The 42,340-nt window shown below is 37.5% G+C and carries 34 protein-coding genes; 28 read left to right on the top strand and 6 right to left on the bottom strand.

Annotated features, from left to right (window positions below; translation table 11 throughout):
• Positions 1 to 145 precede the first annotated feature (145 nt).
• Complete coding sequence (locus G8Y85_RS11025) at positions 146 to 1,219, top strand: PTS sugar transporter subunit IIC (protein WP_165805830.1); 1,074 nt, start codon at positions 146 to 148, stop codon at positions 1,217 to 1,219.
• 572 nt (positions 1,220 to 1,791) lie between these two features.
• Here the strand turns inward: G8Y85_RS11025 and pflA are convergent.
• The gene (gene pflA / locus G8Y85_RS11020) at positions 1,792 to 2,556 is read right to left on the bottom strand and encodes a pyruvate formate-lyase-activating protein (RefSeq protein ID WP_060551752.1); all 765 of its coding nucleotides are present in this window, start codon (positions 2,554 to 2,556) and stop codon (positions 1,792 to 1,794) included.
• A 58-nt stretch (positions 2,557 to 2,614) separates the two neighbouring features.
• A complete protein-coding gene (gene pflB, locus G8Y85_RS11015) occupies positions 2,615 to 4,864 on the bottom strand; it encodes a formate C-acetyltransferase (RefSeq protein WP_037567779.1) in 2,250 nt (749 codons plus the stop codon).
• Between the two features lie 369 nt (positions 4,865 to 5,233).
• Here pflB and G8Y85_RS11010 point away from each other — a divergent pair, with 369 nt between their 5' ends.
• The 8 genes from G8Y85_RS11010 to G8Y85_RS10975 all read left to right on the top strand — a co-directional run bounded on the left by G8Y85_RS11010 (position 5,234) and on the right by G8Y85_RS10975 (position 13,803).
• Positions 5,234 to 5,899, top strand: a complete 666-nt coding sequence (locus G8Y85_RS11010) for an SDR family oxidoreductase (RefSeq protein ID WP_165805829.1) — start codon at positions 5,234 to 5,236, stop codon at positions 5,897 to 5,899.
• Between the two features lie 331 nt (positions 5,900 to 6,230).
• Positions 6,231 to 7,952 (top strand): oligopeptide ABC transporter substrate-binding protein, encoded by a 1,722-nt coding sequence (gene opp4A, locus G8Y85_RS11005; protein WP_103345661.1) that lies wholly within the window; start codon positions 6,231 to 6,233, stop codon positions 7,950 to 7,952.
• A gap of 125 nt (positions 7,953 to 8,077) precedes the next feature.
• Positions 8,078 to 9,088: an ABC transporter ATP-binding protein gene (locus G8Y85_RS11000; protein ID WP_145052735.1), complete on the top strand. Its 1,011-nt coding sequence runs from the start codon at positions 8,078 to 8,080 to the stop codon at positions 9,086 to 9,088.
• Positions 9,081 to 10,070, top strand: a complete 990-nt coding sequence (locus tag G8Y85_RS10995) for an ABC transporter ATP-binding protein (RefSeq protein WP_165805828.1) — start codon at positions 9,081 to 9,083, stop codon at positions 10,068 to 10,070. The genes G8Y85_RS11000 and G8Y85_RS10995 overlap by 8 nt, the downstream gene beginning before the upstream one ends.
• On the top strand, positions 10,067 to 11,029 hold the full coding sequence (gene opp4B, locus G8Y85_RS10990) for an oligopeptide ABC transporter permease (RefSeq protein ID WP_103345659.1): 963 nt from the start codon (positions 10,067 to 10,069) through the stop codon (positions 11,027 to 11,029). Before G8Y85_RS10995 ends, opp4B begins: the two co-directional genes overlap by 4 nt.
• A gap of 10 nt (positions 11,030 to 11,039) precedes the next feature.
• A complete protein-coding gene (gene opp4C, locus G8Y85_RS10985; RefSeq protein WP_082624742.1) occupies positions 11,040 to 11,933 on the top strand; it encodes an oligopeptide ABC transporter permease in 894 nt (297 codons plus the stop codon).
• A 219-nt stretch (positions 11,934 to 12,152) separates the two neighbouring features.
• On the top strand, positions 12,153 to 13,289 hold the full coding sequence (locus tag G8Y85_RS10980; RefSeq protein ID WP_165805827.1) for a hypothetical protein: 1,137 nt from the start codon (positions 12,153 to 12,155) through the stop codon (positions 13,287 to 13,289).
• Positions 13,290 to 13,545: 256 nt separating this feature from the next.
• A complete protein-coding gene (locus tag G8Y85_RS10975; protein ID WP_165805818.1) occupies positions 13,546 to 13,803 on the top strand; it encodes a hypothetical protein in 258 nt (85 codons plus the stop codon).
• A 43-nt stretch (positions 13,804 to 13,846) separates the two neighbouring features.
• Here the strand turns inward: G8Y85_RS10975 and sdaAA are convergent, their stop codons facing one another.
• From sdaAA to G8Y85_RS10955, 4 genes are all read right to left on the bottom strand, one after another.
• Positions 13,847 to 14,746 carry an L-serine ammonia-lyase, iron-sulfur-dependent, subunit alpha gene (sdaAA, locus tag G8Y85_RS10970; protein WP_037567795.1) on the bottom strand — a complete coding sequence of 300 codons (900 nt, stop codon included), beginning with the start codon at positions 14,744 to 14,746 and terminating at the stop codon, positions 13,847 to 13,849.
• Between the two features lie 15 nt (positions 14,747 to 14,761).
• A complete protein-coding gene (sdaAB, locus tag G8Y85_RS10965; RefSeq protein WP_060551745.1) occupies positions 14,762 to 15,439 on the bottom strand; it encodes an L-serine ammonia-lyase, iron-sulfur-dependent subunit beta in 678 nt (225 codons plus the stop codon).
• A gap of 14 nt (positions 15,440 to 15,453) precedes the next feature.
• Positions 15,454 to 16,485: a PTS sugar transporter subunit IIC gene (locus tag G8Y85_RS10960; protein WP_165805826.1), complete on the bottom strand. Its 1,032-nt coding sequence runs from the start codon at positions 16,483 to 16,485 to the stop codon at positions 15,454 to 15,456.
• Positions 16,486 to 17,074: 589 nt separating this feature from the next.
• A complete protein-coding gene (locus G8Y85_RS10955; RefSeq protein WP_107401437.1) occupies positions 17,075 to 18,562 on the bottom strand; it encodes an aldehyde dehydrogenase family protein in 1,488 nt (495 codons plus the stop codon).
• A gap of 763 nt (positions 18,563 to 19,325) precedes the next feature.
• On the opposite strand from G8Y85_RS10955, the gene G8Y85_RS10950 reads away from it, so the two are divergent.
• The 19 genes from G8Y85_RS10950 (at position 19,326) to G8Y85_RS10860 (ending at position 42,165) form a co-directional block, all read left to right on the top strand.
• A complete protein-coding gene (locus G8Y85_RS10950) occupies positions 19,326 to 20,342 on the top strand; it encodes a PTS sugar transporter subunit IIC (protein WP_107401436.1) in 1,017 nt (338 codons plus the stop codon).
• Between the two features lie 169 nt (positions 20,343 to 20,511).
• Positions 20,512 to 22,038 carry an SLC13 family permease gene (locus G8Y85_RS10945; protein WP_103345346.1) on the top strand — a complete coding sequence of 509 codons (1,527 nt, stop codon included), beginning with the start codon at positions 20,512 to 20,514 and terminating at the stop codon, positions 22,036 to 22,038.
• 322 nt (positions 22,039 to 22,360) lie between these two features.
• A complete protein-coding gene (locus G8Y85_RS10940; protein WP_107371366.1) occupies positions 22,361 to 22,543 on the top strand; it encodes a hypothetical protein in 183 nt (60 codons plus the stop codon).
• Positions 22,544 to 22,797: 254 nt separating this feature from the next.
• Entirely contained in the window at positions 22,798 to 23,616 is an 819-nt protein-coding gene (locus G8Y85_RS10935; RefSeq protein WP_103345347.1) for a formate/nitrite transporter family protein, read from the top strand.
• A gap of 102 nt (positions 23,617 to 23,718) precedes the next feature.
• Complete coding sequence (locus G8Y85_RS10930; RefSeq protein ID WP_165805825.1) at positions 23,719 to 24,267, top strand: GNAT family N-acetyltransferase; 549 nt, start codon at positions 23,719 to 23,721, stop codon at positions 24,265 to 24,267.
• A gap of 122 nt (positions 24,268 to 24,389) precedes the next feature.
• Positions 24,390 to 25,142 (top strand): sirohydrochlorin chelatase, encoded by a 753-nt coding sequence (locus tag G8Y85_RS10925; RefSeq protein ID WP_103345349.1) that lies wholly within the window; start codon positions 24,390 to 24,392, stop codon positions 25,140 to 25,142.
• On the top strand, positions 25,111 to 25,572 hold the full coding sequence (locus G8Y85_RS10920) for a precorrin-2 dehydrogenase/sirohydrochlorin ferrochelatase family protein (protein ID WP_107371368.1): 462 nt from the start codon (positions 25,111 to 25,113) through the stop codon (positions 25,570 to 25,572). Before G8Y85_RS10925 ends, G8Y85_RS10920 begins: the two co-directional genes overlap by 32 nt.
• Entirely contained in the window at positions 25,565 to 27,970 is a 2,406-nt protein-coding gene (gene nirB / locus G8Y85_RS10915; protein WP_165805824.1) for a nitrite reductase large subunit NirB, read from the top strand. Before G8Y85_RS10920 ends, nirB begins: the two co-directional genes overlap by 8 nt.
• Positions 27,971 to 27,972: 2 nt before the next feature.
• Positions 27,973 to 28,290, top strand: coding sequence for a nitrite reductase small subunit NirD (nirD, locus tag G8Y85_RS10910; RefSeq protein WP_107371369.1), 318 nt, complete (start codon positions 27,973 to 27,975; stop codon positions 28,288 to 28,290).
• Positions 28,281 to 29,219 (top strand): uroporphyrinogen-III C-methyltransferase, encoded by a 939-nt coding sequence (cobA, locus tag G8Y85_RS10905; protein ID WP_165805823.1) that lies wholly within the window; start codon positions 28,281 to 28,283, stop codon positions 29,217 to 29,219. Before nirD ends, cobA begins: the two co-directional genes overlap by 10 nt.
• 322 nt (positions 29,220 to 29,541) lie before the next feature.
• Positions 29,542 to 31,797, top strand: coding sequence for a 5'-nucleotidase C-terminal domain-containing protein (locus G8Y85_RS10900; protein WP_425338442.1), 2,256 nt, complete (start codon positions 29,542 to 29,544; stop codon positions 31,795 to 31,797).
• Between the two features lie 294 nt (positions 31,798 to 32,091).
• Positions 32,092 to 35,763, top strand: coding sequence for a nitrate reductase subunit alpha (locus G8Y85_RS10895; RefSeq protein ID WP_165805821.1), 3,672 nt, complete (start codon positions 32,092 to 32,094; stop codon positions 35,761 to 35,763).
• The gene (narH, locus tag G8Y85_RS10890) at positions 35,753 to 37,309 is read left to right on the top strand and encodes a nitrate reductase subunit beta (RefSeq protein WP_165805820.1); all 1,557 of its coding nucleotides are present in this window, start codon (positions 35,753 to 35,755) and stop codon (positions 37,307 to 37,309) included. Before G8Y85_RS10895 ends, narH begins: the two co-directional genes overlap by 11 nt.
• The gene (gene narJ / locus G8Y85_RS10885; protein ID WP_107401432.1) at positions 37,302 to 37,877 is read left to right on the top strand and encodes a nitrate reductase molybdenum cofactor assembly chaperone; all 576 of its coding nucleotides are present in this window, start codon (positions 37,302 to 37,304) and stop codon (positions 37,875 to 37,877) included. The genes narH and narJ overlap by 8 nt, the downstream gene beginning before the upstream one ends.
• Positions 37,870 to 38,547 (top strand): respiratory nitrate reductase subunit gamma, encoded by a 678-nt coding sequence (gene narI, locus G8Y85_RS10880; protein WP_107370984.1) that lies wholly within the window; start codon positions 37,870 to 37,872, stop codon positions 38,545 to 38,547. The genes narJ and narI overlap by 8 nt, the downstream gene beginning before the upstream one ends.
• A gap of 20 nt (positions 38,548 to 38,567) precedes the next feature.
• The gene (nreA, locus tag G8Y85_RS10875; RefSeq protein ID WP_103345357.1) at positions 38,568 to 39,029 is read left to right on the top strand and encodes a nitrate respiration regulation accessory nitrate sensor NreA; all 462 of its coding nucleotides are present in this window, start codon (positions 38,568 to 38,570) and stop codon (positions 39,027 to 39,029) included.
• Positions 39,029 to 40,111 (top strand): sensor histidine kinase, encoded by a 1,083-nt coding sequence (locus tag G8Y85_RS10870; RefSeq protein WP_103345358.1) that lies wholly within the window; start codon positions 39,029 to 39,031, stop codon positions 40,109 to 40,111. The genes nreA and G8Y85_RS10870 overlap by 1 nt, the downstream gene beginning before the upstream one ends.
• Positions 40,089 to 40,739, top strand: coding sequence for a nitrate respiration regulation response regulator NreC (gene nreC, locus G8Y85_RS10865; protein ID WP_103345359.1), 651 nt, complete (start codon positions 40,089 to 40,091; stop codon positions 40,737 to 40,739). Before G8Y85_RS10870 ends, nreC begins: the two co-directional genes overlap by 23 nt.
• A 265-nt stretch (positions 40,740 to 41,004) precedes the next feature.
• Entirely contained in the window at positions 41,005 to 42,165 is a 1,161-nt protein-coding gene (locus G8Y85_RS10860) for a nitrate/nitrite transporter (protein WP_165805819.1), read from the top strand.
• Positions 42,166 to 42,340: the final 175 nt, after the last annotated feature.

Here is a 42,340-nt window from a genome sequence, read left to right as displayed (position 1 = left end):
GTATATTTGTGATAAAATTCACAAAAGGTCTATTGAATTTTTCTGAATTTTACTTTACGCTACATAGTATACATCGTATGCATTCGCGATAGAATAGACAGCATTAAGTGTCTAAATACATAGACGATGAGAAAGGGGAATGCAGATGGAAACAACGGAGAAAAAGATGACCTTTAAAACGTTTAGCTTTAATGTTTTAAATGGTTTAGCGGTCGCCATAGTGGCAGGTTTAATACCGAATGCGGTATTAGGTGGATTGTTTAAATATTTAAGTCAGTATGCGGATATTTTCAACACATTGTTTTATGTTGTCATGGGTATTCAATTTATGCTTCCGATGATGGTGGGGGTGCTTATTGCCATACAATTTAAATTATCTGCACTGGCAACAGTGATTGTAGGCGCTACATCATATGTTGGTTCAGGTGCTGCAAAAGTCACTGAAACAGGGTGGCAAATCGTCGGTATCGGTGATTTAATTAACACAATGATTACAGCTGCATTAGCTGTATTACTTGTCTTATGGTTAGAAGATCGTTTAGGGAGTTTGAAAATTATCTTATTACCTATTCTTGTAGGTTGTATTCCTGGTCTTTTTGGTGTTTTTACACTTCCATATGTCAGCAAGATAACGTTAGCCATTGGGGAATTAATTAATACGTTCACGACGCTTCAACCGGTACTGATGTGTATATTAATTGCAGTTTTATTTTCATTTATTATCGTATCACCAGTATCAACAGTCGCAGTAGGTTTGGCTATCGGAATTTCTGGAATGGCAGCAGGTGCGGCAACAATCGGGGTTGCGACAACGGGCATAGTGTTATTTTTATGTACATTGAAAGTGAACAAAATTGGAGTACCGATTGCAATTTTGTTAGGTGCTATGAAAATGATGATGACCAACGTGATTCGTTATCCGATTATGTTATTGCCTATTGGCTTATCTGCCGCATGTGCTGGCGCTGCTGGAGGCATTATTGGTATTGTAGGTACGAAAGAAGCAGCCGGTTTTGGCTTGGTTGGCCTTGTAGGACCGATTAAAGCGATAGAAATGTTAGATGGCCCAGTAGCGATAAATATCTTTTTAGTGGCTTTGGTATTTGTTATTATACCGGGGGTTGTAGGGTTTATTTTAAACTTAATATTCACAAAAGTATTGAAACTCTACTCGAATGATATTTATAAATTTTTAGCAGCAGAAGAAACGAAATCATAATAAAAGAGGTTGGGATATAAATTATTAAACTTTTGATTGTCCCTAACGCCTCGCTTTTCTAGGCGCCTTACCTCAACTAATTTTGAGAGCAAAAACCCAGGAGATTTTTGCTCTCAAAATGGATTTTCGGTTGCGGCTTAATGCCTCAGAAGTCTCGGCTAAGGGATCAATCACAATTCATCATAGTGTCCATCAATACGTCAAAATTTAATAATATAGATAAGTAATAGCCAGCAAAGTTTCATGTAAATGAATTTTGTTGGCTTATTTTTGTTATGTCTCAGCCACTTTCCTATGTGCATATTGTAATCTATGAGTCGCGTTATACGCATTAAATTGATAAATCCTATGCACGGTCATGAGCAAGATGTCTAAGCGTAGAGGTTATCATCAATTAAAAGTCGTCACAATTTAATGGCTGAATGGCATCAAAAACTTTTATATAGAAAAAGCCCGGAACCATTTGTCTATGCTTCCGGGCGAATCATTAAAGGAGTGATGTTAGTATTTTACTTTTTGTGTACACAAACTAGGGGGAGGGTAAATCCTAGTTTGTATGGACGCGAGATGAATTACTTGGCTAAAGATTTCATCGACGCAGTCCCTTTGAACTGAATAAGATCATAGGCTTTCTGAACGTCTTCATCTGTTGGGGGCGCAACAGATGAGAGTTGATATGGAACGCCAAGTGCTTGCCATTTATGCACGCCGAGTTCATGGTAAGGGAGTATTTCGAACTTTTCGACGTTATCAAGTGAATTAATAAACGCACCTAATTTTTTCAAGTCTTCAGGGGCATCTGTCAGACCTGGGACAAGTACATGACGAATCCAAATAGGTTGATTGTGTGCATTCAAATATTGAATGAATTTCAATATAGGCTTATTTGACTTTCCTGTTAAATGCCGGTGTTTGTCGTCATCGATGTGTTTAATATCAACCATAAACAAATCAGTATGTTGGCGTAACGTTTCAAAATGTTTCTTAAATGCATCTGTATCATTGGCACAGCCTAAAGAAGTATCGACACAGGTGTGAATGCCATGTTCATGACACAGTTTGAATAATTCAGTAATAAACGGCATTTGAAGTAGGGGCTCTCCACCGCTTACCGTTACACCACCACCAGAACTTTGAAAGTAGGGAAGATAAGGCGTGATCTCATGAATAAGCTCATCTGCTGTTGCTCGTCGTGAGGGGGTGTTCACTTTCCAGGTGTCAGGGTTATGACAGTATAAGCAGCGCAGCAAACATCCTTGTAAAAATAGGATATAGCGTAGGCCTGGACCATCTACTGTTCCTAGACTTTCTACTGAATGAATATGTCCTTGAATCATTGATATCTCCCCGTTTTCAAAAGCGTTAGTTAAAATTTAGCGTTAGTTAAAATTTGTGTTACATAGACTCGTGGAATGTTCTTGAAATGACATCAAGTTGTTGTTCACGTGTCAATTTAATAAAGTTTACTGCGTAACCAGAAACACGTACTGTAAGTTGTGGGTATTCTTCTGGATGCTCCATTGCATCTAGTAATGTTTCACGGTTAAATACGTTAATGTTTAAGTGATGACCATGTTGCATCGCATAACCATCTAAAATACTTACTAAGTTTTGTTGTTGCGTATCGTCTTCTTTACCTAATGATTTAGGAACGATACTAAATGTGTTCGAAATACCATCTTTACAACAATCGTATGGTAATTTTGCTACGGATGATAATGAAGCAAGTGCACCGTGTTCATCACGACCATGCATTGGGTTCGCACCAGGTGCAAATGGTTCGCCTGCTTTACGACCGTCTGGTGTGTTACCTGTTTTCTTACCATATACGACGTTAGAGGTGATTGTTAATACACTCATAGTATGTTCAGACTCACGGTATGTTTTGTGCTTACGTAATTTTCTCATGAAGCTTTCAACAAGTTGAACAGCAATGTCATCTACACGTGAATCGTTGTTACCATATTTTGGATATTCGCCAGTTGTTTCGAAGTCAACAACTAAGCCATTTTCATCACGAATTGTTTTTACAGTTCCGTATTTGATTGCTGATAATGAGTCAGCAGCTACTGACAGACCCGCGATACCTGTTGCCATTGTACGGTGAACATCTGTATCGTGAAGTGCCATTTCAATACGTTCATAGCTGTATTTATCATGCATATAGTGAATGACGTTAAGTGAGTTAATGTAAACACCAGCAAGCCATTCCATCATTTCATCAAAGCGTGCATAGACTTCATCATAATCTAACACTTCTGACTCGATGGCTTTGAAGTTCGGTGCAACTTGTTGACCTGATTTTTCATCTTTACCACCGTTAATCGCATACAGTAATGTTTTCGCAAGGTTGGCACGTGCTCCAAAGAATTGCATTTGTTTACCAATTCGCATTGCTGATACACAACATGCGATACCGTAGTCATCACCATAGCTTTCACGCATTAAATCATCATTCTCATATTGGATAGAACTTGTTTTAATACTCATTTTTGTACAGTATTTTTTGAAGTTCTCTGGTAAGCGAGTTGACCATAATACAGTTAAGTTTGGTTCAGGTGCTGGGCCTAAGTTATCAAGTGAATGTAAGAAACGGAAAGAGTTTTTCGTTACCATTGCACGACCGTCTAAACCAACACCACCAATCGATTCAGTTACCCAAGTTGGATCGCCTGAGAATAACTCATTGTAATCTGGTGTACGTGCGAATTTTACAAGACGTAATTTCATAATGAAATGGTCGATAATCTCTTGAACTTCAGACTCAGTAATCGTACCATTGTCTAAATCACGTTGAGCATAAATGTCTAAGAATGTTGACGTACGACCAAGACTCATCGCAGCACCGTTTTGTTCTTTAATTGCAGCAAGATAAGCAAGGTATAACCATTGAACGGCTTCCTTAAAGTTTTCAGCTGGACGGCTTAAGTCGAAACCGTAGATATTACCTAATTCTTTTAACTCTTTTAAAGAGCGGTATTGTTCGGACAATTCCTCACGTAAACGGATGATATCTTCTGACATTGTTGTTGATAGATTTTCAAAGTCTTTTTGTTTCTCAGCCATTAAGAAATCTACACCGTAGAGTGCGACACGACGGTAGTCGCCAATAATACGACCACGGCCATAAGCATCTGGTAATCCAGTAATAATTCCCGCTTTACGGCATGCTAACATTTCTTTAGAGTATGCATCAAACACACCTTGGTTATGTGTTTTACGATAGTCAGTAAAAATACGTTCAGTTTCTTTATCTAATTCATAGCCATATGCTTCGCAAGCCGCTTTAGCCATACGAATACCACCAAAAGGTTGCATTGAACGTTTGAATGGCTTTTCAGTTTGTACCCCAACAATTTGTTCAAGCGATTCATTTAAGTAACCTGCGTCATGCGATGTAATTGAAGATGGAATTTTTGTATCCATATCCCACATGCCACCACGTTCACGTTCTTCTTTTGAGAGTGTCATGACTTGGTCCCAAAGTTGTTTTGTAGCTTCTGTAGGGCCTTCTAAAAATGAGTCATCACCTGTATAGCCTGTGAAGTTCAGTTGTATGAAATCACGGACATCAACACGGTGAGACCAGAGTCCCGTCTTAAAACCTTTCCAAGCATTTGTTTGTGTTTTCGCTTCATAAATCATGATCAAACCTCCATTGTTCATCATTTCACAATCAGTATATCAACTCATGTGAAATATATCACGTGAATTTTGAAAGCGTTTGCGCATTGTCATTATTTGTATATATTTTGTATATAAAACTGACACAATTGTTTTTTAATATTGGTATTTGTATTTTTAGGAAGTACATTCAAAACAATTAAATGATTGTGCGAGTTTAAAAGCCTTGAAATTTTTTAACATTTAAATAGGAAAAAAGAAGTTCTAATTATATAGAGAGGCATCGACATCACTATACTCACAATGTGCTTTTAAATGATAAGCACATCATGTGTGATGTCTCTCACTTTGTTATACCATGGCATTATCAAATGATTGGAGGGTATCGATATGGGAAAAACATTTGTACTTGGTGCGAATGGCGGTGTTGGACGCCATCTCGTGCAATTGTTGAAAGAGAACCACCAAGATTTTACTGCAGGCGTACGACAAGCATCTCAAAAAGAAGCTTTAGAAGTAAAGGGGATAAAAGCGACACAGATTGATGTAGAGCATGACAGTATAGAAACATTGCAATCAAAACTTGAAGGATATGATCAAGTCGTATTTTCCGTAGGTTCTGGCGGCAAAACGGGTGCTGATAAAACCATTGCTGTCGATTTAGATGGGGCTGTTAAAGTGATAAAAGCATGTGAAGATGCAAACATCTCTCATTTTGTCATGGTTTCTACTTGGGATTCTCGACGTGAAGCGATTGATGCTAGTGGTGATTTAAAACCATATACAATTGCAAAACATTATGCAGATGATTATTTAAGACGTAGTCACATTACAGCGACAATTGTGCACCCAGGTGGCTTAACAAACGCGCAAGGCAGTGGGAGTGTAAGTATAGCATCATTATTTGAAAAACCAGATAAACGCGAAATTTCACGGGAAAATGTAGCACGTGTACTGTTTGAAATCATTACGCAATCAAAACATCAAGGAAAAGAATTTCAAGTTCTTGATGGTGACCAACCTGTGGGAGAAGCTTTAGATAACATACATCTTTAGTGTCTTTTCTGAGAAGACATTAAAGATGTATGTATATACAGAATAACCTATGATGATCGTTTTTACGCTTCATCAGGCTATTCTGTATTTTTTTATGATAATGACCATCTGTAAACAACAATTTTTTAAAAAAGTTTATTGAATTTCTTTATTGCGTTAAATAGCTTTAAATCCCTTGATACGACTGATATACATGCAGTTCTTGTATATTAAAAACACACTAGTATTCTTATTTAATTATGTTCCGCCACGCATATTGTTATTGACAAAATTGTCTGACAAATATGATAATTAATGTTAATAACATCAAATATGAGAAGGGGGAACGCGAATGAAAGCGAAACTGAATGTGTTTGTAATGATTATTGCGTGCTTAGTTTTAGTGTTAAGTGCGTGCGGTAAGGGTGATTCTGGATCAGGTGAGACGAAGAGTAAAACAGGGAAAAGTGATGCAAAAGGTGGCACACTAAACGTAGGTTTGGCTGCAGCGCCTGAAGGGAATTTTCAATCTGTTTTTGCAGGTTCAACAAGTGACTCTGATGTTATTAGTTATTTTAATGATAGTCTTGTTGAATTTGACAAAGAATTAAACATTAAACCTAAGATTTTGTCGTGGGAACAAAAAAAAGGTGACGATCTTACATATAAGTTTAAAGTGAAAAAAGGTATTAAATGGCATGATGGCAATGATTTTACAATTAACGACTGGCTATTTACATTAGAAACAATTGCGGATCCAGATTATGATGGCCCACGTTATAACGGGGTCGAAATCATTGAAGGGGCAGATGCAAAACATAAGGGTGAAGCAAATTCGATTTCTGGAATTAAAAAGATTGATGACTATACGGCTGAAATTAAATTTAAAGAACATAAAGCCAATAATTTACTTGAATTATGGACGAGCGCACCATTAAGTGAAAAGATTTTTAAAGATATCCCTGTAAAAGAAATGGGTAAATCTGAGGCTGTACGTAAAAATCCAATTGGTATCGGACCATACAAAGTGAAGAAAATTGTTGATGGCGAGTCTGTTGAGTTAGAAAAGTTTAAAGACTATTGGCAAGGTGAACCTAAGCTTGACAAAGTTAATTTACGTGTGATTGAACAAACGACGATGACACAAGCGTTAGAAAAAGGTGAAATTGATATGGCACAAGTGACGGCACCTATCGCAAAAGAAATTAAAGATAATGGTGCTGAAGGGGTCAACTTATTAGAATCGCCATCTACGTCATATGCGATTATCGGTTTTGTATTACATGATTATGATAAGAAAACTCAAACAATTGGAAAAGAACGTCCGAAATATCAAGATAAAAAATTACGTCAAGCGATGGCACATGCGATTAACCGTAAAGAGTGGATTGATGCATTTTTCTATGGCTATGGTAAGCCGTTAAATGGTTTAATTCCTTCTTCTCATTGGAGTGGTGCTAAAGAAGGTGACGTTCACGAATATAACTATGATGTTAAAAAAGCGAAAAAGCTTTTAGATGAAGCGGGTTATAAGGATAAGGATAAAGACGGATGGCGTGAAGGACCAGATGGTAAACCATTTGTTGTAAACTTAAAACATTATGCTGGTTCAAATCCAACATTTGAACCACGTACGGCTGCTATCAAAGGATATTGGGAAAAAGTAGGCTTAAAAACGAAAACTGAAATGGTAGAATTTGGTAAGTTTGGACAGGATTTAGAGAATTCAACGAAAGATATGGAGTCATATTTTAGAAGTTGGCAACAAGGGGCAGATCCTGATCCATCTGGACTTTATAAATCTACAGCGCTGTGGAATGAATCTCGTTATAACAATCCAAAAGCAGACAAATTATTAAAAGAAGCATTGGATACGAAAGTTGTCGGAGATGACAAAGAGAAACGTAAAGCCAAATATTTAGAATGGCAAAAAATCATGGCTGAAGACGTACCAGTCATTCCAATCGCTGAATTAAAAGATATTACAGCGGTGAACGATAAAGTGAAAAACGTTGAAGTTGGTTTAAATGGTTCGAACCCAATTTATGAGTGGACAGTTGAAAAGGATAAGTAATACCAAACAAACGGATTGGGCGTATTGAGCGCTCAATCCATTTGTATATCTACAAACATGTAATAATCGAAATAATCTAATGAGCAACACATACGTAAAACTTGCACAAAAGGGGGGATCTAATGATGACAGAGAAGCATCTATTAGAGGTTAAAAATTTAAGTACAGGTTTTGATATTAATGGTAAGAACTATAACGCGATTTCCAAGGTGAGTTTAACTTTAAAACGTGGTGAAGTCATGGGCATTGTCGGCGAATCAGGTTCAGGTAAATCCGTACTGAGCATGTCTATTCTACGTTTACTTCCAGATAAAATAGGCTCGATTAATGAAGGTGAAGTGTATTACAAAGGAAAGCGGATTGATAATATACCGATGACAGAATTAAATCAAATTCGTGGCAAAGAACTTGCAATGATATTTCAAGAACCGATGACATCTTTAAATCCAGTGTTTACCATTGGAAATCAACTGATTGAAATGATGGTTCTACATTTGAAGATTTCAAAAAAAGAAGCGGAATCAAGAGCAATTGAATTGTTAAAGCAAGTGGGCATTCCACGTGCTGATAAAGTCATTCATGAATATCCACATCAACTGTCAGGAGGTATGCGCCAACGTGTCATGATAGCGATGGCAATATCTTGTGAACCTGAATTATTAATTGCAGATGAACCAACGACAGCGCTAGATGTAACGGTACAGGCTCAAATTTTAGAATTGCTTAAAAAAATTCAGAGTGAAACAAATATGGGCATTATCTTTATTTCACATGATTTAGGTGTGATTTCAGAAATATGTGACACAGTGGCTGTTATGTATGCGGGGAAAATTGTTGAACGTGCTCCTGTTAAAGATATTTTTAAAACACCCAAACATCCTTATACAAAATTGTTGTTAAAAGCAATTCCACGTTTAGATCAAAAACAAGACCGATTAGAGACGATCAAAGGGACGGTTCCTAATTTAGATGAACTTCCAGAGGTGGGGTGTAGTTTTGCGAACCGATGTCCGTATGCGATGCCGTCTTGTACGGACGTAAATCTTAAAACAAGTGTGATTAATGCGTCACACAAAGTGTCTTGTCATTTGTACGATGAAGCGGTGATGCGTAAGGAGGGGAAAGTGAATGTCTAATGACTATGTTTTAGAAGTAAAAGACTTAAAACAGTACTATCCAATAAAAGGAGGAGTGTTTCAACGTAAAATCGGTGAAGTGAAAGCTGTCGATGGCATTTCATTTAATGTTAAAAAAGGGCAAACAGTTGGCCTTGTAGGGGAGTCTGGTTGTGGAAAATCATCAGCAGGACGCACCATTTTACGGTTACAAAATGTGACCTCAGGTGAAATACATTTTTGTGGTAAGGATATTACAAAACTTCGTGGGAAAGCATTACGCGAAGCGCGCAAAGGGTTCCAAATGGTTTTCCAGGATCCATATGCGTCATTAAATCCTATGCAAATGGTTGGCGATATTGTTGGAGAACCTATTCGTAACTTTTATAAAAAATCACAAAAAGAAATTGAACGTGAAGTGAAAGATTTATTATTACGTGTTGGTTTGAATGAGCAGGCGTACTATAAATATGCGCACGAGTTTTCAGGCGGTCAGCGTCAACGTGTTGGTATCGCACGCGCCTTAGCATTAAAACCGAAACTTATCATTGCGGATGAACCTGTCAGTGCGTTGGATGTATCTGTACAATCACAAGTGTTAAACATTATGGATGAACTTCAAGAAGAATTTGGTTTGAGTTATTTGTTTATCGCACATGATTTGAGTGTGGTGAAACACGTGAGTGATTATATATGTGTAATGTATCTAGGACATATTGTCGAACAAGGACCAGCCGATGATATATATAATCATCCACAACATCCGTATACACAGTCTTTAATTTCAGCTATTCCGGAAATTAAACCTGGAGAAAAGAAAGAGCGTATTCTTTTGCAAGGAGACCTACCATCACCGAGTGACCCACCTAAAGGATGTCCTTTTCATACGCGATGTCCCGTTGCAAAACCGGAATGCGCAAAGCAAAAACCTGCTTACCGTTTAGTAGGGGAAGAACATTATGCAGCATGTATTCTTTTAGAAGATGAGGTGATGGTGAAATGACAACATTAATTATTAGACGTTTTTTATTAATGATTCCGCTTTTAATAGGGATGTCGATTGTTATCTTTGTACTTGCAAAATTGCAACCTGGTGATGCGTTTACAGGACAAATGAATCCTAATATAGATGCGAAGTATTATGAAGAACAACGTGAAAAGTTAGGATTTAATGAACCCATTCACATCCAATATTTAAAATGGGGAGAAAATGTTCTAAAAGGGGAACTCGGCGATTCCATTCGATATAAACGTCCAGTCATGGACTTAATCAAAGAACGTATGCCGAATACTGTTTTGTTAGGTGTTACAAGTATCGTGATTACATATCTTGTCGCTTTTCCATTAGGTATACTATCTGGACGGAAACCGTATAGTGGACTGGACTATGGTGTTCAGTTTTTAAATTATTTAATGCTTGCGATTCCGTCTTTTGTGGCAGGGGTTTTTGCTATTTACATTTTCGCATTTCAACTCGGCTGGTTTCCGTTTTCAGGTTCCGTCGCAATTGGACTTGAAGAAGGCTCATTCGCTTACTACATGAGTAAGTTATACCATGCGATATTACCTGGTACGGTATTAGGGTTACTTTCTACCGCAAGTTATGTACAATTTTTAAGAAATGACATTATTGAAAATTCACGAAAAGATTATATTCGTACAGCGCGAGCGAAAGGGCTTTCAGAATCTAAAATTTACAATAAGCACATTTTACGAAACTCTATCATTCCTATAGTGACATTTTTTGGTGCCGATGTCCTATCCGTTTTTGGGGGTGCAGTCATAACTGAAACGATATTCTCATATCCAGGAATTGGTAAATTATTAATCGATTCTATTGGAGGGAAAGATTATCCATTAATGATGGCACTGCTCCTATTTTTCTCATTTTTAGGTTTACTCGCAAATCTGATATCAGATATTACGTATAGTATTGTAGATCCGAGAATTAAGAGTAATTAGGAGGGGTATTATGGCTGAAAAAATTAAAGTTAAAAATCGTTCACCGTTAGCTATTGCGCGCCAAAAGTTTTTGAAAAATAAACCTGCGATGGCAGCGAGTATTATTTTAATATTAATATTCTTTATTTCTTTAATCGCACCATTTATCGCTCCTTTTGATCCGAACTTACAAAATTTAGTTATGATTAAAGGCGATATGTCAGCACAACATTGGTTAGGGACAGATTCAGGTGGTCGTGATATCTTCAGTCGCTTGTTATATTCTGGCCGTGTTTCCTTATTATTTGGTCTGGTTACGACAATTGGTCTTATGATTATCGGGGTACTGATTGGTATGATTTCTGGATATTACGGTGGTTGGGTTGATACGATACTGATGCGTTTTACCGAATTTGTAATGTTATTCCCATTTATTCCATTCGCTGTGGTATTAAATGCAACGTTCAGTGGCAAAATCGAAAACCAATATGGATCTGCCATTGTACTTGCTGCTGTATTAATCGCATTATCGTGGGTAGGTGTTGCGCGTATTGTACGTGGTAAAGTAATGCAAGAGAAAGAAAATGAATACTTTTTAGCAGCGCAATCTATTGGTACACCTGTTTTCAAAATTTTATTTAAGCATTTGCTACCAAACATATTAAGTGTCATTATCGTTCAAGCCACGTTACTATTTGCAGTACAAATTGTAGCAGAGGCTGGTTTGAGTTTCCTAGGTTTCGGTATCGACAAAACCGTTCCAACGTGGGGGAATATGTTAAGCGATGCGCAAGAAGGGGATATTTTAAGAGGAAAGCCATGGATATGGATGCCACCAGCACTAGCCATTACAACAACCATCTTATGTATTAATTTTATTGGTGAAGGATTAAAAGATGCTTTAAATCCAAAATCCAGAAGATAATGTTACAAAGCACATTGAGACGCTTTGCTTGAAATCAAAAGTGACGTATTTACGTTTTAACACCTTTATTGTTCAAATAGTTGAATAATAAAGGTGTTTTTTTCGTTTTCTTAAAACGCATCGTATATGTCGTGACATGATGTTCATGCATTTGTCATTTTGTTTTTAAAGATATCAATAGTACAATGAAATTAAGATTATATAAATAGGTGATTTATAATGACTAACTGGGAAAAAGATTTAAAAGCGTTATTAAAAAATCAAAGTGTTGAAGACCGAGCGCAACTAGAAACCATGTTAAATTCAATGTTAGAACAAGAAAGTCCTAATCAATTTATTCAGTTGTTAGGCAACCCCACAGTTGACGCATTAAAACAACTTTGTAGGGAGCATCATATCAAAGGGTATTCCGCATTGAAAAAGGATGAAATAGCAACATTACTTATTACGTCCATCGTTACACAATCTTACTTTAATGAAGTGATAAATCAAATGAATGAGGACCAACAACGTTTATTTCTTCATATCTTAGCGATGAATCAAAATGGAGAATCGATTGAAACAGATATTTCTTTTCCAGAATCGTTTTTAATTTTTGAAACGGAGCGAGATGAAAGAGGCTATCATTTATTATGGATACCTGAAGAAATCATTGCTCAAGTTGAAAAATGGGTTACACAACATGAGACGCTCAAACAATTTAAATTAGAGCAAGATGTGATTGAAGCGACAACAAATCTATACGGACTTTATTCATTGTCTCAACTGCAACATGTCATGAATAAGTACTTAGAAAAAACGTATTCATTGCTTGAAATACGTAAATTGTTAAGACGTTTCACACGTTTAATGCCTCATACGCGTAATTTCATTGTAGGAGAGGGCTATATTACGAGTGTTGGACTTGAGCTCGAACCAGATGAGTACCATCACTTCCTAAAAGATGCAAAATATTATGAGCCTGCAACGTTAAATGATTTGTTATATTATCAAACACATGTGTTTGGATTGGATGATGAAACGTACTTTAATTTTGTTTCATGGTTATCAAAAAATATTAGAGAAGACAATAAACTTAACGCTACTGTAGACGGTCTTACTGTAGAAATTCTTACAATGATGAAACACGCAATTGAATATAATATGGTTGCTGATGTTATGTATTCACTTGTACAAGATGGGATTTTACGTAAACGTGTCGAACAAACTGCGGTTAATAAGGTCAAACCAGTTTACATGAAAATGCGCAATTGGATATACCACGGTCATACATTTGAAGAATATATGCACATTATAGATCGAGAAGAACGAAATAAACACAGCAACGTTATCGATTTTAACGATATCAAACAATAAATGCGATGTGAGGTGACATTCAACACTTTTATCTGACTTACACTTTAGAAGACAGATAAAAGTGTTTTCTTAATATTTGATTTAATTATTTGAAGCGGAATGATGACGCATCGTTTTTTAAAATAAGAACTATTTCAATTCATATGGAATAATATAGAAAATAATTAGATGTAAGAATTATCTGAAAAAGGTATCTTTTCATCTTTTTTCGTGGTATAACATGTATAAGGCCAAAAGGGGATAAGGGGTGAAATGGATGCTGAAAAAATTTGTGCTATTATTTATTGCTTTAGTCATCACGACGACGATTGCTGAAAACCTTTTAATTGCAGGCACGTGGCAATATCTTTTCATGCAATCTATTTCGTTAAGTATCATCATTTTCTTTATCTATCATTATATTGTTTTTACAGTGAAACATCAGCAAACGGATAGTGAGCAAGTTAAACAGACGCATCAACATGTTCATTCACAAAAAACGTATGACCCTGGTTTGCTAAAAAAAGATAAATAATATGAAAGCACCCGCAGTCCTGTCGACATGCGGGTGCCATTTTTTATGAGAAAACTTGTTCTTGGCTAGAGCTACCGAAGATTTTTTCTTTAATGGCTTGTCCGGTAGGTGTGCCAGCTAAACCACCTATACCTGTTTCACGTAATGAAGCTGGTAAATTTCTTCCAACTTTATCCATCGCCATAATGACTTCATCTACTGGAATACGACTTTCAACACCGGCTAATGCCAAATCAGCGGAGATTAAGCCATTTCCTGAACCGATGGCATTTCGCATGACACATGGGATTTCGACTAAACCTGCTACAGGGTCACAAACGAGACCTAATAAGTTACTTAAACTAATCGCAATGGCATGCCCAGCTTGTGCAGGCGTACCGCCAAACGTTTCAACGGCTGCAGCAGCGGCAATCGCTGATGCTGTACCGACTTCTGCTTGACAACCTCCAGTTGCACCAGCGACGGATGCGTTATTGGCAATAATCATTCCGCACATCGAGGCTGCAAATAGAAATTGAATCATTTGATCATTGTCTAAATGATGCGTTTTTTCTAATTTAAATAGGACGCCCGGAATCGTACCTGATGAACCGGCTGTAGGTGTTGCACAAATGATACCCATGGCTGCATTGACTTCGTTTGTCGCAATCGCGCCTTGTACTGCTGAGATCATATCGTGTCCTGAAAGTGCTTGATGTGTGTCATTATATTTTGCAACTTTAATGGCATCTTGTCCTGTATATCCTGTGACACTTTTTACGCCTTCGCCTGTAGAGCCTTTTTCTACCGCATCGCGCATTGTATCTAAATTGAGTTGCATCATATCAAACACTTCTTCACGTGAAAGGCCACGTGTGACCATTTCATGTTCAATCATAATTTCTGAAAAAGTTTTAGAATGTGTTTCAGCGTATTCGATTAATGCTTTCATTGAATCAAACATGTCGATTCCTCCAGACTATTGTATATATGAAAATTGTAAATTCGTATATTTTTGACGTATTTCTTCTAAGAGTTCATCTTTAATGGCTTTGTTTAAATGTAAAGCGAGTAAACAACGCTCTTGATTCATCGTTTTAATTTCTTCGTTAATATCAACACTTTTATCCACAAGGTCATTAATTAAGTGGTTGATTTCTGACATATTACATTCACCGTCAATCACTAATAAGTTCGGTGTATGGGATAATAATATACACATTCCATTGACATGTATGCTTTTCACTTTGAATGCACCACCACCGATAGAAATACCATTTAACTCAACATGACGTTCACCTTTATCAATAATAATGAGCGCACAGTTCGGATGTTCGCCAAGGCTTGACCCTTTTTCTTCAATGAATTCAAATGGAATGCCTTGATCACGTGCAATGGACGTAGAAGACTTGATACGAGCATCAAAGGTACTAAATCCTAACAGGCCGCCAATTATTGCTAGGTCTGTACCATGACCTTTATGTGTTTCTGCAAATGATTCATAATAATGTACACGAATGCGTTCGGGTGTATCTCCGAGTACCGCTCGCGCAGCTTGACCAATTTTAACTGCACCAGCAGTATGCGAACTTGAAGGTCCCATCATCACTGGGCCTATTACATCAAATGCACTTTGATAATCTTTTGTACGTGCCATACTTTATCGCTCCTTTAATTCATTTGTTTTGAAAGTTTGGGTGTATTTAAACTTAAACCGATTTGCTTTTTATTAATGAATGTTCCGATGATATAACTGAGTACAATGCTGATGATTGCAACGACTACGATTGTAATTACAGTTGATACAGCATCATTAAAACCTAAAGCTACAATCGGACCAGCGATAGGGGTTGCCATTCCTGGTTGATCTACAACGATGCCCATATATGTTATGAAGAGACCGTTGACCATGCCAACAATAGCATTTGTACCATAGAGTTGAATTGGATATTTTGCAATAATATCAATTTGAGTAAGGGGTTCAATTGCAACCGCAAAGGCTTTACCAGGATTACCGATTTTCAATTTTCTAAACATGACGAAATTAACAAACGAACTGCCCATACAGCCTAATGCACCAATCGCCATAGGAATACCTGTTAAACCAAGAAGGCTTGTGAATACCATTGAACTTAACGGTGTCATACCGACAACAGGAACAATTGCACCAATAACGAGTGCTAAAGCATAAGGATTATTATCACCTACAGCAGTGACTGCCGTACCAATTTGTTTAAGTACAGCGATGACACTTGGTGAAACGATAAATGCGATACCGTATGTGATTGCGGGTGATAACAATATCACTAAAATTAAATCTAAGCCTTCTGGAACTTTCTTTTCTAAATATTTAATACCAAATGCAACAAAGTAAGCTGCTATAAATGCTGGGAGTAATTTAAAGTCATAAAGGACTAGCCCGGTTAAAACCGCAAATACAGGATTCACTCCAAACTTTAAACACGTCAAAATACCCACAGCGACACCACTTAAACTTCCAGCAATATCGCCTAATTTTGTAAAATATTCAATATGGAAGACGCCACCAATCGCATATTTTAAAAATGCTTCAGGTAAAAAAGTGGCACATGCTGCACCTGATAGTGCTTGTAGACTGACTTTACCATTAGGGGCAAACTTTAGAAACAAAGTCATCGCTAGTAAAACTACAAGCAATGTTCCAATACCTAAAATAAAATCCATAATCTTTCCTCTTCTCTCATAAATATCATTTAGATAAGCGCGCTTATTTTCCAAATCAAATATTAGCTGTTTTTGAAAGCGTATGCAACAGCGACAATGCGATATTTAGTTGAGTGGTCATTCTTTTGGAATAGTATTTATAAAGAATTTTTCGAGATTGTGAAAAAATGATCTTTCTAAGCCTTATGATACCGCAACGCTGTGACGCTTTTTCACATTAAAGGAGTGAAATTATCCTTCAAATCTTATTAAAATGACATATTTGTGACCTTTAAAAGTTCTAATAATATTAATTTTCAGAAATAAACATTATAATTTTAAATGGTAATTTGTAACGCTATGTTTTTGAGAAGAAGTAGGAGATAATCTGAACTTTTAATTTTAATTGAGAAATGATTGTGCAAATTTAAGATATTGTATGGCGGGAGTAGTATTCAAGAACCATATGTCAAAAAATACAAGCGTTAGACATGGCCTAGTTGAAGTATGGAAGAGAGAAAGTACTAATATAAAGAAACCACCAACGTTCATGCATTGATGAACGTTGATGGCTAATGAATTGATGTTAAGCATATTAAGAATGCGTTTATTAATATAATCCTTTTGTGTCGTTGCTGATATCGATATAAATATTTTTAATTTGTTGGTAATTGGCTATCGCATCTTTATAGGTTTCACGACCGATACCAGATTTCTTGTATCCTCCAAATGGTGCGCCTTCAGGAACTTGATTATAGGTATTAATCCATACACGTCCCGTACGTATATTTTTCGCGATGTGCAATGCACGATTAATATTGGATGAAAAGACACCCCCTGCGAGTCCATATTCAGAATCATTGGCAATGGAGATCGCTTCCTCATCATCTTTGATTTTAATAATAGTGAGTACAGGTCCGAAAATTTCTTCTTGTGCCAATTTGTTACGATTGTCCTTCACTTCAATAATTGTAGGTTGGAAGAAGTGACCTTTGTCTAGACCATTCTCTGTTAGACGTTCGCCACCGACTAATATATTTGCATCATGTGATTTCGCATAATCGATATAACTTTGAATTTTTTCAATTTGATCTTTTCCAGTTTGCGAACCCATTTGCGTATTCATATCTAATGGGTCGCCTACTTTAATATTTTTAAACGCTTCTACCAGTTTAGGTACAAATTCATCGTAAATTTTTTCGTGTACAAGTAAGCGTGAACCAGCACTACATACTTCACCTTGGTTGAAAAGAATACCTAGTTGGCTACCTTCGAGTGCGACGTCTTGATTTGCATCATCTAAAATAATGTTGGCACTTTTACCCCCTAGTTCTAAAGTAGTAGGGACGATGCGTTTAGCACCAGCTTCAGCAACTTGATAGCCTACTTCTGTAGATCCTGTGAAAGATAATTTATCAACACCTTCATGCTTAAATATAGCATCACCTGATTCAGACCCTTTTCCTGTAACTATATTTACTACACCAGGAGGTAAGACGTCTTGAAAAATTTTTGCTGTTTCTAATAAGCTTACAGGTGTGGAGGATGAAGGTTGAATCACAACAGTATTACCAGCGGCAAGTGCTGGACCTAGCTTCCATGATGCTAGTAACATTGGGAAGTTCCATGCGACAACGGCGCCCACTACACCGACGGGTTCATGTGTAATTAAACTTAATGTATTGTCATCAATTTGGTTTATTGTGCCTTCTTCTAGGTCTGTTACACTTGCGAAATATTGATAATGGCGTGCTGCAAAAGGAATATCAATCATTGAAGATTCGCGTAATGCCTTACCAGTATTAATGCTTTCAATGGTTGCTAGACGTTCTTTATTCTCTAAAATGCGTTGACTAATTTCACGTAATAAATCAGAGCGTTCTTGTTTAGATTTGCGTGACCAAGCAGGAAAGGCATTTTGTGCGGCCTTCACCGCTTTATCCACGTCTGCTTCATTTGCTTTAGCAATTTGCGTAATGGTTTCACTTGTTGCAGGATTTTGAACTTTTAGATATTCACCAGAATCTGGTTTAACAAATTCCCCATTAATAAATAAATCGTATTGCTCTGAAATATAATCTTTTACTTCAATTGCCATACTTTCAACCCCTTTATTTATCTCTTAAAATTGTACTTGCTTATTTATAATTTTAACGTTACCATTATTTTGAGTAAACTCATATGACTCATTTGGAAATAGTTCACTATTTCGTGAGGGGATAAAAGATTGTATTTTCGATAAATAAAAAACTCCTCTACATCAAAATGTAAAGGAGCTCATTATGGGGTGGAATAATTCAATAGGCGAACATATTGAGCTATTCCAGTTCAACTTTTCGTTGGGGAAAAATTGAAAGACTCATGTTTGAAAATGACTGATTTACACCAAAGGCATTGTGATGAGTGTGTTGCACAATGTCTTTGTGTGATACAATTTGTATTCAAAAAAATTGTACCTTCTTCGTATTATAAAGAGTATTCAGACATTTGTAAACAGTAATTATTACGATTAACAATCGATATCAAACTTAAGTCTTAGAGTAAAAACAATCTTACGTCCGATGTAATACTTTAGTAAAAACAGTATAGTAATGATAGAACAGTTAATCAAAATATTTCCCAATCCGAACTGTTCGATCCCAATTAAGATAAAACATACACCCTTAAAGTAATATCTGATAGACCTCCTTATGAAAGTAGGACTAAAGTTGATTAAAAAAGTGTACTGTGTCCCCGCACGGTACATTTTTTTTATTAAAATTTTGTTTCCCTCTAAACACATACGCCTCATTGAAGGTTCTATGGTAAGATAAAACATGTATAGCGAAACAATACAAATTTCTTCGAGGGAGATATAAAAGTTGAAAAAATTATTGCATCGTTGGTTTATCGAAGGACTTAGTTATATGACTTTAGGACTGTTTAGTTCTTTAATTATAGGTTTGATTTTAGAAACAATAGGGAAGCAAACGCTTTTACCACAATTAGATTTACGTTTTTTAATTGAAGTAGGTAATGTTGCTAAAGGGTTAACTGGCGCAGCGATAGGTGCTGCTATGGCCTATGGCTTTAAATGTAAGCCGCTAGTTATCTTTTCGGCACTCATTGTTGGAATGATGGGCTATACCACATTTGCAGGTGGAGCAGTAGGCGCTTTTTTGGCAACATTATTAGTCGTAGAAATCAGTCGCATTTATGCAAGTAGAACAAAAGTAGATATTATCGTTACACCGATGTTAACGTTAATTCTTGGTGGTGCGGTTGCTAAATTTTTAGGGCCAATCTTAAATGAAATGATGAAAGCAATAGGGACGCTGATTATTGCAGCCACAGATCAACAACCTTTACTCATGGGTATCATTGTCGCTGTCATATTCGGACTATGTTTGACTGCACCTATATCAAGCGCGGCTTTAGCTTTAATGCTCGATTTATCAGGTCTTGCAGCAGGTGCTGCAACGGTAGGTTGTGCATGTCAAATGGTAGGATTCGCGATAATGGGTTACAAAGATAATGGCATCAGTGGTTTAATTTCAATTGGTATTGGTACAAGTATGTTGCAAGTACCGAATATTATCTTAAAACCATTGCTACTCATTCCACCTACACTCGCAAGTGCTGTCATAGCACCGATAATGACAGTATTTTTCCCAATGGTGAATAATGCAGCAGGTGCTGGAATGGGAACAAGTGGATTTGTCGGTCAAATTATGACAATACATACAATGGGAAGTTCCTTGCATACATGGCTATTAATCGGTGTCTTTCATTTCTCATTACCTATAATCGTTACATGGCTTATCTATCATTTTATGGCTAAACGACAATGGATTAAACCTGGTGATCAAACATTGCGTGCGGTTGAGTCAAGAAATTAATGCATGTGTTGCAGTATCACAATTGCATCACACATTTAATCGTTTCAAATCATAAACTTTTTAATTATACAATAAATGTAAAAAATTTGTGAATGTTTTAACATTTATGACGCATCTACCTCTTTTATTGATACACTTAGAGTGATCTTAATAAAAGGGGTTGTTTTTTATGGCAACAGCTGGAAAATCTAAGAAAAAACCAACCTTTAAACCGGTATGGTTTAGTATAAGTTTTATTGCATTAGTGCTTATTTTGATTGTGCCAACATCGGACAATTTACCTGTGATGGCGAAATGTGCTTTAGCTATTTTAGCGTTTGCTGTAATTTTATGGGTTACGGAAGCGGTGAGTTATCCTGTTTCTGCAACCATGATTGTCGTCTTGATGATTTTATTATTAGGATTTAGTCCCGTACAAAATTTAACGGAATCACTGGGTAATCCTAAAATAGGTAAAGATGTATTAAGTGGCTCTGACTTATTTGGAACGGCGAATGCATTGAAGTTGGCGTTCAGTGGTTTTTCAACGAGTGCAGTTGCACTTGTCGCGGCGGCATTATTTTTAGCAACGGCGATGCAGGTTACACAACTTCATAAACGTTTAGCATTATGGGTGTTATCGTTAGTAGGTAATAAAACGAAACGCATTGTCATTGGTGCGATTTTAGTGTCAATTATTTTAGCGTTTTTCGTTCCTTCAGCTACAGCAAGAGCAGGTGCAGTAGTGCCCATCTTATTAGGAATGGTGGCCGCATTTGGAGCTGCAAAACAAAGTAAGCTTGCAGCGTTATTAATTATTACAGCTGTGCAAGCCGTGTCTATTTGGAATATTGGAATTAAAACGGCAGCGGCTCAAAACATCGTAGCTGTAAACTTTATCAATGGTCAATTAGGTCATGATGTATCATGGGGTGAGTGGTTTTTATATGCGGCACCTTGGTCAATTATTATGTCAATCGTGCTGTACTTCGTGATGTTAAAAGTCATTCCACCTGAACAAACTGAAATTGAAGGTGGAAAAGAACTTGTCCAACAACAACTCAATGCTCTTGGTCCAATTACAGGAAAAGAGTGGCGTTTAATCATTATTTCTATCGCATTACTCATTTTATGGTCTACAGAAAAAATCTTGCACCCGATTGATTCTGCATCCATAACATTACTGGCATTAGCTGTCATGTTGACGCCTAAGATTGGTGTGATGACATGGAAAGAAGCTGAAAGTAAAATACCTTGGGGTACAATTATCGTGTTTGGCGTAGGGATTGCATTAGGAAATGTGTTGTTACAAACAAAAGCAGCCCAATGGTTAAGTGATCAAACATTTGGTTTAATGGGGTTACAACACATGCCCATCATCGCTACGATTGCGTTGATTTCGCTCTTTAATATCTTAATTCACTTAGGATTTGCAAGTGCGACAAGTTTAGCATCAGCATTAATTCCAGTATTTATTTCTTTAACGATGACGTTGAACTTAGGTGATATGTCAATTGGTTTTGTTTTAATTCAACAATTTGTGATTAGCTTCGGCTTTTTATTACCTGTGAGTTCGCCACAAGGGATGCTTGCCTACGGTACGGAAACGTTCACTGTTAAAGATTTTCTTAAAGCAGGCATACCGATTACCGTTATTGGCTATATCTTAGTAATTATTTTAAGTATGACGTATTGGCAGTGGCTCGGATTATTGTAAACAATAAGGGAGTTGTCTATCGAAAATTAGGCAACTTCCTTCATTCTATTTTTTATGATATATGATACGCTTTTAATGCAATAAGTTTCAAATAGGAGTTACGTAATATCCTAGAATTGTTACTTCAAAAGGTGAGCGTCGTACATTGATGGTTTGATTATCATTGTCTTCGGTAACGCTTAAAGTGACCATTCAACAATATCAGTTATGATGGATGATGATTAGAATATATAAAATGTGTGCGATGTTCAATGAGAGTGAAATAAGCAATGATTCATCATATTACATAGAACTTCTATACAACTTTTTAGAGGTGACAAATATGAATCAACGATATTTAAAAGTGTTAGGATTATATATTTTCAGTTCAGCGATTGGTGCAATGGTGACACGCATATGTGATAAAGATCATTTCTTAAAATGGTTCACTCAAACGACAATCGGTTACGGTGTGTTTGCATATGGGCTAAAAGTATTAACACGTGCTAAAAATAAAGAAAAGTAACTATAAATCATTTAACTTTGGGTTTCGAAGATGGTGATTCCCATATGGCCGTTTATGACGACCGACAATACGATATTTTAAAGCTTTACCATTAATCACATTTAATGAATGCGTCACTTTAATATGCAAAATATAGAAGGATTAAGTATGTTTAAAGGCTTAATCCTTCTTTTTTTATTTTATTCAGACTACCATCATTTTGTACAATTTAGTAAAATAAAAGGGAATTTTATATTTGTTTAGGAGGCCATGCCATGGGAATTGAAAAACCAACGAAACACCTCAAAGATACATATGCTTCAAGAGAAATCATTGAAAATATTGTAGGTTCAGTTGCAATGAAGGAAGTGTTACTTGAACGTGCGTTTCCAAGATATGTTTTAAAATCAATGATGTCTGGATTTCTACTTACGATTGTAACGGTATTCATGCTTGCTATGAAAACACAACTCGTCGGCGCACCGCCGGCAGTCATTAATTTGATGGGAGCCATGGCATTTAGTGTGGCCTTAGTGTTTATAGTGCTCACGCATTCCGAACTTTTAACAAGTAACTTTATGTATTTAACGGTAGGCGTGTATTACAATGCCATATCACTCACTAAGACCATGTGGTTATTTACAATTTGTTTTATTGGAAATATTCTAGGGGCATTTGTACTCTTTGGACTCATGATTTTTACAAAAGTCATGACGCCAGAAATGATTCAAGCACTCACAGCTACTGTAGATGCGAAAACAGTAGCCTCTACATGGCAAGCCATTTTAGTTAAAGGCATCTTTGCTAATTTCTTTATCAATATCGGGATCTATGTATCGATGATGTTTAAAGAAGGATTGTCTAAAACGTTCTTTATTGCCATAGGAGTGATTATTTTCGTTTTCATGGGTTATGAACATGTTGTTTATAATGCTGGTTTATTCGTAGGGATGATATTTTATAATTTAGAGGCATTATCATGGCTAGATGTACTTAAAAATATCGTTTTTGCATTTATTGGAAACTATATTGGTGGGGGGCTATTCGTAGGTTTGCTTTATGCTTACTTTAATGGTAGTCGTAATCACACATAATTGTTTAAAAAGTCCGAGTGAAAAACTTGGACTTTTTTGTTTAGTCGTCTCTATAAATCTGTTACGCTTAAACTAATCGTAAACCAAATGGAGGGGTTCATAGTGAATCAATTGACGATCAGAATGGCGACATTACAAGATGCTGCAGTATTACAAGATTTAATGTATCGTGCATTCACACCGTTAAGAGAAACTGGCATAGACTGGCCTTCTGTGAATGCAGATTTAGAGATGATTGAGAAAAATATAAAATATAATTCGGCTTATGTTTTAGAAAAACAAGGTCGCATTATTTCTACGCTCTCCATTCGCTTTCCGTGGGAACCGAAATATAAAGTGTCCCAATTTCCATTTATATGGTGGTTTGCGACAGATCCAGATTTTGCTGGAGAAGGGTACGGTGCACAATTAATGACTTATATAGAAGAGACGATTTTAAGAGATACATTAAAAGCACCCGCGGTTGTACTTGGTACATCTGCACGAAAAATGGCATGGTTAAAAGACGTATATGCGCGAAGAGGATATGAAACTTTTTTTGAAATGGAAGAAGCGAGTGGAGACCGTGGTGCGATGATGGTAAAAGTATTAATTCCAGAGCGCTATAACAAGGCATTACTAGCCCCACCGCCATGGTATGAAGGAGATTAAATGGAGCTAGGGAAAACCCTTACTTTTTATGAAAGGGAATTCCCTATTTTTGTCATAAGTTGTGAAAATAATCACATTAACGCCAGCATTTCATTTACAATAAATGTGTAGGGGGTGTCGTCGTGCATAAAACAATTTTAGTCGTGCATGGGATGCGCAAAGGAAAATTAAATGAAACGTTGTTGAACTTTATTCATCGCACCTTTAATGACAACGTCGTGGATTATGATGTTGCATTTTTGGAGAGTGAAACGATACAGCTCGATGAAGTGATTCAAAATAACATTGATGCAGGGTATCAGCGTATACACCTAATACCATTATTGTTATTTTCAGCGTCGCATTACTATGAAGATATTCAAGCGATATGCGAAACGTTTAACAAAAGAGAATCAAATCTTCAATTGGTACTAGGAAAACCTTTAGGAACCCATCCAATGATGAAACAATGGGTCGAATCACAAATAGATTCGTATCAACATGAGATGGATGCTTCTACAGGTATTGTACTTTTTGCGCACGGTAATGCAAGGTTTAATGAGCCAGACATCGCATTGACTGAAATTTGTGACAAATTATCCACACCAACTCGACCTTGTTATCCAAGTATGGTGTATGGCGACTATACTTTTACAACAACGTTACCTCAAATAGCGCAAAAACATCATAAGTTAATCATTATTCCATTCTTTTTTTATGATGGGTATCTTGTAAATAAGTCAAAACGACGCATACAAGAACTTAATTTACCAAACACCATTGTCTATACATCGGCGATTAATTTCCATCCTGTATTGGAAGCTGTAGTTCGAGAGAGAATGGCAGAATGCGAGGAGGTGCCGCATGTATCCCATTCAATTGAATCTTGCAAGTAAACATGTCGTCATAGTGGGTGGCGGTAAAATTGCTTGGAGGAAGTTTTCAAAGTTGGTTACAGAACCTTGTTCAATTGATGTTGTGAGTCCTAAGTTTCATGATGCTTTTGAAATGTTACAGCCTTCAGAACGACTCAGGTTGATTCGAGAACCTTATCATAAAGCGCACCTCAAACATGCGGATTTGATTATCATTGCGACGAACGATCCCCAAACGAATAACCAAGTTGCTATGGATGCTTTACCTTCACAATGGATAAACCATACAGGTGATCAGACACAATCCGATTTTTTTAATATGTTAACGATTGAACATCAAGATTTAATCATTGGTGTGAGTTCAAACGGGCAAAATATAGAACGAACGAAACGATATGCAGCGAAAATCAAAACATTTTTAGCTGCAGATGAGGAGGATATGCATGAGTAAGACGAAACTTTTGATGATTGGTAATGGTATGGCAGGTGTACGCACAATTGAGGAAATTTTAGAACGTGATCCAGAACGTTTTGAAATAACGATTATAGGTAAGGAACCGTATCCAAATTATAATCGTATAATGTTATCTAACATTCTTCAAAATAAAATGACAGTTGAAGAAACGATTATGAATCCTTACGAATGGTATGAAGAACACGGCATTCATCTGATTACGGGTGATAAAGTGGTTAAGATTAACCGCAAAGCGAAAGAAGTGGAGACTGAAAAAGGTCAAATCGTCTCTTATGATCAAATGATTATTGCCACAGGCTCTGACTCATTTATTTTACCCATCGATGGCTCTCGACTAGAAGGTGTAGTAGGTTTTAGAACGATTGATGATACTGAAAAAATGTTAGAAACTGCCAAAACGAAGAAAAATGCGATTGTTATAGGTGGGGGCTTACTTGGACTTGAGTGTGCACGTGGTCTTGTAGATCAAGGTATGAATGTAACAGTTGTGCATTTAGCAGAGTGGTTAATGGAAGTACAACTCGATCGTAAAGCAGGAGAACTTTTAAAAGCAGATCTTGAAAAACAAGGCATTCATTTTGAACTTCAAGCGAATACTCAAGAAATTTTAGGTGAGCAACATGTGGAAGGTATTCGCCTTTCTGATGGCCGTATATTAGAAGCGGATATGGTGGTCATGGCCGTAGGGATTCGTCCAGTGACGAAAGAGGCACGTGCTGCTGGCTTAGAAATCGGTCGAGGTATTGTCGTCGATGACTTTATGAAAACAAGTGATCCGAATATTTATGCAGTTGGTGAATGTGCTGAGCACCGTTCAAAAGTTTATGGTTTAGTGGCACCACTTTATGACCAAGGTAAAGTATTAGCAGACCATATTACGGGTCAACCTACAGAAGGTTATAAAGGTTCGACAACTTTCACTTCATTAAAAGTATCAGGCTGTGACTTATTTAGTGCAGGATGGATCACAGAATCAGACGGTGTACGTGGCATTGAAACATTTAATGGTGTCGATAACATTTATAAGAAAGTATTTGTCAAAGATAAAACCATTGTTGGCGCAGTGTTATACGGTGATACAGAAGAAGGTAACCGCTTCTACAACATGATGAAAAAAGGCGATACGATTGATGAATATACACTTGTGTCAATTCTGCATAAAGCCGGTGAAGTAGATGCCATCAGTGTGGCAGACATGGATAATGACGAAACGATTTGTGGATGTAACGGGGTGTCAAAAGGGACTATCGTCCAAGCGATTCATGATCAAGGTCTAAAATCAGTTGCAGAAGTGACAAAAGCGACTAAAGCTGGGAACTCATGTGGTAAATGTAAAGGTCAAATTGCTGAACTTTTAGAGCATACACTGGGTGATGATTTTGTCGCATCAGCGCCTACGGGTATTTGTGCATGTACAGATTTATCGCGAGACCAAATTGTGACACAAATCCGTGCAAAAGGGCTTAAAACATCAAAAGAAGTGCGTCATGTATTAGACTTCAAGGATAAAGGTGGCTGTCCAAAATGTCGTCCAGCCATCAACTACTATTTAAACATGGTATATCCACATGAACATGAAGATGAAAAAGCATCACGCTTTGCCAATGAACGTTATCATGCCAATATTCAAAATGATGGAACATTCTCTGTTATCCCTCAAATGCGTGGTGGTGTGACAGATGCAGATCAATTGATTCGACTTGGTGAAGTGGCGAAAAAATACGATGTGCCATTAGTAAAAGTAACAGGTTCTCAACGTATTGGTTTGTATGGTGTGAAAAAAGAGGAACTGCCTAAAGTTTGGGAAGATTTAGATATGCGTTCTGCCTCTGCATATGGTAAGAAAACACGTTCAGTTAAAAGCTGTGTAGGTAAAGAATTCTGTCGCTTTGGCACACAATATACAACAAAGCTTGGCATACGTTTAGAAAAGACGTTTGAGTATATTGATACACCACATAAATTTAAAATGGGGGTATCAGGTTGTCCACGTAGTTGTGTAGAATCTGGCGTCAAAGATTTTGGTGTCATTGGTGTTGAAAATGGTTTCCAAATTTATGTAGGTGGAAACGGTGGTACAGATGTCGTTGTTGCTGAACATTTAACGACCGTTGAAACAGAAGATGACGTTGTTAAATTATGTGGTGCGTATATGCAGTATTATCGTGAAACAGGCATTTACGCTGAACGTACAGCACCATGGTTAAAACGTTTAGGTTTTGAACAGGTGAAGTCTGTTGTGTTAGACCCGGAAAAACAAGATGAGTTATTTAATCGTATTATGGATGCGAAACGTGCTTATGACAATGAACCATGGCAAGAAGTCGTAGAGGACGCGCGTAAACGTTCAATCTTTGAAGTGGAGAAGGTGTAATCATGGCAATCACTCATGAAAAAGTAAAAGTAGCACATATTTCTGAATTAGAACCATTAATTGGTAAAAAAGTTATTGTAGGGGATTTACAAATTGGTTTGTTTTTGACAGAAGAAGGCGATATTCACGCGATAAACAACGTATGTCCGCATAAACAAGGACCGCTTTCTGAAGGCACGGTGAGTGGGCATTATGTATTCTGTCCATTGCATGATCAAAAAATCGACTTAACGTCGGGTGAAGTTCAAGAACCTGATGAAGGTTGTGTGGCGACGTATCCTGTTGAAGTTATTGATGGGGACATTTACCTATGTCTATAACTGATGCACCACAAGTATACCTTGTGGGTGCAGGACCAGGTAATCCTTTATTATTATCCAAAAAGGCAGAGCGTTGTATCCAACGTGCCGATGTGATTCTTTATGACCAGCTTGTGAATCCCTTTATTTTGCAACTCTCCTCGCCTGAGACGGAATGGATTCATGTCGGCAAAACGCCTTACACGACGTATATGAGGCAAGATGAAATCAATGCATTGATGATTGAAAAAACGAAAACACATCGGACTGTTGTACGTTTAAAAGGAGGCGACCCAGCCATCTTTGGCCGTCTTGCGGATGAGGTTGATATTTTAAAAGCACATCATATTACTTATGAAGTCGTGCCAGGAATTACTGCTGCTAGTGCTGCTATGAGTCAACTTCATCGAGGATTGACTGAGAGAGGTGTTGCGCGCAATATTACATTTACAACCGGCCACTTTAAAGATGATGAAGAAAATCCAATTGATATTACGACACTTAAAAATGGTGGTACATTAGCCATTTATATGGGGGTCAAACGTTTGCCGAAGTTAATGCAAGAAGTTCAGGATGAGGTTGAAGAGGATTTACCGGTAGCCGTTATTTTCAATGCAACATGTGTGAATCAACAAGTTATTTCTGGACACGTGTCGTCAATCACAGCTAAAATTGCTGCCTTGCCTGAACGCCCAGGACCTGGGATTACGATTATGGGACATGTTGTAAGAAATATTTTAGAGGAAGTGCCCGCATTGTCTGAGATAAATTACGTATGTATCAAAGGAAGACGCGACCTTTGTATGGCGCACGCCATGGATATATATGAAAATGGCGGTTGGGCTATTATCGACGACAGAGTAACGTCAACACTACATCCAACTCAAGTTGAAATATTAACTGCATTAATTGAAAAAACGCCATTTACACACGTGTTAAATGAAGCTTAAACGGATAGTACATTGGGTTCATATTAATCATGCATTATTCAGTTCATCTTTAGGTAATATGTGAGCGTTAACTGAATCCCTAGTTCCCATTTTAGAACCATGAAATATATTTTCTAACACCTTCAAAGTTCAAGTGAGGATATACTTTGAAGGTGTTTTGTAACTTTAATAATCATTTGTACGTATCTTTAAAATAAATTCATATAAAATTCATGATTATTTCATACTTTAAAGTGATATTGTGCTAGGATGGTAGTGTACGACATTTTAAAGGAGGTTACATATGAAGCGATTAGGGTTTTATACTGTTTTTATGATGGTTATGATACTTAGCATTCTGTGCTTCGTGCCTGGAACATCGACATATGCTGAAACGGCATCACCACCGTCAGAAAAAACAACCAACGTACAGCAAACATCATCTGAACCTGTGTCGACAACATCTTCAGTCACACAGTCACCATCGATGAATCATACAAATAAACAGACATCTACGGCAACGACATCTGATGCGTCTCAACCACAATCTACAGATCATCACGTGCAACCACAAGTGTCAACAGTAACAGCTGATACAGCATCTCATGAGACTGTCAATCAAAAGGAATCTCAATCAGCAAAACGCACACTAACCGGGATTCAATCTCAGGCGACAGCACAACCGAAACAGGCACAGGCAAAACCATCTCAGACACACACCATATTACATACGAATGATATTCATGGACGTCTCGTTGAAGAAGAGGGTCGTGTCATCGGGATGGCAAAAACCAAAACCATTAAGGATCAATATCAACCGGATTTAATGTTAGATGCGGGGGATGCATTTCAAGGTTTACCATTATCAAATCAATCTAAAGGTGAAGAAATGGCGAAAGCGATGAATGCCGTTGGATATGATGCGATGGTAGCTGGTAACCATGAATTTGATTTTGGCTACGATCAATTGAAAAAGTTAGAAAGTATGTTAAACTTTCCGATTTTAAGTTCGAACGTCTATAAAGATGGGAAACTAGCATTTAAACCATCTACCATAATTGAAAAAAATGGCGTCCGTTACGGCATTATCGGTGTTACAACACCTGAAACCAAAACGAAAACAAGTCCGACAGGTATCAAAGGTGTCACATTTGATGACCCACTTAAGAGCGTTTTACGTGAAATGGATGCCTTAAATGGTAAAGTCGATACATTTGTCATTTTATCTCATCTGGGTGTCGATTCAACGACTCAAGAGACGTGGCGCTCGGATTACCTTACGCAACAAATTAATCGACGCACACAGTATACAGTGCCTACCATTGTCATTGATGGCCATTCACATACGGTGATGCAGCATGGCCAAATGTATGGGCGTGATTTACTTGCGCAAACAGGAACAGCGCTTGCGAATATTGGTAAAATTGATTTTAATTTTGCCAATAATACAGTAAGTGATTTGAAAGCATCTTTAATCAGTGTGAAAGATGTTGCACAAGTACAACCAGATCCAACAGTGAAAGCGCAAGTTGATAGAGCGAATGATGCATTCTTAAAAGAAACGTCAGCAGTCGTTATACCGAATAATACAATTGTTTTTGAAGGCGAACGTGACAAGGTTAGACGTCATGAGACAAATTTAGGGAACGCGATTGCGGATGCAATGGAAGCATATAGCAAGGATCACTTTAGTCAACCAGCTGATTTTGCGGTAACGAACAGTGGAGGCATACGTGCTTCTATTAACAAAGGTGAAGTCACACTCAACCATATTATTACAGTACTGCCATTTGGTAACACCATTTCTCAAATTAAAGTGAAAGGATCAGATGTACGCGCTGCATTTGAACATAGTTTAAGTGCACCTACAGAAAATGTAAACGGTACGACGCAATTGTCTGCGAATGGCGGCTTGTTACAAATTTCTAAATCTATACGTGTATATTATGATATGGCACAACCAGCCGGCAAACGTATCAAAGCGATTCATGTTTTAAATAAGCAAACAGGTAAGTTTGAGGCGTTAGATTTAAATCGCACATATCGCATTGCGACGAATGATTTTACAGCATCTGGTGGAGATGGCTATACAATGTTAAATGGACCTAGAGAAGAAGGATTATCTTTAGATAAAGTGTTTGCGGATTACTTAAAACAAGCCGATTTATCACAATATGATACAACGGCGCCAACACGCATTATTAACGGCGATCCTGAAGCTTTAGAAACTCAAGAAGATAAAGTGATACCTTTCCCTAAACAACCGAAAGCACCGAATCAAGCACCGTTACCAAATGATACGAATCAACAATCAAAAATTCGAAAAATCAATAACAACGTGATAGTTTCAAATCAAACGCATCATATGAACAACGGTACTAAAGCCATAGGCTATGCACCTTCAATTCAAATGAATAGTCAGAATGGTTATGTCAATGCGAAAGGCAAACGCGTATTATTACGCACTGGTCAAGATTTATTATCGACAAACCAGTCACAACAGTTACCTGATACAGGACATTCTCAACAAACGCCAATATGGCTTGGTGGTTTGCTTGTTATGGGTGGTATGGTTTTAATAAGACGCTACACTGCTTGAGAAGATTGAAAGATAAATTAAATAATTGCATCTTTTGAAGTGTAAAGATTAAGCGCTCAAAATTCCACATTGGATTTTGAGCGTTTTTTGTGTTGATTTTTAATTCATCACATTTTATGAGGTTTAAATTGGCATTGATTTGTAAAAACAAAAGTTATTGTTCATCAACTATGTGAATTTTTTAACATTAGGGGATTTTACTATCGAATTAGGTATTTCCCTAATGTTGTGTGTAAAGGTTGAATTATACAATTAAATTAAGTTGGAAAGCCTATGTATTTAAGGAGGATGAACATGGTTAAATTTGGATTGAATTTCTTTAAACCTACTGAAAAGTTCAATGGGAACTGGTCGGTTTTAGAACATAAAAGCCGTGAATGGGAAAAGATGTATAGAGAACGTTGGAGCCACGATAAAGTGGTGCGTACAACACATGGTGTGAACTGTACGGGCTCATGTTCGTGGAAAGTATTTGTTAAAAATGGTGTCATTACATGGGAGAATCAACAAATAGACTATCCAAGTTGCGGACCTGATATGCCTGAATTTGAGCCGCGTGGTTGCCCACGAGGTGCATCATTTTCATGGTATGAATACAGTCCATTACGTATTAAATACCCATATGTCCGTGGAAAATTATGGGATTTATGGACAAGTGCATTAGAAGAACACCAAGATCCAATCAAGGCATGGGCTTCCATTGTAGAGGACGAGGAAAAAGCGACAATTTACAAATCTGCACGTGGAAAAGGTGGACATATTCGCGCAAATTGGAAAGACGTGTCGCAGCTGATTGCAGCACAATTAATTTACACAATTAAAAAAGATGGTCCAGACCGTATCGCTGGCTTTACACCAATTCCTGCTATGTCAATGATTAGTTATGCAGCGGGTGCTCGCTTCATTTCATTACTTGGTGGAGAAATGTTAAGTTTCTATGATTGGTACGCAGATTTACCACCAGCATCTCCACAAATTTGGGGTGAACAAACAGACGTTCCAGAATCAAGTGACTGGTATAACTCGTCATACATTATGATGTGGGGCTCTAACGTACCGTTAACACGTACGCCAGATGCGCATTTTATGACTGAAGTACGCTACAAAGGTGCAAAAGTGATTTCGGTAGCACCTGACTATGCTGAAAACGTTAAGTTTGCGGATAATTGGATGGCACCTAATCCGGGTACGGATGCAGCCATTGCACAAGCGATGACGCACGTCATTCTTCAAGAGTTTTATGAAGATAACCCTTCAGAAATGTTTATTAATTATGCGAAACAATATTCTGATATGCCATTTATCATTCGATTAGATCAAGATGACAAAGGGTACAAAGCGGGTCGCTTTTTACGCTCAAGTGATTTAGGAAGCACAACCCCTAACAGTGAGTGGAAACCGGTAGTTATTGATGCTTTAACAGATACGATTCAGGTGCCTAACGGTACTATGGGTCAACGTTGGGAAGATGGTAAGCAATGGAACTTAAAACTAGAAAATGAACAAGGCGAAAAAATTGATCCGAGTATGTCTGTCGTAAGTGGCGAACATGAAATTGTAACGATTCAATTCCCTTACTTTGACAATGCGGGTAATGGTGTGTTTGAACGTCCAATAGCAGTGCGTAAAGTCACTTTAGCAAACGGTGAAGAAGTGCTTGCAGCAACGATTTATGACTTGATGACAAGTCAATATGGCGTTAAACGATTTAATCACCCATTAGAATCGAAAGACTTTAATGACGCAGAATCATTCTATACACCTGCTTGGCAAGAAAAAGTGACAAGCGTTAAAGCAAATTTAGTGACTCAAGTCGCACGTGAATTTGCACAAAATGCGATTGATACAGGCGGTCGCTCAATGATTATCATGGGTGCAGGTATTAACCACTGGTTTAACTCTGATATGATTTACCGTTCAATATTGAACCTCGTTGTACTTTGTGGATGTCAAGGCGTTAACGGAGGCGGATGGGCACACTATGTAGGCCAAGAAAAATGTCGTCCGATTGAAGGATGGAGTACGATTGCCTTTGCGAAAGACTGGCAAGGTCCACCACGTTTACAAAATGGGACAAGTTGGTTCTACTTTGCAACGGATCAATGGAAATATGAAGAATCTGGCGTAGACCGTTTGGCATCACCGCTTGCTGACAATGTGAAGTTGCAACACCCTGCAGATTATAACGTATTAGCTGCACGTAATGGTTGGTTACCATCATACCCGCAATTTGATCGCAACAGTTTATTGTGGGGAGAAGAAGCTAAAGATGCAGGTGATTTTACGAATGAAGCAGTATTAAAACGTGCGTTAGAAGATGTGAAATCACGTAAAACAAAATTTGCGATTGAAGATCCAGATTTACGTAAAAACCATCCAAAGTCATTGTTCGTATGGCGTTCAAACTTAATTTCAAGTTCTGCTAAAGGACAAGAATATTTCATGAAACATTTGCTAGGTGCGAAATCTGCCTTAATGGCAGAACCAAATGAAACTGAGAAACCTGAAGAGATTACTTGGCGAGAAGATACGGTCGGTAAATTAGACTTACTTGTGTCATTAGATTTCCGTATGACTGCAACACCACTATACTCTGACATCGTGTTGCCGGCAGCGACATGGTATGAAAAACATGACCTATCGTCAACAGATATGCATCCATTTATCCATCCGTTCAATCCAGCAATCGATCCATTATGGGAATCTCGTTCAGATTGGGATATCTTCAAAACGATTAGTAAAACATTCTCAGATATGGCACGCGTACACTTAACTGGTACGTATAAGGATGTTGTTACAGCACCACTTGCGCACGACTCTAAACAAGAAATTTCACTTGCATATGGTAAAGTTCACGACTGGACAAAAGGTGAAATTGAACCTATTCCAGGTAAAACAATGCCAGGATTTGCGGTTGTAGACCGTACGTACACAGACGTGCATGATAAGTACATTTCAGTAGGACCTTTATTAGAAAATGGTAAAGTGGGTGCGCACGGCGTAAGCTTCTCAGTTAAAGAAGAATACGATGAATTACGAAGTATGGTCGGCACATGGGAAGATGATACAGTTAAAAACAATAAACCAAGAATTGATACGGCACGTAAAGTTGCAGATGTCATTCTTAATGTATCATCCGCTTCAAATGGGCGTGTATCTCAAAAATCATATGAAGATCTTGAAGCACAAACAGGGATGCAGTTAAAAGATATTTCAGGTGAACGTGCATCTGAAAAAATCACATTCTTAAATATTACGTCGCAACCAAGAGAAGTGATACCAACAGCGGTATTCCCTGGATCTAATAAACAAGGGCGTAGATATTCGCCATTTACAACAAATATTGAGCGCTTAGTTCCATTTAGAACGTTAACTGGACGTCAAAGTTATTATATTGACCATGAAGTGTTCCAACAATTCGGTGAGCAATTACCAGTTTATAAACCAACATTGCCACCAATGGTATTTGGTTCAAAAGATAAACAAGTGAAAGGCGGACAAGATTCACTCGTACTGCGCTATTTAACGCCACATGGTAAATGGAATATCCACTCAACATACCAAGATAACCAACACATGTTGACGTTATTCCGTGGTGGTCCAACAGTTTGGATTTCAAATGAGGATGCAGCGCAACATGATATTGAGGATAATGATTGGTTAGAAGTGTATAACCGTAACGGTGTCGTCACAGCAAGAGCGGTTGTTTCACATCGTATGCCACGAGGCACAATGTTTATGTATCATGCGCAAGATAAACACATTGAAACACCAGGATCTGAAATTTCTGGTACACGTGGGGGCTCACACAATGCGCCAACACGCATTCACTTAAAACCTACACAATTAATGGGTGGTTATGCGCAAATCAGTTATTCATTTAACTATTATGGACCAATAGGGAACCAACGTGATGTATACGTTGCGGTGAGAAAGATGAAAGAGGTGGATTGGCTTGAAGATTAAAGCACAAGTTGCAATGGTGTTAAACCTAGACAAATGTATCGGTTGTCATACGTGTAGTGTGACATGTAAAAGCACATGGACCAATCGACCTGGTGCAGAATATATGTGGTTTAACAACGTAGAGACGAAACCAGGTATCGGTTATCCAAAACGTTGGGAAGACCAAGAGCACTATAAAGGTGGCTGGAGATTAAATAAAAAAGGAAAGTTGGAATTAAAATCTGGAACGCGTATTAATAAAATCGCACTCGGTAAAATTTTCTACAACCCTGATATGCCAGTCATTAAAGATTATTATGAACCATGGACATACAACTATGAACATTTAACAACAGCAAAAGCCTCTGAACATTCACCAGTCGCAAAAGCACATTCAGCAATGACAGGTCAACGTATGGATATTGAATGGGGCCCTAACTGGGAAGATGACTTAGCGGGTGGTCACGTTACGGGACCACAGGATCCGAATATTCAAAAAATCGAAGAAGAGATTAAATTCAACTTTGACCAAACATTTATGATGTATTTACCACGTTTATGCGAACATTGCTTAAATCCGAGCTGTGTGGCCTCTTGTCCATCTGGCGCGATGTATAAACGTGACGAAGACGGCATTGTTCTTGTAGACCAAGAAGCTTGTCGCGGCTGGCGTTACTGCATGACAGGTTGTCCGTACAAAAAAGTATACTTCAACTGGAAAACGAATAAAGCTGAAAAATGTACATTCTGTTTCCCTCGTGTTGAAGCTGGAATTCCAACAGTATGTTCGGAAACATGTACAGGTCGTATGCGTTATTTAGGCGTCTTACTTTATGATGCAGACCGTGTTCAAGAAGCGGCGACAGCTGAAAACGAACAAGACTTATATGAAAAACAACTCGACTTATTCTTAAATCCATTTGATGAAGCAGTAATCGAGCAAGCTGAAAAAGATGGTATTTCACAAGAGTGGATTGAAGCAGCACAAAACTCACCGATTTATAAACTTGCAATCGAATATAAATTGGCATTCCCATTACATCCAGAGTACCGTACAATGCCGATGGTTTGGTATTGTCCACCGCTGAGTCCAATTATGAATTACTTCGAAGGTAAAAATGCGGGCAATAACCCAGATGCGATTTTTCCTGCAATTGAAGAAATGCGTCTACCTGTTCAATATCTTGCAGAATTATTTACTGCTGGCGATACGACTGCAGTGAAAGGTTCGTTGCAACGTATGGCTATGATGCGTAGCTACATGCGTGCACAAAATACAGGTCGTGACTTTGATATGTCACGATTAGAACGTGTCGGATTAACAGAACGTCAAGCAAAAGATATGTATCGTTTGTTAGCCATTGCAAAACATGAAGATCGCTTCGTGATTCCAACATCGCATAAAGAACAATATATGGACACGTATGCTGCACAAGGTAGCCAAGGCTATGGTGGTGAACACTTCGGTGCAAACTGTGACGGTTGTGGCGTACCTGTAGGTGCAGGTGGTAAAACGGGTCAAGAAATATACAACGACAACTTCTATGGAGGGATCTTCCGTGATTAATCTTGAAATGCTCAAGTATTACAAAGAGACATTTGCTTATCTGAGCCAACAATTAAGTTTTCCGGAAAAATTGACCTTTCATCCTAAAACATTTGATGCGATTTTCAGTGAGGATCACCCTGCGTATCCTCACGTGAAAGCGTATCGTGAACGTATGTATGAATTAAGTTTGTCTGAAATTAAATCTTTGTACACGGATACGTTTGACTTTAATAAGAAAACAACGTTATATATGACCTTCAATAAATTTGATACGCAAAAAGAGCGCGGACAAATGCTAGCAAAGCTTAAAGTTTTATATGAAATGTTTGGCCTAGAAATGCCAGCATCAGAGCTCTCTGATTATTTACCATTAATGCTTGAATTTTTATATGCAGCACCGATTGATGGCGATGATCGCGCACAAGAAAATATGCAATTGCTTATTATGATTATTGAAGATGGCACGTATCCAATGATGAAATATTTAGAGGAAAAGGGTAATCCATATAGTCATTTAATACGAGGTTTACGAGAAACGTTAAAACGTTGCATCGTACAAGACAATGAGGTGACACAACATGTTTAATCAATTTTTGTGGGTAATCTTCCCATATCTCTGTCTTGCAATCTTCATAATTGGTCATATTGCACGTTATAAATTTGATCAATTTTCATGGACTGCAAAATCAAGTGAATTTATTGAAAAAAAGCAACTTAAATGGGGAAGTTTATTATTTCATTTAGGTATTATTCCTGTGTTCTTTGGACATGTCGTTGGACTATTAATTCCGGCGCACTGGTTAGAAGCGATAGGTGTAAATAACCACCTGTACCATATTGGAGCTGTGTATATTGGTAGTATATTTGGTATAATAACATTAATCGGTATGTTTTTATTAACAGCAAGACGTGTAACAAAAGCAAATGTACGTCGATTGAGCTCTGCATCAGATATACTTGTCAACTTTTTATTATTAGTCATTGTGTTTGCTGGTCTTTATGCAACACTCGTTGTAAATGCTACAACGCCAGATTTTGATTATCGTCAAACAATTTCTATATGGTTCAGAGGGTTGTTTATGTTTAGCCCTGATGCAAACTTAATGACAGCTGTGCCATTTGCGTTTAAATTACATGTATTGTTAGGTTTTTCAATTATGGCTTTGTGGCCGTTTACAAGACTTGTTCATGTATGGAGTGTCCCATTATCATATGCGAGCCGTAGTTATATTATTTACCGTAAACATAAAGTATAAATAAAGATGGGGTGATGACCGTGGACCCAATTGATTTTTCCAAGCATGATTATCAATCGGAGCTTGAAGTGTTGCGACTTCGCTTTGGCTTTGATTTTGCAGGACTTGCATTACCTACAGAAGATCACGCGGGCATGAAAATCAAATGGCGTTACGTGTCAGGTAATCTGAATAATAGATATCAACGCATCGTTCTCCGTAATGGACGTGGCATTGCTGGTACTGTCATGAAAACAGGAAAGTCAATGACTATTGCTGATACAAACCAAGAAGAAATACAACAATCATTATTTAATTTTCCGATACTCTTGAGTGAGCAATTGACTGCACTCGTAGCAATACCGCTTTGGCACAATCATCGTGTCAAAGGGGTCTTGTTATTTGGTCAGAGAAACGGAAAACCCTTACCTAACAAGACACGCGACGTCATTAATATTAAAGGAATTGGTTCATTAACAAGTGAAGACAGGGTGATATTATAATGAAATCTAAAACGAAACCGCATGTTTTAAATGAGTTATTGTTATCACATTTTGAAAATACAACTGAAATGATTCTCTTTATTGACCGTGATGGGGATGTTATTTTTATGAACAACGCTGCTAAGCGTGTGCTTTCAGATGATAATCATATACAGACGATAACATCTAATACGATATGCGGACGTTGTGAAGGGTATACGACAGAACATGCGTTAAAAACGTGCTACAATTGCTTTCTTGAAACACAAGAAATGGGGAATTCAACCTTTCAAGTGTTCATGAAAACACGTGAAAATAAAGTGGAACCTTTTACTGCAATGTATCAAACTATAGATTCAGAGCAAGATATTAAAGTTTTTACACTTCAAAATGTAACACAACAACTCGAACGCCATGAAAAATTACATCAACGGCACATGATTCAAAAAACCATTGCTGCACAAGAAAATGAACGTAAACGCATATCGAGAGAACTTCATGATGGTGTTGTTCAAGAGCTAATCAATGTGAATGTAGAGATGCGTCTGCTTAAATATCAACAAAATATGGAAAGTATGATTAAACAATCTCATAATATAGAAGGTTTAATGTCTAAGCTTATTGATGATATACGTAATTTATCCTCAGAATTAAGACCGTCATCATTAGATGACCTTGGTTTAGATGCAGCATTTAAAACATACTTTAAGCAACTTGAAAACAATTACGGCTTGATGGTGAATTACCACTTCGATATGCCGCCGCAACGCTTTGATAGTGAGATTGAAACGGTTGTATACCGTGTCGTCCAAGAAGCTGTATTTAATGCAATGAAATATGCAAATGTAGATGTCGTAGATGTGAATGTTCGAATTGATAAAAATCGTTTGTTTGCAGAAGTTTCAGATCAAGGGACTGGTTTTGATCCGAAAGACCATCCGAAAGGCTCTGGCCTAGGTTTATATGGAATGAATGAGCGCGCTGAACTTGTTAATGGTAAATTAGATATTAAAACAGAAAAAGGGAAAGGTACTCTCGTCACTTTAGAGGTGCCAATTGAGCAAATTGGGGGCGTTGAGTTTGAAAATCGTAATCGCAGATGATCACGCAGTGGTACGAACAGGCTTTTCTATGATTTTAAACTTCCAAGAAGATATGGAAGTTGTAGGAACAGCTGCAGATGGTGTAGAAGCTTATCAAATGGTCATGAAATACGAACCTGATGTTTTAATTATGGATTTAAGTATGCCACCTGGTGAATCGGGTTTAATTGCGACGAGTAAAATCTTAGATAGTTTTCCTAAAACGAAGATATTGATTTTAACGATGTATGATGATGAGGAATATTTATTTCATGTTTTACGTAGTGGTGCAAGTGGCTATATTTTAAAAAATGCACCAGACGAGCAACTATTACTTGCGATACGTACTGTTTATAAGGGAGAAACATTTATCGATCCAAAGATGACAACATCTCTTGTTAAAGAATTTGTCCATTCTTCGGATGATACCTCTTATTCAAATGATCCATTTAAAGTCTTATCAAAGCGAGAACTTGAAATATTACCGCTCATTGCAAAAGGATATGGGAATAAAGATATTGCTGAAAAACTGTTTGTTTCCGTAAAGACTGTTGAAGCACATAAAACACGCATTATGGATAAATTAAACTTAAAGTCTAAGCCAGAACTCGTGGAATATGCGTTAAAGAAAAAATTATTAGATTTTTAAATTAAACGTTGGAAGTCTTAGTTAAGATTTCTAGCGTTTTTTTACTTTCTGATTTTTATCAATTCGACGTTAAATCATATGTGAAAATGCTAACTTTTTTAGGGGAAGCACCCATATGTGTATAGGGGAAGTCCTTATGTTATTAATTTCACAAGCAAGTTACACTATGTATGAATTAGTTAACACGTATTAAAATGAGAGACAATGGAAAAAGGTCTATACGTTTTGGTACACTGTGAAATTTAAAGAAAAAGGGTGAAAGAGAATGAATAAGTCAAAAGGCGGTCTTCAGCTCGGTTTACAAACACTGAGTCTTGTAGCTGGGTTCATGGCGTGGAGCATTATCGCACCACTGATGCCATTTATTTCTCAAGATATTAAAATCTCAAGTGGACAGTTATCTATCATCTTAGCGATTCCTGTCATTTTAGGTTCAGTCCTTCGTGTACCATTTGGATATTTAACAAACATTGTTGGTGCAAAATGGGTATTTTTTACGAGCTTTATTGTATTACTGATACCTGTTTTCTTACTTAGCCAAGCGACGTCTCCTGGCGCATTAATGTTTGCAGGCTTCTTCTTAGGTGTGGGTGGCGCAATTTTCTCTGTAGGTGTAACATCCATTCCAAAATATTTTTCTAAAGACAAAGTCGGTTTAGCAAACGGGATTTATGGAATGGGGAACTTAGGTACAGCAGTATCTGCGTTCTTAGCACCACCTATCGCAGGTGCGATTGGTTGGCAATCTACTATTAAATTGTATCTTATCGTAATGGCTGTATTTGCGATGATTATGTTCTTCTTAGGTGATGGAAAAGAACCAAAAGTGAAAGTCCCACTTGTTGAGCAATCACGCAAATTGATGGCCAACTACAAATTGTATTATTTAAGCTTCTGGTATTTCATCACATTTGGTGCATTCGTAGCATTTGGTTTATTTTTACCTAACTATTTAGTGACACATTTTGGTATTGATAAAGTAGATGCAGGAATTAGAACAGGTGTATTTATTGCACTCGCAACGTTCTTACGTCCAGTTGGTGGTATGTTAGGAGATAAATTTAACGCAGTGACAATGTTAAAGATTTTCTTCACTATTATGATTGTAGGATCATTCTTGTTAGGTGTTTCTCAAAATATCTTCTTCTTTACACTTGGCTGTTTAACAGTCAGTGTATGTGCAGGTATTGGAAATGGACTCATCTTCAAGCTTGTGCCACATTACTTTACAACAGAAGCGGGTGTGGCAAACGGCATCGTTTCTATGATGGGAGGCCTTGGTGGTTTCTTCCCACCACTTGTCATTTCAGCGGTAACGGGAATGACAGGAACAAGCCATTTAGCCTTTATATTATTAAGTGTCTTCGGTATTATTGCATTAATCACAATCATGAATTTATCAAAACGTGAAAAAAACGTCGCATAAATAAAGTAGCGCGCTAGAGTAGCATTCAATGCCTCTAGCGCGTTTTTGATTAATGACTTCAGTCAGTTGAGCACGTAAAACGTGCGAAACAATAAACCACCTGCTATGCGGGTGGGCAACAAAAGTTATACTAAAAAATCCCTGCTTAGCGTTATAATTAAGGTGTTCAAGCCAA

It is taken from the genome of Staphylococcus sp. 11007852, assembly GCF_011394325.1.
Classification (GTDB): Bacteria; Bacillota; Bacilli; order Staphylococcales; family Staphylococcaceae; genus Staphylococcus; species Staphylococcus agnetis.
Note: the sequence above shows the minus strand (reverse complement) of the source record. Positions and strands in the feature narration are given on the sequence as shown.

Bases quoted from the DNA above. Each gene is read 5' to 3' on its own strand.
- G8Y85_RS11025 (WP_165805830.1), top strand. From the start codon at position 146: ATGGAAACAACGGAGAAAAAGATGACCTTTAAAACGTTTAGCTTTAAT.
- pflA (WP_060551752.1), bottom strand. From the start codon at position 2,556: ATGATTCAAGGACATATTCATTCAGTAGAAAGTCTAGGAACAGTAGAT.
- pflB (WP_037567779.1), bottom strand. From the start codon at position 4,864: ATGATTTATGAAGCGAAAACACAAACAAATGCTTGGAAAGGTTTTAAG.
- G8Y85_RS11010 (WP_165805829.1), top strand. From the start codon at position 5,234: ATGGGAAAAACATTTGTACTTGGTGCGAATGGCGGTGTTGGACGCCAT.
- opp4A (WP_103345661.1), top strand. From the start codon at position 6,231: ATGAAAGCGAAACTGAATGTGTTTGTAATGATTATTGCGTGCTTAGTT.
- G8Y85_RS11000 (WP_145052735.1), top strand. From the start codon at position 8,078: ATGACAGAGAAGCATCTATTAGAGGTTAAAAATTTAAGTACAGGTTTT.
- G8Y85_RS10995 (WP_165805828.1), top strand. From the start codon at position 9,081: ATGTCTAATGACTATGTTTTAGAAGTAAAAGACTTAAAACAGTACTAT.
- opp4B (WP_103345659.1), top strand. From the start codon at position 10,067: ATGACAACATTAATTATTAGACGTTTTTTATTAATGATTCCGCTTTTA.
- opp4C (WP_082624742.1), top strand. From the start codon at position 11,040: ATGGCTGAAAAAATTAAAGTTAAAAATCGTTCACCGTTAGCTATTGCG.
- G8Y85_RS10980 (WP_165805827.1), top strand. From the start codon at position 12,153: ATGACTAACTGGGAAAAAGATTTAAAAGCGTTATTAAAAAATCAAAGT.
- G8Y85_RS10975 (WP_165805818.1), top strand. From the start codon at position 13,546: ATGCTGAAAAAATTTGTGCTATTATTTATTGCTTTAGTCATCACGACG.
- sdaAA (WP_037567795.1), bottom strand. From the start codon at position 14,746: ATGTTTGATTCAATGAAAGCATTAATCGAATACGCTGAAACACATTCT.
- sdaAB (WP_060551745.1), bottom strand. From the start codon at position 15,439: ATGGCACGTACAAAAGATTATCAAAGTGCATTTGATGTAATAGGCCCA.
- G8Y85_RS10960 (WP_165805826.1), bottom strand. From the start codon at position 16,485: ATGGATTTTATTTTAGGTATTGGAACATTGCTTGTAGTTTTACTAGCG.
- G8Y85_RS10955 (WP_107401437.1), bottom strand. From the start codon at position 18,562: ATGGCAATTGAAGTAAAAGATTATATTTCAGAGCAATACGATTTATTT.
- G8Y85_RS10945 (WP_103345346.1), top strand. From the start codon at position 20,512: ATGGCAACAGCTGGAAAATCTAAGAAAAAACCAACCTTTAAACCGGTA.
- G8Y85_RS10940 (WP_107371366.1), top strand. From the start codon at position 22,361: ATGAATCAACGATATTTAAAAGTGTTAGGATTATATATTTTCAGTTCA.
- G8Y85_RS10935 (WP_103345347.1), top strand. From the start codon at position 22,798: ATGGGAATTGAAAAACCAACGAAACACCTCAAAGATACATATGCTTCA.
- G8Y85_RS10920 (WP_107371368.1), top strand. From the start codon at position 25,111: ATGTATCCCATTCAATTGAATCTTGCAAGTAAACATGTCGTCATAGTG.
- nirB (WP_165805824.1), top strand. From the start codon at position 25,565: ATGAGTAAGACGAAACTTTTGATGATTGGTAATGGTATGGCAGGTGTA.
- nirD (WP_107371369.1), top strand. From the start codon at position 27,973: ATGGCAATCACTCATGAAAAAGTAAAAGTAGCACATATTTCTGAATTA.
- cobA (WP_165805823.1), top strand. From the start codon at position 28,281: ATGTCTATAACTGATGCACCACAAGTATACCTTGTGGGTGCAGGACCA.
- G8Y85_RS10900 (WP_425338442.1), top strand. From the start codon at position 29,542: ATGATACTTAGCATTCTGTGCTTCGTGCCTGGAACATCGACATATGCT.
- G8Y85_RS10895 (WP_165805821.1), top strand. From the start codon at position 32,092: ATGGTTAAATTTGGATTGAATTTCTTTAAACCTACTGAAAAGTTCAAT.
- narI (WP_107370984.1), top strand. From the start codon at position 37,870: ATGTTTAATCAATTTTTGTGGGTAATCTTCCCATATCTCTGTCTTGCA.
- G8Y85_RS10870 (WP_103345358.1), top strand. From the start codon at position 39,029: ATGAAATCTAAAACGAAACCGCATGTTTTAAATGAGTTATTGTTATCA.
- G8Y85_RS10860 (WP_165805819.1), top strand. From the start codon at position 41,005: ATGAATAAGTCAAAAGGCGGTCTTCAGCTCGGTTTACAAACACTGAGT.